This window comes from Paraburkholderia sp. 22098 (assembly GCF_052045935.1).
GTDB lineage: Bacteria > Pseudomonadota > Gammaproteobacteria > Burkholderiales > Burkholderiaceae > Paraburkholderia > Paraburkholderia caledonica.
Map to the genome: position 1 here is coordinate 1 of NZ_JBQEPV010000024.1, position 57,671 is coordinate 57,671.

Genomic DNA, 57,671 nt, shown 5'->3' on the forward strand with positions numbered 1-57,671 from the left:
TACAACGAATCGCATCCGCACAGCGCCCTGAAATACTGCTCACCACGCGAGTTTCGCCAGCGAGCAAATTCATCAACTTAAGCGTGACCGCATGTCCGGTCATGCAGGGGCAAGTCCACCCAAGCAGGTTGTCTCACAAAGCGACAATGCGGCCGACCCAGTTCAGGTCTGGCAAAGCGGAAATGATCTCTACAGTGTGCGTGGAACCACTCTGAAGCAGGACACGGGTTTCCTTTTCAGTATCGAGGTAACAAACGATTCTGTTCAAGGCGCGAAAGTGGCTATCTCACAGCTCATCCAGCAGGTCCGGCTTCGCGATCCATTTGCTGTCCCAGCTGAGCAGGGGTTTTGCATCGAGCGAGGTTTTATTCCGGGTGGTTACGCGGGCGGCGAGACGGCATTGATTTCGGTCGATTTATCGGGTCCCGATGCGTCGCTTATGATGAGCACCAATACTGAGGCCAAGAATACTGGCGGCAATCTTCTTGCCCGTATGAGCAACCTGCCAGTGCCCCTTGCTAACCTGGTGTCCAATGACACAGAAATCTTGCGACGTGGCGGGAAGGTCGTTGCAGGACGGGAAGGCGATGAATATGGCTACGCGGTCAAGCAGTCAAAAGACGTTTCGCTGGAATGGAGCGTGATTACTGGCAACGATCACGCGACCGAGCCGACCATAAAGATTTCCATGGATACGCACTCTGCAGTGCCTGAAAGCGCACGGCCGATGTTGATTGCGGTCTGGGATGATGTACTGAAATCTGTGAAGCGTCGGTAAGCGAACAAATATCATGGAACGACATCTCATCTTGAACGGGGACACGACGACAGCTAACGGCACCGTCCACGCTACGCCGGTCGCGATTTAACTGAACGGGCAGGATGTTGCACACGAAGATGACAGTGTGACGTGCCCGGCCTGCAACACGACAGGCAAAATTGAATGCGACGGCCCTCGCCAGATGATGACTGCACCTGATGGACGTCATGCCGCGCTCAGTGATAATCTGGGTGTACGCTTTTGCACACCCAGCCCTCGCCTTGCCGTCGCAAGATACGTCCTACGTCAACGCGTAACGTCGTAAGGCAAGCAATAATAATGTGGGGCGAGTGCCGTGCCCTCCGGCTTGGAGATACGTATGCAGTCGCTCCGCACTCGCAATTTCCTGTTCGTTGCGGCGTTTACAAAGCTTACGTTCAATGGAACCCATTCCCATGGCTATTTCACGCCGCGGTCATGGTCTGAGTTCGATGCGAATTGCACCTCTGGGAGAGGATTTGCTACTGACGCAGCAAGGAGGTCCGCAGTTCGTGATTATCCGGAAACCGTTGCGAGGATGTCCGAAAGCTTCTGGGACGTCGGATGACCATTTGGCTGCAGTTCAGTCCGCAGTAGCGAAGGTGCAATAGCCCAAGGGCAATTATCTGGATGAGAACCGCACCAAACCGACGGGTTCAGGGTTGCGGTGTAGCTTTTATGCTGGCCACCGCGTGGCTGAGTCGCCACGCGGTCGCATACAGTCTGGACGATGCACCGCAGCGGCGTGCAGGGTGGACGCCGTGCGCGCTCTACATTTGAAGTTCCCGTGGGAACGTCAAATTGCGTACTCATCTGAGCGCAATGATATCGCTATTTCCTAAACCATCTCGACGCCATACCTTTGCTCTCCTGCATAGCCTCTTTATCTTGCAGGTAACATCGCGAACGCAAGCCGGCACGCGATTCGGCAAACTCGGTCCGACGCCGATGCTTCCCAAAAGTCATTTTGCTTGCGTTGGTATGCCTTCGGGTACGCTACAAATCGCGGCGTGTCATCGCGAAAATTCACACTCACCGGCGCGAGGCTGAACATAGCGGGCCGGCGTGCCCGCCAAGCGAAGTCGCCGGGCTCGATGTGACGGTCGGGTCAGCGAGTCTCTTAAGACTTGAGCCGAACGCACTGTTGCAGGATGGCTCACGACCCAAGCGCGGCACAGCGATAGGGTTGCGCTCGATGTGATAACCCAATCGCGGTCCGAAGCGTTGGCATGCTGAAGTCGTCGCAGCATTCTCGAAATTTTGCTACAGCTCCATCACCAGCTTCGGTAGCCACGATGGAAACACCATCCCCTTGCGCCAATCCCTCGCCAAATCTCTGGGGATGATCGACATGAAGCAGCTCGGAAAACGGCAGGCGATCCGAGCTGCTTGCATCCGCATTGTCCGCTGGAGCTGTCCTCAATCATGCAATCTTCACGTTCCGGTTGCGAACGTAAGGCAGCAAGACGTTCCGCAGCACTCAATTTCCCACATAGCCGCCAAGATCATGACAGACTCCATAATCGTCAGCTGGCATAGTGCCTTTCACTCTCCGCTGTGAATTTCCAATTGAGACGCCTTTTCCGCAGCGCTGGGTTCAGCAGTCGAAATTGTCGACGCCTCACTGCTCGTGCTTCCTAGAGGTGGCTTGATTACTTCCCTTTCCTCACCACCATCCACCGCGGCGACTTGAACCGGACAATGCTCACGTAGAGCCACACGTAGGTCGCCGCGAACACCACCACGAAGCAGAACAGATGCAGCGTATGCCGCCAGAACAACGTGGCCGGCACCACCGCGATCAGACATAGCAGCCACAAATAAGGCGACGTCAGCGAATTGCGCCGCGTCAGTTCGCGTGCGGTACGCGCGCCGACCGCCCAACGCATCAGCCGCTTATACACCAGCATGTGCAGATGCACGCCATCCGGAATGCCGGGCGACATGCCACGAATAAACTTCTTTCGATAAATCGAGAAACACGTCTCGAAGATCGGGTACATGAAAAGCAGTACCGGATACCACGCGGACACGTCGCGGTTACGCATGACCAGCATGATCGACAGTTCGGCAAGCATGAAGCCGATGAAGTACGCGCCGCCGTCGCCGAGAAAAATCAGCCCCGCGGGGAAGTTCCAGATGAAGAAGCCGAGCACCGCGCCCATCATCATGAACGACGCCGACAGCACGATCGGATCGTGCACCTGGAAAGCGACATAAGCGAGCGACGCAAACATCATGAACGCCACCATCGACGCAAGGCCGTTGAAGCCGTCGATGATATTGATCGCGTTCGCAAGCGCCGCCACCGCGAGCACCGTGACCGCGCACGAGATCACAGTATATGAGAGCAGGAAGTCGAGCGGCGGCACGCTGATGCGCGTGACTGCGACGTCCAGCAGAAAATACGCAAGCGCCGCTGCCGCCATCGTGCAGACGAGGCGCGCGAGCGGCGACACACGCTTGGTCAGGTCCTCGACGAGACCCGAGCCGAAGGCCGGCATGCCGCACGCAATGAGCCCGAGGATGCCGCCCGATACTGCCGGATAGGCATAGCGCAGTTGCACGGCCGAAACGATCAGCCCGACGAGAATGCCCGTTCCGCCGATGCGCGGCACCGGGCGCACATGAAACTTCTGTACGCCGGCCAGATCGGTGTCGGTCGAAAATTTTTCATGCAGATGCGCATAGCGCACGATCAACAGCGTGATCAGCAGTGAAACGATAAAGCCGAGCGCAAAACTAAGCATGAAAGTGGGCCTGAGCGAAGACGCCGAATTATACAAACGAAACGCGAGACGCCCGGAAAAGCGCCGGGCTCCCGAGAGCCGCAACGAATCCCAGATAGTGAGGCACAAATCGCGCGCAAACCAGCGCCAGTCATGGATTTCACCTATGTAGCGAGGGTCGCGCCGCGTCGTTAACCTGGATGCGGCGACGTGTGCGCTATGCGGGCGGATAGAACACTCGCCGCGGATCGACAAGACGGTTCCGGAGACCCAATGCTAAATAACATCACAATTCGTGGCGGCCTGACGCTGGTGATCAGCGTATTCGTTGTCTTCCTGCTGACCGTAATCGGCGTTGGATATGGCGCACTGAAGCTTGCCAACAGTAGCCTCGACGACACGCAGCGCAGCGCAGCGGCGCTCTCGCATCTGAAGGCAAGCTCCGAAAAGCTGCTGCAGGTGCAACTCGCGCTGGGCTCTTATCAAACGCTCTTCAGCGTCGGCAAGCAAACCGACGACCTGCTGCCCGCCGCGCACAAGGTGCTGGTCGAATCGAACAAGGACTTTCGCAATTACATGGCGGGGCCGTTCTCGAGCGACGCGGAGCAGAAGCTCGCGCAGAACGTCGAGCAGGCCCGTAACGCGCTGGTCGATAAGGCAATCGAACCGGAGTTCAAAGCGCTCACCGACTTCGACTTCAATACGTTCCGCAATATTCAGGGCGAGACGGCGAACGGGTTTTACTCCACGTATTCGAAGGCGATCGACGCGCTCGAACATGCGCAGACCGAGAACCAGCACCGCCAGGCCGGGACCGCCGCGCAACGCTTCCAGATTGCGACGCTTCTCTTTGCAGCAATCGGCGCACTCGCCATCGTGATCGGCGTGGCGGCGCGCGTTGCGTTGTCGGCGGCGCTCATCAAGCCGGTCAATGCCACCGTCAAGCACTTTGAGCGGATGGCCGCAGGCGATCTGACCGTGGCGATCAAGAGCCAGTCGCGCAATGAAATGGGCCAGTTGCTGAGCGCGCTAACGAAGATGCGCGACGGTCTTGTCGACACGGTGTCGCAAGTGCGCGGCAGCACAACGGCCATTACGCAGGGCGCGAACGAAATTGCCTCGGGCAACGCAGACCTGTCCGCACGCACGGAGCAGCAAGCCGCGGCGCTTCAGCAGACGGCCGCGAGCATGGAGCAGCTCTCGGCGACCGTGAAGCAGAACGCGGACAACGCGAAGCAGGCCAACCGGCTCGCGCACGGCGCGCTCGACACGGTTACGCGCGGCGGCAAGGTGGTGTCGCGTGTCACGGAAACGATGGACGGCATCAGCGAGTCGTCGCGCAAAGTGACAGAGATTATCGGCATGATCGAGGGCATTGCGTTTCAGACCAACATTCTCGCGTTGAACGCGGCCGTGGAAGCGGCGCGTGCTGGCGAGCAGGGGCGCGGCTTTGCAGTCGTGGCGTCGGAAGTGCGCAGCCTCGCGCAGCGCTCGGGCGCGGCGGCGAAGGAGATCAAGGAACTGATCGGCGATTCGGCGGCTCAGGTCGAGCAGGGCGCGTCACTCGTGGCCGAGGCGAGCCGCACGATGAACGAGGCGATGCAGTCGGTCGAGCGCGTGACCGGCATCATGGGAGAAATCGAGGCCGCCGCGCTGGAGCAGAGCGACGGCATCGAGCAGGTCAACAAGGCCGTCTCGCAGATCGACGAAGTCACGCAGCACAATGCCGCACTCGTAGAGGAAGCGGCTGCGGCGGCGAAATCGCTGGAAGAACAGGCCGCTGTTTTGCGGGAGGCGGTTGCGGTGTTTCGGGTGGGAGAAAGTCCGTCGGGAGCGGGTACTGGTGTCCGGGCGAACGTGGATTTCAGCATCACCAGCCGTGCGCTGCTACTGGAGACTGTTTGAGTTTCGATAGCGCAGGCCGACTGTAACAAACGGACAAAGTTACAGGGATCGGGGACTTCGCGCGGCAACGCCGCACTTGTCGAATATAAGAGGCCCGCGGAATATTCGCCCGAGTCGGTACGCGACACTTCGCGGTGCAGCAGATTGCTCATCTCCAACATGCGTCCGCCCGCAAGCGCCCAGATGCCGCGAATTGTTGTTGCGTCTCGCCAACTGCTCTCAATAGTGAGGCGCCGAAGCCGTCCATAAATCGAAAACGCGGTACCGCTCGTGCGTTAGCGCGACCGGTTGCAAGGCCGCCCCACTTTCCCGATGGTTTCGCCAACATCGCAAAAGTCATTCCGCTTTTATGCCGGTATGTCGTCATAACTGCGAGTTTGACGCTTCGATCAAGCGCGAACAGCATCCACCCGTCGCCGCGATGCTGCAACGTCTGGACAGCAACAATCCCGCAGTCGACACCGTGCATACTTACGGCGTACTTGCTACCAACCACGTGCAGCTTGGGCTTCGATGCCTTCCGATCTATCGCTTCGATGCCTATCACCACCCGGGGCGTGGCTGTCAGTCCGCTTCTTTTACCAAATTACATGGCACGCCATCCTGCCGAGTTGCGAACGATTCTGCGGCGGGGAGCGGCACCGTGGCTCCATTCGCCACGGTGCAAGTTCGTTGCGCTCAACGAAACTCTATTAAAATAGACCACTTACTTGGCGAGTTATCCGCTCAATCCGTGGCTGCCTGTGCCGCTGCGGAACGCGTGGTCCCGTGCCGTAACCCGAGCATTTCTCTATCACAGAATGTCCGCACAAACTGCACATCGCATTGCCATTCTCATCCCTTGCCTTAACGAAGCCGCAACGATCGCTGCCGTAGTGCGGGATTTCAAAGCTGTCGTGTCCGGATGTGAAGTGCACGTGTTCGACAACAACTCGACCGACGCAACGGTTGAAGTGGCGAAGAATGCTGGCGCTCATGTCCGGACGGTGGCGCTGCGCGGCAAAGGAAACGTCATCCGGCGAATGTTCGCCGACGTCGAGGCAGACATCTACGTGCTCGTCGACGGCGATGACACCTATGATGCGAGTGCAACGCCGGCAATGATCGACGCCCTTCTTGCGGAAGGGCTCGATATGGTCGTTGGCACTCGGGTTTCCGAAGAGCACGCTGCCTATCGATTCGGGCATCGTTTCGGGAACGTCCTCCTGACACGCTGTGTATCGTCCATCTTTGGCCGGACTTTCACAGACATGCTCTCGGGGTTCCGGGTCTTCTCGCGTCGATATGTGAAGTCGTTTCCTGCTCACGCATCGGGCTTCGAGACAGAAACGGAACTGACGGTCCATGCGCTCGAGCTGCGCATGCCCGTAGCGGAGACGGGTACGATATACAAATCTCGTCCCGAAGGGTCAGCCAGCAAGCTCAACACCTACCGCGACGGCTTCCGAATCCTCATGACGATCGCCAGGCTCTTCAAGACAGAGAAGCCATTGGCGTTTTTCTCGCTCGGATCCGGATTGTGCGCCCTCATTTCCATCCTGCTCGCCATACCGTTGTTCGACACGTTCATCCGCACAGGTCTCGTACCGCGCTTGCCGACAGCACTGATGTGCGTCGCCCTGATGCTGTTCGGCGCAATCCTGCTGGTATGCGGTATCGTCCTTGATACCGTCACGCACGGACGAGCGGAATCGAAGCGCCTCGCCTACCTGGCGATCCCTGGTCCCCGTCGGGCATGATGAAGTCGCAGGTCATCCGATTCGCCATTGCAGGCGCCATCGGATTCGCGGCGGACGCTGGTGTCCTGTACTTCGCGCTTGCGTGCCGATCCGGTCCATTCTTCGGCCGGGTCGTGTCGTTTCTAGCCGCCGTGTGGGTGACCTGGCGGATCAATCGTCAATACACCTTCCGTGACCGGGGGCAGCGTTCCGCGTGGGCGGAATGGTGGCGCTACCTGCTGTCCATGTTGAGCGGCGCAAGCATCAATTACGCGGTGTATTCGCTCATCATCATCAGCGGGCCTCGTAGTTCATGGCTGCCGCTGATCGGGGTCGCCTGCGGATCGCTCGCAGGGATGTTCGTCAATTTCTTCGCAGCCAAATTTTGGGCCTTCCGAAATTAGGCCGTACCTTACGCACCCAAATGAATACCACGACCGTGCAGAACCGAACGCATTGGCTTCGAGGCCTCAGCATCAACAGCCCTCGCGCCGTAAAGCATGCGTGTTGGATCGTTCCGATCATCTTTGGACTGTACTCACTGAGTAAGGGCGCTGATTCAAACTGGGACCTGCGCAACTATCACCTATACAACGCCTTTGCATTCGTTCACGGGAAGTTATCGATCGATCTTGCTCCCGCCGGGATGCAAAGCTATTTCAATCCGCTGTTGGATATTCCGTTTTACTTCATGGCGATGCATCTGCCCGCGATGGTTGTCGGGTTCGTGATGGGCGTCGTTCACGGGCTGAATTTCCCCCTGCTGCTCGGTATCTGCCTTATGACGCTAAGTCATGTTCCCGAGGCAACCCGTTATCGAACGGCATTCTGGCTTGCACTCGCGGGCTGCGTCACCGCCAACTTTCTATCAGCGATCGGTAACACGATGGGCGATAACACGACATCGCTCGCAAGTCTCGGTGCTTTGCTCATCGTGCTGCACGTCTGGCCGCGACTGGCGCAGTTCCGCATACCCGTGATCGCGACACTGCTTCTCGCCGGTTTCGTGTCCGGGGCGGGTGCCGGACTCAAACTGACGACAGCTGTCTTTTCTGTTGCGCTATGCGGCGGCCTCCTGTTCGCGCCAGTGTCGATACCTTCGCGCCTGCGCGCGGCATTCGTATTTGGCGTTGGCGTGCTAGCTGGCCTTGCAACGACCGGCGGTTTCTGGTTCGCCGAACTTTGGCACCGGTACGGCAACCCGTTGTATCCGCAATTCAGTTCCGTTTTCCCTAGTGCGCTGACCTCGCCGGTGTCAGTTGTTGACACTGTCTGGCTTCCGAAGAGTTTCCTCGAAGCGATCGTCTTTCCTTTCATTTTCTCGCTCAATCCTTACCGTGTCGGACAGGCGCGCCTGCATCAGGCGATATGGGCCGTAGCATACGCGTGTTTCTGGTGCTGGGCCCTGACCGTGGCGGTTCGAAAAGCGAAGGGAGTCGCAGCGCCTCAATTGCCAGGCCGGGGTCGGTACGTGGTCGCGTACGTCGCGATCGGGTATCTGGTATGGATGAAACTGTTTAGCATTCAACGGTATCTCGTTGGAATCGAACTGTGCTTACCGCTCGTCGTCTATATGTTAGTCGGCCAGATGCTTACGTACCGGAGAGCGATTGGCGTCTCGAGAACGATGCTCGTCATATGTTCGCTCATCGTGTTGATTGGCGGTGCGCGTTCGTGGGGCCACGAGGCATGGAGCAAGAAGACATTTTCGATTGACCTGCCGCCGCTTCCAACGCCGGAGAACACGACGGTGCTGTTGACCTCGGGCGACCCGCCACTCGGTTGGATGGTCGCGCTCTTCCCTGAGAACGTTGCGTTCGCCGCTGTCGTGTCAGCATTTCCACAGGCAAGGCCAGCGTACGACAATAAGGTCCACGCCATGGCTCGCACAAGGGGAGGACCGCTGTACGCCCTGATTCCCGGCTACTGGACACATGGAGAGTACGACCAGGCCAAGAACTTGACTGAGATCGTTAATTCTAAAGCTGTCCTTGCGAACTATGGATTTGTGCTCGACGCCAGCTCCTGCAAGCTTTATAAAGCCCACATCGGCGCGGGCACTTCTCCCTATCAGTGGTGCCGCGTCACCAGCATAAGATAATCAACGAGGTGAAAGCTGACCGACGCATCGGGCAAGCAAGGCGACGGAGTACGACCGATGTCTTTAGCGCTAGGCCTCAGAGCCCTTCCCATGTTGTCTCCGACATCGCACCGCGGTATGCGGTTGTTAAGGGTCCGACTGCTGCCTTATAAGACAGCATCGACGGCGAAGCGCCTAGTCGGCTCGTCTTTGGAGCGAGTTCGGCTTCGAACGGTCCGCTTCCGTCTGTTTGGCTAACTGATAGTCTGCTGTCTGATCTGCCTCAACTTTGCTCCAGGTGCGCAGTTTGGCAAGGAGGCATCCAGCATGAGCTCAGTTGACCGACAGTCGCTTCCTACGCGAGACAACTGTATCACTGGCCTAACGTTGACGCGTTCGTGTCAACGCCAACGGTGACGATGTGAACTCGAATCAAAGTTCGGCTTAGGGGGTTCATCCAAATGGTCTTATTCTGGCTGTTAGCTCGAACCGATAGGCTCCAGCGATAGTTGCATCGTTTCGCATTAGTAACTGCCTCGCGCGGTGCAGGATTCGAAAGTTGGTTGCTCGCATTAGACCATACGGCGTTCCAAAAATGACTGGGCGGTCGGCTTGGGCTGACTCTGTTCTACGGTCCATCGGATAGCGGCTTAACCAGAGTGCGGCGGCGCATTTGAAGGAGTAGGGAAAAAGGTAGCGCTGGAGTTGAACTGGGGCGAGGAAGAATCCAGTAGGCAAAGCGGGACGTGAAGCGGAAAGAGGCGGACATGCCGTCTTTCACCGCATGCCCGCAACCTTCTTGCGACCGAATCAGTTAAAGCCGTCCGGATTCGCCGACTGCCACCGCCAGTGATCCGCACACATTCTTTCGATGCCGAACTCCGCGCGCCAGCCGAGCAGTTCCAATGCGGCGCGCGGATCGGCAAAGCATGACGCCACATCGCCCGGACGGCGCGCCACGATCTCATACGGCACCGGCCGCCCCGACGCCTTCTCGAACGCCTTCACGACGTCGATCACGCTGTAACCCTGGCCCGTCCCCAGATTCACGACGAAGCTCGCGTCGCGTTTGACGAGCGCATCGAGCGCGGCCAGATGCCCGCGCGCGAGATCCACCACGTGAATATAGTCACGCACGCCGGTGCCGTCGGGCGTTTCATAGTCGCCGCCGAACACGCGCAGCTTGTCTAGCTTGCCGACCGCGACCTGCGCGACATACGGCATCAGGTTGTTAGGAACGCCCGCCGGATCTTCGCCGATCAGCCCGCTTTCATGCGCGCCGACCGGATTGAAATAGCGCAGCGTGGCAATGCGCCACGAGGGATCGGCCACTTCGAGATCGCGCAACACCTGTTCGGCAATCAGCTTCGACTGACCATACGGATTCGTGGCCGACAGCGGAAACGATTCGTCGATAGGCGAGCTTTTCGGCACGCCGTACACCGTCGCCGACGAACTGAACACGAACTGCTTCACGTTGCGATCGCGCATCACGCCGAGCAGCGCGAGCAGGCTGCCCACGTTGTTGCTGTAGTACTCGATCGGCTTCGCAACCGACTCGCCCACCGCTTTCAGCGCGGCAAAGTGGATGGCGCCGGTAATCGGGTGCGCGTCGAAAACACGGTTGAGCGCCGCCTCGTCGCGCGCGTCCGCTTCGTAAAACGCAACGGCGCGGCCTGCGATTCGCTCCACGCGTTGCAGCGACTCGCGGTTGCTATTCACGAGATTGTCGATTACCACGACGTCGTAGCCACCGTTCAGCAGTTCAACGCAGGTGTGCGAACCGATGAAGCCCGCGCCGCCCGTTACCAGAATCGTGCCCTTCGTGGTCATGCTGTTGCTCCGTTAAAGTAAAACGCCTGTCATTTTTTGCACCAGGTCCTTATACGTTTCGACGACGACGCGTTCGTCGAACTCCTGCGCGACTTTCTGCCGGCCGCGTTCTGCCATGGCGCGGCGCTCGGCGACGCTCATATCGAGCATTCCGGCGAACGCCGCGGCGAGGCTTTCTGCGCTGCGCGCTTCGCAAAGCAGTCCATTGACCCCGTGTGCTACCACCTCGCGGCAGCCCGGCACGTCGGTCGTGACAATCGGCCGGCCCATCGCCGATGCTTCCATCAGCGTGCGCGGCACGCCTTCGCGATACGACGGCAAGACGACGCAATCCGCATCGGCGATAAAAGGCCGTACGTCATGCGCCTCGCCGAGATAGTCGATGATGCCTTCCCGTTCCCAGGCCGCCACTTCGTCGCGTGTGATCGCGCTCGGGTTGTCGACGCCGACCGGACCGAGCAACTGAAAACGCGCTTGCGGATAACGTTGGCGAAGCTGCCGTGCAGCCTCCACGTATTCGCCGACGCCTTTGTCCCACAGCAAACGGCCAATCAGAACGAACTTGAATTCCGCGCGCTCGGGCAGAGGTGTAAAGCCGAACTGTTCGAGATCGACGCCTTCACCGTGCAACAGCCGGGCGCGTTCAGGATGCACTAACAAATTCTGTTCGACAAACGCTGTCTGATCGTCGCGATTCAAAAACCAGATTTCGCGCGGAAAACGGAACGCGAAACGATACAGCTTTTTGGCCACCAGCGCGGCGCGGCTTCGCTGGATGAACACATACCCGAGCCCCGTCGTCACCGCAACCGACTGCACGCCCGCCAGTTTGGCGGCTATCGAGCCATAGATATTCGGCTTGATCGTGTAATGAAATACCACGTGCGGGCGGATCGCGCGGTAGCGCCGGTACAGCGTGTACAACGTGCGCAGGTCGTCACGCGGATTGGTGCCTTTGGAGGCGACCGGCAATTCGATGCAGCGGCAGCCCATGGCCGTGAGCAACTCGAACGTGCGGTCGCGCGGCGCGAGCACCGTCACGTCGACGCCGCGTCGCACCAGCATGCGAATCAGCCCTTGCCGGTACGTGTAGATTGCCCAGGCGGTGTTACACACGAGTGTAATGCGCAACGCGGGCGTCGACTTCAAGGCTGGCTTCATGCGGGAACGTGCTCGGCGGTGAATGAAAGGACGAACGGACGTGACAATGCGGATCAATGACTCGCGCGCGGCGCGAGAAGGCCGCGTTTGACCCGCTGCAACGCGCGGTACGGTGTCACGAGATGCAGCAGATTTTTGGCGAGGCCGAACCAGTCGTAGGGATTCGCGACGTTGAAGTAGCGCAGTTGCAGCCGCAGTGTCGAGAGCACCTGGCGGCGGCGCCTCGTCGCGCTGATGCCGCCTTCGTTCAGTTCGTAGTAAAGACCCAGTTCCGGCAGGTTCGCGCAGTCGTAACGTTCCATCAGACGCACGAACAGATCGAGGTCTTCCGCCGACGGATAGGCCGCGCGGTAATTGCCGACGGCGCGCACGGCGTCGATACGCAGCATCATGGAAGGATGCGCGAGGCATGAGCGGAAGAACCGCAGTCGGCGAATCGCCGCGGGCTCGGCGGGCGGCGTCAGCATGAAAAGCGGTGCGCCCGCACGCGTGACCACCTGCGTCCACATGCCGAGCCCGGCCACTTGCGGATGCGCTTCCATGTATGCGCGCTGCTTCGCAAGCCGTTGCGGCACGCTGCGGTCGCCCGCGTCTATACGAGCGGCATAGCGAAAGCCGCGCTGCGCGAGCGCGTCGATACCGGTTTGCAACGCACGCTCGATGCCGCCGTTCTGCGGCATGCGCAACACTTCGATCTGCAGGTTCGCAAGCGTTGGCGCGACGATGGGCGGCGTGCTGCCGTCATCGACGATCAGAACGTGCACCAGCGCACTTTCATTGAACGACGCGAGCGTAAGATCGACGTCGGCCTGGCCGTTGTAGGCGGGCATCAGCACCGCGACGTCATCGAGGCAGTGCGGCGGCGTGTCGACGGCGGTAAGCGTCATGGGTGCAATTTGAAACGGATGTAATAAAGATTAACCGACGCCGCCGCGAGATAACCGCATGCAAGGCCCACGAGCGCGCCATAAGCGCCTAGCCGCGGAATAGCCAGCAGATTGACGACGAACGCAACGGCTAGCGCGAGCAGCCATTTGAACAGCAACACGAACTTCGCCTGATACTTGAGAACGACCAGATTGCCGATTGCCTCGATGCCGGCGGGCACGGAGAGCCAAACCGCCCAGCGGAAAATTTCGATCGCGCCTTCGAAGCCCGGCCCGAACACGCGGCGAATGATAAAGCCGGCGAGCAGATCGAGCACCGCGGCGCCCGCGACCATCAACGCGGCGGTCATTGCGGTAAGGCGCCAGACGTTGCGGCGCAACTGTGCGGCCTGCTGCACACGGTAGACGAACGCCGGCGCGATGGTCTGCGCGAGCATCAGCGCGAGCGTGATCCAGTTTTCGTTCAACTGCTGCGCGGCGGAATAGCGGCCAAGATCGGCAAACGAAATGGCCCGCTCCAACATGAGCCGATCCAGTTTCAGGAACAGATACATACAGATCAGGCCGAGCCAGAACACCGTGCCCGCGCTCGCGAAGTGCTTGAAGAGAGAGCGGTCAAAATGTAACCGCAGCTTGCCGCCATGACGACGAATGTAATAGACCACCAGTACACTGCCGATGGCCGCAGACTCGAGCGCCCACAGCCAGCCGAAGCGCGCGGGTTGCGCAGCGGCGCGCACGAGCAGATAGACGAAGCCAGCCTTGATAACCGCCGTACTCATGCTGGTGAGCAATTGCGGCTTGCTGTACGTCATGCTCTGCAGCCACGCATTGATCACGCCGACGAACGGTTCGCGAAACAGCATCGTGACGGCGAGTCCCGCGAGCATCGCGCCGACGAGCGGATCGAACAGATTGAGCGCAATGCCGAGCCACGTCAGCAGCAATGCTACAACCGACACCGAAAAGCGCAGTGCGAACGCACTGCCGAGCACGGTGCCGAGCTGCGCGGGCGGTCGCTCGACAATGGTGGGCACGAGAATCTCTGCGCCGCATACCCAGGTGACAGGCGAGAGCACCAGCAGCAGCGTATTGGCGTATTGCCATTTGCCGAACGTGTCCGGCCCGAAGTAACGCGCGAGCATGCCGCTGATTGCAATGGCCACGCCGATTTGCGTGAGCCGTTCGAGGCCAAGCCAGACAATGTTCGTGAAGGCGCGCGTGACGTCGGGATTGGCAAAGCGCTTGAGCGTCAGCATCCGGTAAGTGCCCGCCAATGCGTTCGGCGCGAGTCTGCCCACCTGGCTGGCCGTCGAGGCACGGGCGGCCTTGGCAACTTTACAAATGGAGGGCGTCTAAGCATTAGAATGGTGTTACCAGGCTGGTCCTAAAAGCGCAATTATAAGTTGGAACCGGATTGCTTCCGGCAAGGGCGCAGCATCATGTCCGATCGCTATGATTTACCGATTCAGCATGACTGCGCCGGTCAAAATTTTCCATTGCACGCAAGTGAGCCAACATGATCTCCAAATCTATTTTCAAGGCATATGACATTCGCGGCGTAATCGGCAAGACGCTCGATGCCGATGCAGCGCGTTCGATCGGCCGTGCGTTCGGCAGCGAAGTGCGTGCACAAGGCGGCGACGCCGTGGTGGTCGCGCGTGACGGTCGCCTGTCGGGCCCGGAATTGATCCAGGCATTGTCGGACGGGCTGCGTGCGGCCGGCGTCGACGTGGTCAATGTCGGCATGGTGCCAACCCCGGTCGGCTACTTTGCGGCGAGCGTGCCGTTGCAACTCGAAGGCGGCGAACGGCGTATCGATTCGTGCATCGTCGTGACCGGTAGTCATAATCCGCCGGACTACAACGGCTTCAAGATGGTGCTGCGCGGCTCCGCGATTTACGGCGACCAGATTCTCGCGCTGCATCAGCGCATCGTCGACGAAAACTTCTCCGAAGGCAGCGGCACCTACGCCGAGTACGACATTGCCGATGCGTATCTCGAGCGCATTGCGAGCGACGTCAAGCTCACGCGCCCGATCAAGATCGTCGTGGACACCGGCAACGGCGTCGCCGGCGGCCTCGCGCCGAAGCTCTTCAAGAAGCTCGGTTGCGAACTCGTCGAACTCTTCACGGAAATCGACGGCAACTTCCCGAACCATCACCCGGATCCGGCGCATCCGGAAAACCTTCAGGACGTGATTCGCGCACTGAAGGAAACGGACGCGGAAATCGGCTTTGCGTTCGACGGCGACGGCGACCGCCTCGGCGTCGTCACCAAAGACGGTCAGATCATTTATCCGGACCGCCAACTGATGCTGTTCGCCGAAGAAGTGCTGTCGCGCAACAAGGGCGCGCAGATCATTTACGACGTGAAGTGCACCCGCAATCTCGCGAAGTGGGTGAAGGACAAGGGCGGCGAGCCGCTCATGTGGAAGACCGGCCACTCGCTCGTAAAGGCGAAGCTGCGCGAAACCGGCGCGCCGCTCGCGGGTGAAATGAGCGGCCACGTGTTCTTCAAGGACCGCTGGTACGGTTTCGACGACGGCCTGTACACGGGCGCTCGTCTGCTGGAAATCCTCACGCGTGTGGAAGACCCGAGCAAGCTGCTCAACTCGCTGCCCAACTCGAACTCCACGCCCGAACTGCAACTGAAACTCGAGGAAGGCGAGAATTTCGAACTTATCGCACGCTTGCAGCAGAACGCGAAATTCACCGGCGCCGACGACGTCGTGAAGATCGACGGCCTGCGCGTCGAGTACCCCGACGGCTTCGGCCTCGCGCGTTCGTCGAACACCACGCCGGTCGTGGTCATGCGTTTTGAAGCCGATAACGACGCGGCACTCAAGCGCATTCAGGAAGACTTCCGCCGCGTGATTCTCGCGGAGAAGGCTGACGCAAAGCTGCCGTTCTAAACGTTCGAACGGCGGGGCTTGCGCTGGCATTGCTGGCGTTGCTGGCGAGCCGTGGCCATCGGCCAGAACGCGGCGCGGGTTTCACTTACCGCGCCGCGTTTTTTCATGCCAGTCTGCCGGGTCGCGCTAGAATTGCCGTCCTGGTGACATAACGTCTACGTTCTGTCGTCTCTCGCTGGAAGTCTCACGCGAAGCGTTAGGTTTCGTTGGACTTCTTTCAATGCATCTTCGGGCCGGATAACCGGTTTTCCCACTCTTGAGCGTGCAAAAGATATTGATCGTGAGGGTGTCGTCGTTGGGCGACGTCGTTCACAACATGCCGGTGATCGCCGACATCCGGCGCCGTCATCCCGAGGCGCAGATCGACTGGCTCGTCGAGGAAAGCTTCGTGGGGCTCGTCGAACTCGTGACCGGCGTGCGGCGCGCGATTCCCGTGTCGCTGCGCCGTTGGCGCAAGCGCATCTTGTCGATCGGCAACTGGCGCGAGATAAGTGCATTCCGACGTGCGCTCGCCGCCGAGAACTACGATCTGGTGATCGACTGCCAGGGGCTCATCAAGACCGCGTGGGTCGCGAAGATGGCGCGCGGACCGCTCGTCGGCCTTGCAAATCGCACTGACGGCGCGGGCTTCGAATGGCCGGTGCGCTTCTTTTACGACAAGCGCGTGCCGATCGAGCCGCGCACGCATGTGGTCGAGCGCACGCGGCAACTGGTGGCGGCGGCGCTGAACGACCCGAAGCCGCAACCTACCGACGAAATCGATTTTGGCATCGACACGCGGCGCGCCGCGTTGGCGTTGTCGGCGGCGAATCTCAATCTTCCGGTGCCTTACGTGGTGTTCGTGCATGCAACCTCGCGTGCCGACAAGCAATGGCCCGATACCGCGTGGATCGAGTTGGGGCAGTCGCTCGTGCGGCGCGGCGCGTCGATCGTCTTGCCCTGGGGCAGCGAGGCCGAGCGCGAGACGAGCGAGCGTCTCGCCAAAGAGTTCGGGGCGGCAGCCATCGTGCCGCCCAGGCTGTCGTTGCCTGCGGTGGTCGGTCTGATTGAAGGCGCGGCTGCAACGGTCGGTGTTGACACAGGTCTGGTTCACATCGCGGCGGCGCTTAAGCGGCCCACGGTCGAGTTGTACAATTTCGCGACCGCGTGGCGCACCGGCGGCTACTGGTCGCCGAACGTCGTCAATCTCGGCACGGCAGGGCAACCGCCCACGCTGCAACAGGTGAAGTCCGCGCTTGCCGGCTTCGGACTGTTGTGATTCGTCCGGTGCGCTTCGCCTCACGCGTCATCCGTTTCCAAGGGCGATCATGAACGAAACCCAGATCATCGAAGTAGCGAATGCCGACTGGCACGCGCGCAACCTGTCCGTGCCGCGTGAGACGCTGCTCGCCGGAGTCGAACGCGGCAAGGTGCTGTATTTCCCGAACCTGCGTTTCGCGATTGAAGGCGGCGAGCAGGCGCTGCTCGACCCCGCGCTGGCCGATCCGAACCGCAAGAACATCAGCCTCGAACCGAATGGCGGCGCATTGCATGGCGTGGCCGGCAACGCGGTCACGCAGTCTGCGGTGCGCGCATTGATCGCGCGTTATCAAACGAATGCGCGCACGCTCGTCGACGGGCTCTTTCCCGAATACAACGGCAAGCTGCGCGTCGCGCCCACGAGTTTGCGGCTGCATCAGGTAGAAACACGGCAAACGTCATGGCGCAAGGACGATAGCCGCTTGCATGTGGACGCCTTTCCGTCGCGGCCCAATTACGGCGAACGCATTCTGCGCGTGTTCGCCAACGTCAATCCGAATGGCGTGCCGCGCGTATGGCGAGTCGGCGAACCGTTCGAGGACATGGCCAAACGCTTTCTGCCGCGCATCAAGCCGCAAATGCCGGGCGCGGCGTGGCTGCTGAATCTGTTGCACGTAACGAAATCGCCGCGCAGCGAGTACGACCATCTGATGCTCCATCTGCACGACGGCATGAAGGCCGACATGCAATATCAGAAGACAAGTCCGCAGGAGACCATGCCGTTTCCGCCGGGCAGCGTGTGGGTGTGCTTCTCAGATCAGACTTCGCACGCGGTGATGTCCGGTCAGTTCATGCTCGAGCAGACGTTCTTCCTGCCGGTCAAGGCAATGGTGCAACCCGAATGTGCGCCGCTCGGCATACTTGAACGCCTGAAGGGCAGGGCGCTGGTTTGAGCGCCGCGGTTCGTTCGGGCTCGCCAGACTTTGTGCACCGTCGCGCGCCGATGGCTGACCATGCGGCTGCGCCAGGGCCATCGCATCCGCACGGTATTTGCGAGCTGCACGCTGCGCGCTTGCATCATGCGGAGCGCCGATGCTAAGGGCAATCTATAACGCGCTCTGGTGGATCATCGCGCCGGTTGCGGTGCTGCGTCTGCTGATCCGTTCGCGCAAGGAGCGTGGCTATCGGCAACATATCGCAGAGCGTTTCGGCTATGTTCGCGGACGTTTGCCCGAAGACGACGCGCCGTTGATCTGGGTGCACGCGGTGTCGGTCGGTGAGACGCGTGCCGCGCAACCGCTGATCGACGCGCTCATCAAAGCCCGCCCGGACGCACGCATTCTGTTGACTCATATGACGCCGAGCGGCCGCGCGACCGGCGAGCAGATCTTCGGCGACCGCGTGATGCGCAGCTATCTGCCGTACGACATGCCGCACGCGGTGCGGCGCTTTCTGCGTGCGTGGCGGCCGTCGCTCGGTCTGGTAATGGAAACCGAAGTGTGGCCCACGTTGATCGACGAATGCCGGCGCGCCGACGTCCCACTGGTGTTGACCAACGCGCGGATGTCGGCGCGCTCATATAAGCGGGCCGCCAGATTCGGCGGCGCGACGAAAGACGTGTTCGGCGGCTTTGCGCGTGTGCTGGCGCAGAGCCCATCGGACGCGGAACGGTTGACGGCGCTCGGCGCGCGCAACGTCGCGGTACTCGGCAATCTTAAATTCGACATGAGCACGCCGCCGGAACTGGCGGCGCGCGGTCATGCGTGGCGCGCGGCAATCGGCGCGCGACCCGTGTGGGTGGCGGCAAGTACACGCGAAGGCGAAGAGGAACTCGTGTTGCAGGCGTTCGCGGCCCTCGACGTTGAGAATGCGCTGTTGATTCTCGTGCCGCGCCATCCACAGCGTTTTAATGAGGTTGCAGCGCTCGTCGAGAAAGCCGGGCGGCGACTCGCGCGACGTTCGACGTGGGCGCCGGATGCGAAGGTTGCGTTAGCGGCTGCAAGCGGAGGCGTGCCCGCTTTGCCGGCGGACGTGAATGTGCTGCTCGGCGACTCGATGGGTGAACTGGGCGCTTATTACGCGGCCTCGGACCTCGCGTTTATCGGCGGCAGTCTGTTGCCGCTCGGCGGACAGAATCTGATTGAAGCCTGCGCGGTGGGCGTGCCCGTGCTGATCGGGCCGCACGTGTTCAACTTCACGCAGGCCACGGCCGATGCAGTCGCCGCAGGCGCGGCGGTGCAGGTGCAGGATCCGGCCGATCTGGCGCGAGCACTGCGCGAACTCTTCAACGACAAGGCGCGACGGCTCATGATGGGCGGCGCGGCCTCGGCGTTTGCCGCGCGTCATCGCGGGGCAACCGCGCGCACCGTGGATGTGTTGATGGCGTTGTTGCCGGAGTGAGGACAAGCAAGCGCTGAGGAGACTCAGCGCTTGCCTTCAAACTTTCAACAGCCCCTTTCGCTCGATAAACCGCACCACGTCGTCCAAGCCGTCGAGCGCCTTCAGATTACTCATCACGAAAGGCCGCTCGCCGCGCATTTTCTTCGCGTCGGACGCCATGACGTCGAGGTTCGCACCGACCATCGGCGCGAGGTCCGTCTTGTTGATCACGAGCAGATCCGACTTCGTAATGCCTGGGCCGCCCTTGCGCGGAATCTTCTCGCCGCCTGCCACGTCGATTACGTAAATCGTCAGGTCCGACAGTTCCGGGCTGAAGGTCGCCGCGAGGTTATCGCCGCCTGATTCGATAAAGACGATGTCCGCATCCGGAAAACGCGTGAGCATGCGATCGACAGCTTCCAGGTTGATCGACGCGTCCTCGCGAATCGCGGTATGCGGACAGCCGCCCGTCTCCACACCCATGATCCGCTCGGCCGGCAACGCGCCCGCCACGGTCAACAGGCGCTGATCTTCTTTCGTATAGATGTCGTTGGTGATCGCGACGAGGTCGTACTGTTCGCGCATCGCCTTGCAGAGCATTTCGAGCAACGTGGTCTTGCCCGAGCCGACCGGGCCGCCGACGCCCACGCGCAGCGGCGGCAGCTTCTTCGTGCGGACGGACGAGTGAGCGGGATGATGAGGTGCGTTCATGATGGATCGTTTTATGAGCGAAAAAGCCGCGAATACTGCGACTCGTGACGCGCCGACAGAATGCCGAGCTGCGGCGCGAAAGTATTGATGTTTTCCGGCGACGTGGCTAAAGCGCGCTCGACCGCCGCATTGATCGGCTCGCGCAACGCGACGATGATGCGTTGCCCCGCCAGTTGTCCCAGCGGCACGGCTTTCAATGCTGCGGCGGCCTGGTTCTCGACCCAGCTGAACGCGTACGCGGCAAGCGCGGCGTCGACGGCGGCATCGTGTGCATAGGCTGCAAAAGCGAACGCCGTGGGTTGCGCGAGCGGCGTCATCGAGGCGAGCGTCGCACGGCGCGCCGCATCGCCCCATTCGAGCGACGTGCACAATTGCCGCAGCGACCAGCCCATCTGTTCGGTTTCACGCCGCAATTCGGCCGACTCGCGGCTCGCGAGGAACTCGCCATTCGCCTGCGCGAGGCCGGCCGCGTCGTGTGTGCGCCAGCGCTCCATCTGGTGCGCGAGAAACGGCAGTTCGCCATGCGCGAGCACATCGGTGAGGCCGCTCGCGATCCAGGCGCGTGCCGAATCGGCATCGGTGATCAGTTGCGCTTCGATCGCCGCTTCCAGACCCTGTGAGTAGCTGAAGGCGCCGATAGGCAGCGCCGGCGACGCGAGGTGCAGTAGCGCCGTGAGCTCAGCGATGCGCATGGTGATGGTGATGCGCGTGGCCGCAAGATTCGTCGTGGACGTGGCCTTCGTGCCCGTGATCGTGCCCGTGATCGTGCGCGTGGCCATGCCCGTGCTCGTGATCATGAGAATGCTCATGCCCATGATGCTCGCCGAACACCTGCTGCGCCAATGCATAGTCTTCAGCGAACGTCTCGTCGTGGCCGTGCTTATGGCCGCCGCCGTACGCGCCAGACTCTGGCTGGAACGGCATCGAAACCTGATCGACCGTTGCGCCGATACGCTTCAGCATATCGGCCAGCACCGGATCGTATTCGAGCTTCAGATAATCCGCGCCGACTTCCACAGGCGTATGACGATTGCCCAGGTGATACGCCGCACGCGTGAGCGTCAACGCGTCTTTCGCACGGACCACCAGCACGGCTTCCGGCGCGGCGACTATTCGCACGAGACCGCCATCGTCCGCAATTAGCACATCGCCGTCGCGCAGCACGGTGCCGCGCGGCAGCAGTACCGCCACTTCTTCGCCGGTGTCGAGCGTGGCCGCAAGGCGGCTCTTGCGGCGCTCGTCGAAAGCAAGCGTTAGCGTCGGCGCGCGCTTCACCAGCACCGGCGCGAGTTTGAGATGCGGTGCAACCAGTTTGTCGAGTGTGCGCATGGTCAGAACAGAAAATAGCGTTGCGCCATCGGCAGGACAGTCGCCGGTTCGCAGGTCAGCAGTTGACCATCGGCGATCACCTGATAGGTTTCCGGATCGACGCTGATCGACGGGCGCCACGCGTTGTGAATCATGTCTGCCTTCGTGATGTTTCGGCAGTTCTTCACAGCCACGATACGCTTGTTCAGGCCATAGCGCTCCGCGACGCCTGCATCGGCGGCGAGTTGCGAAACGAAAGTCAGCGACGTGCGCCCGAGTGCACCGCCGCGCGTAGCGAACATCTCGCGATAATGCACCGGCTGCGGCGTAGGAATCGACGCGTTCGGATCGCCCATCTGTGCCATTGCGATCATGCCGCCTTTGAGGATCAACGACGGTTTGATGCCGAAAAAGGCGGGCTCCCAAAACACGAGATCGGCCCACTTGCCGGGCTCGATAGAACCGACTTCATGCGCAATGCCGTGCGTGATTGCCGGGTTGATCGTGTACTTGGCGACATAGCGCTTCGCGCGGAAATTGTCGTGCCGTGCGGTGTCCTCGGGCAGCGCGCCGCGTTGCACTTTCATCTTGTGCGCGGTCTGCCACGTGCGGATGATGACTTCGCCTACGCGGCCCATCGCCTGCGAATCCGACGACAGCATGGAAAGCGCGCCGAGATCGTGCAGAATGTCTTCCGCGGCGATGGTCTCGCGGCGAATGCGCGATTCGGCGAACGCAATATCTTCCGCAATCGACGGGTCCAGGTGGTGGCAAACCATCAGCATGTCGAGATGTTCTTCGAGCGTGTTGACGGTGTAGGGCCGCGTCGGATTGGTCGACGAAGGCAGCACGTTCGCTTCGCCGCATACCTTGATGATGTCGGGCGCGTGGCCGCCGCCTGCGCCTTCCGTGTGATACGTATGAATCGTGCGGCCTTTGAACGCCGCCACGGTCGCTTCGACGAAACCCGCTTCGTTCAGCGTGTCCGTGTGAATGGCGACCTGCGTGTCGGTGTCGTCGGCGACGGACAGGCAGTTGTCGATTGCGGCCGGCGTCGTGCCCCAGTCTTCGTGCAGCTTCAGGCCGATCGCGCCCGCCGCGATCTGTTCGAGCGCGGGCTCCGGCTGGCTCACGTTGCCTTTGCCGAGGAAGCCGAGGTTCATCGGATAGCCGTCCGCTGCCTGCAGCATGCGTTCGAGATGCCACGGGCCCGGCGTGCAGGTGGTCGCATTGGTGCCCGTTGCCGGACCCGTGCCGCCGCCGAGCATCGTCGTCACGCCGCTGGCGAGCGCTTCTTCGATCTGCTGCGGACTGATGAAGTGAATATGCGTGTCGATGCCGCCCGCCGTCACGATCAGCCCTTCACCGGCGATCACCTCCGTGGATGCGCCGATCGCGATCGTCACGTTCGGCTGAATGTCGGGATTGCCCGCCTTGCCGATAGCCGCGATGCGGCCGTTCTTGATGCCGATGTCGGCCTTCACAATGCCCCAATGGTCGAGAATCACCGCGTTGGTCACAACGGTATCGACGACGTCGGCATGCACGCGCTGCGACTGGCCCATGCCGTCGCGAATCACCTTGCCGCCGCCGAACTTCACTTCTTCGCCGTACGTGGTGAAGTCGCGCTCCACTTCGATCAGCAACTCGGTGTCGGCGAGACGCACGCGGTCGCCGGTGGTGGGGCCGAACATTTCCGCGTATGCGCGGCGGCCAATGCGTAAGGTCATGATGTCAGTCCGGAATTGAGCAGGGCGGTGCAAGCGGATGAGCGCGCGCGGCGCGTCACAGCTTGCCCATCACCTTGCCGTTGAAGCCATAGACGATGCGCTCACCCGCCAGTTCGACGAGTTCGACGGTGCGCTCCTGGCCGGGCTCGAAACGCACGGCGGTGCCCGCGGCGATGTTCAGCCGGAAGCCGCGTGCGGCTTCGCGGTCGAAAGCGAGTGCGTCGTTCACTTCATAGAAGTGGTAATGCGAGCCGATCTGCACCGGCCGGTCGCCGGTATTCGACACGAGCACCGTGACGGTGGCGCGGCCCGCGTTGAGTTCGTGTTCGCCGTCGTCGGTGATGAGTTCGCCGGGAATCATGGGCGTGCCTTAATAGGTTTAGCGGGATTCAGCGGATCAGGGAATCGGATGATGAACCGTGACGAGCTTCGTGCCGTCGGGAAACGTGGCTTCGACCTGGATGTCGGGGATCATCTCTGGCACGCCTTCCATGACGTCGTCGCGAGTGAGCAGCGTCGTGCCGTAGTGCATGACCTCGGCGACGGTCTTGCCGTCGCGCGCCGCTTCCATCAGCGCGGCGGTGATGAACGCGACCGCTTCCGGATAATTCAGTTTGAGGCCGCGTGCGCGGCGCCGTTCGGCAAGCAGCGCGGCGGTGAAGATCAGCAGCTTGTCCTTCTCGCGAGGTGTCAGCTTCATCGAATGAGTGCGGTGGGTTGCGCCCGATCCGAAGGAATCGGGCTGCGACAATGATATGCGTTGCGGGTCGCCGATGCGACCCATGCAATGCCGGACAAAAAAGTGACGCTATCAAGCCCGGCTAACGACGCGCTTACAGATCCGCGGGCAGCGCTGCGCCGAACCACTTCTTCGACATCGTATTGAGCGTGCCGTCCTGCTTGGCTTGCGCGATGGCGGCGTTCACCTTCTGCTGCAGGCGCGGTTCGTTCCTGTTCATGCCGACAAAACACGGCGAGTTCTTGATGACGAACTTAGGCTCAGGACGGCGCGGCGGATTCTTAGCCAGAATCGCGGCGGCGACGATGTTGCCCGCAGCGATCAACTGAACCTGGCCCGACAGGAATGCGGCGATGGTCGCGTTGTTGTCCTCGAAGCGTTTGATCGTGGCGTTCGGTGCCATTTGCGTGAGACCGAGTTCTTCGAGTGCGCCGCGCGTCGCGCCGACCGTCTTGCCGGTCAGATCGGCGGGGCCGCTGACCTTGATGTCGGCGGGGCCGAACACGCCCTGATAGTACGGCGCGTACGCGTTTGAGAAGTCGATCACTTTCTCGCGGTCGGGCGTCTTGCCGAGCGACGAGATCACCAGATCGACCTTGTTCGTTTGCAGATAGGGAATGCGGTTCGCGCTGTTCACGGGCACCAGTTCGAGCTTCACGTTCATCGACTTCGCGAGCAGCGCGGCGGTGTCGATGTCATAGCCTTGCGGCTTCATGTCGGGGCCGACCGAGCCGAACGGCGGATAGTCTTCCGGCACGGCGACCTTGAGCACGCCTGCCTTGGCGATGTTGTCGAGCGTATCGGCGTGCGCCGCAGGGGCTGTGATTGCGAGGACAGGCGAAACGAGCAGGGCGGCGAGGAGCGTGCGGCGGGCGGAACGAAGCGTTGGTCGGTTCATTTGTAGTAGCTGTGGTGGTGGCGGGCAGGCGGCTGGCGGCGAGGAAGCGGCAGCGTCGGCCGCTAGCAACGCAAGGTGTGTGCCATCGTGGTGCGGCGGGGCTGCTGAGGAGGTTTGCCGGACGATGCACCAGATAGGGGCTCGTGATTGCTTAGAATTGGTGCGGACCTGTCTTACGCGGTGAAAGCGGGTGTGATTGCGGGTGTGGTTGGTTAAGAAGCTGCGGCGCTGCCGCGTGCGACTAAGGCGTGGTGGTTTTGCGCAGGTCGCCTACGTCGTCCAGATTCTCAAAGGCACCGCCTCGACGCCATGCACGACGGGCCGCAACTGCAACCAGCATTGCGTCAACGCGCGCTGCAACGTCTCCATTGATCGCGACACGGCGCGCACGAGCAATACGCCACTGGTCACGCAGGAAGCCGCTGCGCGCACGGAGTCGTCGAAGGGAAGCTGCGCGGTCAGCGCTTCAGCGAGCGCGTCGTCGCAAGCCGCGCCAACGGCCCACAGCGTGCCATACGCAGGAAAGCCTCCAAGCCCCTGAGCCGCGTCGCGCAACGGGTCACCGGCAACGAGGCTCGCCCGCTCCAGCCACAACAGCTCGCCGTGAGCCCGCGCGATACGCGACACCGCCCGCAGGCTTCCATCGGACCACCGCTCGCCGGCCGCTTGCCGCCCGAGCTGCGTCGCATCCCAGCCGATCGCCGTTGCGCCTTCGTCGAGTGTCAGCGAGAAGTCGAGGTCTGCCTTTGCGTGATCGAAAACGATATTGTTCTGCGGCAGCCAGTCGAGCTTCGCACCTTCGCCGACGCGGACAGCGATATGCTGCCGCGCGGAGCGTCCGTTGGATTTGTACCACTTGGTCGCGCCGGGCGTAGTGATGACAGCATGCGCGTGAGCACCCACATTGACTTCTATATCGAGTTGATCGCCGCCCGCGATCCCGCCCGGCGGATGCACGATCACTGCGTGACAAACAGCCTGACCTTCCGGATACAACGGCCGTTGGACACGCAGCGGACCATCGTGCAGCCGATGCTGCAGGACGCTGCGCTCGCCATGCCTGACGAACCCAAGTTCGAGCCGCGCGCGCCAATGCGCATGCGTCTCGGCTTTCGCTTCGGGTTGCACAGTAGCGAGCGTGGCGTGATTTTCGTGAAGCGACATGCGAATGAACGTGCGATCGACGTATTGGGTACAAGAAGGTACAGGAAGAGAAGCCGCAAGGCCAAGGGCATGCGGACCCGGCCCGAGACGCGCCGAGCATAGCACGCTCACCCACGCGAGAGCGTCACACCGCGATCAGCGCACGCACGCCATCCGCATCCATGTTCGCGCCTTCGCCGCCCGCGACGATCTCGCCGCGGCTCATCACCCAATAGCGGTCGGCAATGTCCTTCGCGAAGTCGTAATACTGCTCGACGAGCAGCACGGTCATGCCCATCTCTTCGACCAGTTGACGCAGCGTGCGCCCAATGTCCTGAATGATCGACGGCTGGATGCCTTCCGTGGGTTCGTCGAGGATCAGCAGTTGCGGGTCGCTCATTAGCGCGCGGCCGATCGCGAGCTGCTGTTGCTGACCGCCCGACAGATCGCCGCCGCGACGGCTGCGCATATCCTTGAGCACGGGAAACAACTCATAGATGCGATCGGGAATCTTCTTCGGTGCCTTCTTGCTGGCGGCGCCCACCAGCAGATTTTCTTCGACGGTGAGCCGCGGAAAAATATCGCGTCCTTGCGGCACGTAGGCAAGCCCTTTCTCGACGCGAGAATAGGTGGGCAGCTTCGTGATCGGCGCGCCGCGCCAGGCGATCGAGCCGCTCTTCGTCTGCACGACGCCCATCAGGCAGCGCAGCAACGTCGTCTTGCCCACGCCATTGCGGCCGAGCAGCACGGTGAGTTTGCCATCGGGCACGGTGAGCTTCACATCGCGAAGAATGTGGCTGCCGCCGTAGTACTGGTTCAGGTTTTCTACTTCTAGCATGTCCGTTCGACCCTTTGACTGGCCTGTCCGCTCAGCGGCCAAGATACGACTCGATCACCGTCTCGTCGCGTTTCACTTCGTCAAGCGTGCCGTGCGCGAGCACGCGCCCTTCGGCCATCACCGTGACCTTGCCGGTATCGCCCGATAGAGCTTTCACGAACTCCATGTCGTGTTCGACGACCATCATCGAGCACGTGCCTCGCAGATGGTTGAGCAGGTCTGCCAGCTGCATCGTCTCGTCATCGGTCATGCCCGCGGCAGGTTCGTCGAGTAGCAGCAGCGCCGGTTGCTGCATCAGCAACATGCCGATTTCGAGCCGCTGCTTCTGTCCGTGCGACAGTTCGCCGGCAAGACGCCGCGCCTCGGATTCCAGACCGATCAGCACGAGCGTTTCTTCGATGCGTGCTTGCGCTTCGCGATCGAGCCGCGCGCGCAGCGACGCAAGCCATCCCTTGTCGGTCTTCATTGCGAGTTCGAGGTTTTCCCACACGGGATGCTGCTCGAAAACCGTCGGCTTCTGGAACTTGCGTCCAATGCCGGCACGTGCAATGGACGGCTCGTTCATCCGCGTGAGGTCGATAGACTGGCCGAGAAACACCTTGCCCGAATCGGGCGAGGTCTTGCCGGTGATCACGTCCATCATCGTCGTCTTGCCCGCGCCGTTCGGTCCGATGATGCAGCGCAATTCGCCGGCGTCGATAGAAAGCGTCAGCGCATTCAACGCACGAAAGCCGTCGAAGCTCACGGTCACGTCTTCGAGATACAGGATCGTGCCGTGGGAAACGTCGATCTCGCCGGGAACGACAACGTGCCCCATGCTCGCGACGCCGCTCAACGCGTGTTCAGAAGGATGCTCGGGCAAAGCCAGATCGGGAACCATCGGGTTTTCGTTCATGAGCGGTTCCTCTTGCGCGTCACGAGCTCGACCAGTCCCATGATGCCGTTCGGCAGAAACAGCGGGACCAGCACGAAAATCAGACCGAGGAAGAACAGCCAGTATTCAGGAAAGTTTGCCGTGAAGAAGCTCTTCGCGCCGTTCACTGCGAACGCGCCGACAATCGGCCCAATCAACGTGCCGCGTCCACCGACGGCCACCCAGATGGCCATTTCGATCGAATTGCCAGGCGACATCTCACCCGGATTGATGATGCCGACCTGTGGCACGTACAACGCGCCGGCAATGCCGCACAACACGGCGGACACGGTCCATACGAAGAGTTTGTACGCGAGCGGGCTGTAGCCGAGGAACATCAGGCGCGTTTCGCCGTCGCGCACGGCGGTCACGACGCGGCCCAGCTTCGAGGTGACGATGGCCCGCGCGCCGAGGAACGCGACGATCAGCACCGCAAACGTGATCAGCAGCAGGGCGGTGCGCGTACCGGCATGCGTGATTGGAAAGCCGCCGATGCGCTTGAAATCGGTGAAGCCGTTATTGCCGCCAAAGCCCGTCTCATTGCGATAGAAGAGCAGCATGGCAGCGAACGTCATCGCCTGCGTGATGATCGACAGATAGACGCCCTTCACTCGCGAGCGGAACGTGAAGAAGCCGAACACCCATGCCACCACGGCCGGCACCAGCACCACGAGCAGCAGCGCATAGCCGAGATGCTGCGTGCCTTGCCAATACCACGGCAGTTGATGCCAGTCGAGGAACACCATGAAGTCGGGCAGATCGCTGCCGTACTTGCCGTCGTGGCCGATTGCGCGCATCAGGTACATGCCGATCGCGTAGCCGCCCAGTGCGAAGAAGAGCGCGTGTCCGAGACTCAGAATGCCGCAGTAACCCCACACCAGATCGAGTGCGAGCGCCGCGATCGCGTAGCACATGAACTTGCCGGTGATGGTCGTCGCGTAAGCGGACAGATGCAGCGGACTCGCTTCCGGCACCACCAGCGTAGCGAACGGCACGCCGAGGCCGAACACGACGATCAGCGCGATCAGCGCAAGCCATGCACGGCGCGACAGCAGCGCGGGACGCGGCGGCAAGCCGAGGGCAAAGCCCGACTGCGCGACGCGGCCGGCTAAGTTGCCGCCCGGGTTGCCATCCGCTGTACCGACATGACCGGACGCGGCCGAAGAAGAAGTTGCAGATGTCATCTCATGCCTCCGCGCTACGGCCCTTGAGGGCGAACATGCCCTGCGGACGCTTCTGGATGAACAGCACGATCAGCACGAGCACCGCGATCTTCGCGAGCACGGCGCCCCAGAACGGCTCGATCGCCTTGCTCACGAGTCCGAGCCCGAAGCCGCCGATCACCGTGCCCGCCAGTTGACCCACGCCACCGAGCACGACCGCCATGAACGAATCGATGATGTAGCTTTGCCCGAGGTCGGGCCCGACATTGCCGATCTGCGATAACGCGCAGCCGCCGAGTCCCGCAATGCCCGCGCCGAACGCGAACGCATACGAGTCGACCCGTGCGGTCTTCACGCCGACGCATGCAGCCATGCGGCGGTTCTGCGTGACGGCGCGCACGAAGAGTCCGAGGCGGGTCTTCGTCAACACGGCCCATGCAATGCCGACGACGATCAGCGAAAACGCGAGAATCGCGAGCCGGTTGTACGGCAGGATCAGGTTCGCCATGACGGTCACGCCGCCGCTCATCCACGAAGGATTGACGACCTGCACGTTCTGCGCGCCGAACAGCATCCGCGTCGCCTGAATCAGGATCAGGCTGATGCCGAAGGTGGTCAGCAGCGTTTCGAGCGGACGGCCATACAGATGCTTGAGCACGAGCCGCTCGATCACGATGCCGACGAGTGCCGCCGCAACGAACGACGCGGGCACCGCGACGAGCGGATACCAGTCGAAGCCGCCCGGTGCGAAGCGCTGAAAGAGGTTCTGCACGACATACGTGGCGTAGGCGCCGATCATGAGGAATTCGCCGTGCGCCATGTTGATGACGCCGATCAGGCCATACGTGATGGCGAGTCCGAGTGCAGCGAGCAGCAGCACGCTGCCGAGCGACAGACCCGCGAACAGCGTGCCGGCGATTTCGCCGCGGCGCTGGATTGCGTCGAGTTCGTCGATACCGCTTTGCGCCGCGGCCCGCACGCGAGCGTCGGCTTCCGCGAATGTGCCGTCGGGCTTTTTCGCGACGAGCGGTCGCAGCAGTTCGTTCATGTCGAGGTCGTGCCGCGCGGCGACGAGCTTCACCGCTTCGAGACGTTTAGCCGCGTCGGCGTCATGCAGCGCGGTCATTGCCCACAGCGTGTCGAGGCGCTTCTTCAGTGCCGGGTCGGTTTCTTTTGCGCGGGCCGTGTCGACGAGCGGCTTGATCGACGAGTCAGGGTTTTTCAGCAGCGCGTTGATGGCTTGCTCGCGCGTCGCTTTATCGGGCGAGTCGAGCTGTAAGCCCGAGAGCGCGCCCGCCACTTTCGAGCGCAGCAGATTATTCAACGTGACGGGTTGTGCGTCGCTTGCGGCGACGGTCTTGCCGGTGACGGCATCGCGCGTCGCGTCGCCGTCCTGCAGCAGCACGGCGCCTGAGTCGGTGGCGAGCACGCCGTCTTCGGACAACGCCTTCAGCACCGCGACCGACTCCTTGTCGTGATTGGCGATGAGTTTGTCGATGGCTGCGGACTTCGCGTCGAAGTCGTCGGCGGCGAGCGGCGCGACATCGGCCGCGGTCAACGCAAACGCGGCATGCGGCGTCAGCGAGCCCAACGCAACCAACGTGAGCAACGCAAGAGCGGTGCTGTTGACGCTGCGTCGCGCGAACCGCTGTGCAAAAGTGAGGAATGAAAACGCCATGATGGCCTTTGAAGAATGACCGGCGACGCGCTTTGCAAAGCTCGCATCGCGCCGGTTGAATGCGGGCCGGTGTTGTGCCGCACGCTGCACGGCTACGTTCAGCCGCCGAATCGCATGGGGCAGTGTCGAGCGGAACGGGTCGCAAGCATGACGGCCGTGATCGCTCGCCAGGCGCGCGTGAGTTTCGATTGCGATTGCTGCGCATGCCGGATTCGCGGCGAACTCGTTGCGCGTGCCGGAACACGGTAACGGTCGCCGGGAGTTCACCTGGAATTCGCCCGAGTTCGCCCGAGTTCGCCTCGACACATGACGGCGGCCACTCGAGCCGCCGTCATACGCGATGCCGTTAAGCGACCCGCGAGCGCTTCAGAAACGCCGGGATCGAGCTGACCACATCCGGCTTGCCTGCATTGCCTGCGATGAACGGGCTCCACGGCTGCGCGCGAACCGCGGTCTTGGTGCGCCACACCACGTTGAACTGACCGTCTGCGCGCACTTCGCCGATCATCACCGGCTTGTGCAGATGGTGGTTGCCGTCCATTTCGAGCGTGAAGCCCGACGGCGCTGCGAACTGCTGGCCGATCATCGCCACGCGCACCTTGTCGACTTCGGTGCTCTTCGCCTTCTCGACAGCCTGCTTCCACATGTGGATGCCGACGAAAGTCGCTTCCATCGGGTCGTTCGTCACGCGCTTGGTGCCGCCAGGCAGATTGTTCTCCTTGACCCACGCGGCCCATTGTTTCTTGAATTTCTCGTTGGCCGGGTTGCGCACGGACATGAAGTAGTTCCATGCCGCGAGGTTGCCCACCAGCGGCTTCGTGTCGATGCCGCGCAGTTCTTCCTCGCCGACCGAGAACGCTACGACCGGCACATCGGAAGCCTTCAGCCCCTGGTTGCCGAGTTCCTTATAGAACGGCACGTTGGAGTCGCCGTTCACCGTCGAGATCACGGCCGTCTTGCCGCCTTGCGAGAAGGTCTTGATGTTCGCGACGATGGTCTGGTAGTCGCTGTGGCCGAACGGCGTATAGACCTCCTGGATGTCGGCCTCCTGCACGCCCTTCGACTTCAGGAACGCGCGCAGGATCTTGTTGGTCGTGCGCGGATACACGTAGTCGGTGCCGAGCAGGAAGAAGCGCTTTGCGCCGCCGCCTTCCGCGCTCATCAGATATTCGGTTGCAGGGATCGCCTGCTGGTTCGGCGCGGCGCCCGTGTAAAACACGTTGCGCGACATCTCTTCGCCTTCGTACTGGACCGGGTAGAAGAGCAGCCCGTTGAGTTCCTCGAACACCGGCAGCACCGACTTGCGCGACACCGACGTCCAGCAGCCGAACACCACCGCGCACTTTTCCTGCGTGATCAATTGACGCGCTTTTTCGGCGAAGAGCGGCCAGTTGGAAGCGGGGTCGACCACCACCGGCTGAAGCTGACGGCCCATCACGCCGCCGTTCTTGTTGATGTCAGCGATCGTCATCAGCGCGGTGTCTTTCAGCGATGTCTCGGAGATCGCCATCGTGCCGGACAGGGAATGCAGGATGCCCACCTTGATCGGGCCGCTCGCGGACTGTGCGTGCGCGAACGGCGCGCGACCTGCAAGCGCGAGCGCGCCGGACATGGAGCCGAACTTCAACAGACTGCGACGTTTCATGTGTATCCCCTTGCCATTGATGATGAATGTTTATGGGCGTCGATTTCAGCCACGGGGCTTGCCCCGCATGACTTGCCGCTCGTGTACTGCAAGGCACATGCCATGTGAGGAATGCGGGGCGCTCTGCGGCTTCGCGCGCTGCGGCGCGCCTCCACGCGAGCGGGCTTATGCTGCTTGGCGTACGAATCTGGTGCACATGGCTTCGACGCGCCTCGTTCAGGTGCGCGCCGCGCCGCGACGAAGCGTGACGATCGGCCAGCGGGCTTTGGCGGTGCACATGCGCCGCTGCTTTGTGCATGCGCTGTGTTGTGCCTACACTGAAAGACCGCTTACTGGCCTTTGCATGGGACGGGACTAAGCGCTGAAGCGCTAATTCCCGTCGACAGTTCTGCATGGAGATATGAGATGACTGAATCCGCCGGCGCCAATCAACCCGATATGTCCGCGTTCTGGATGCCCTTCACCGCCAATCGCCAGTTCAAGAGCGCGCCGCGTCTGCTCGCGAGCGCGAAGGGCATGTACTACACCTCGCATGATGGGCGGCGCATTCTCGACGGCACCGCGGGCCTGTGGTGCGTGAACGCAGGGCACTGCCGCGATGAAATCGTGGCCGCCGTGCAGGCTCAGGCTGCTGAGATGGATTTCGCGCCCACGTTCCAGATGGGCCACCCGAAAGCATTCGAGGCCGCGACGAAAATCGCGCGACACACGCCGGGCGATCTGAAGCACATCTTCTTCGTGAACTCAGGCTCGGAAGCAGTCGACACCGCGCTGAAGATCGCGCTTGCCTATTACCGCTCGCGTGGCGAGGGACAACGCACCCGCTTCATCGGACGCGAGCGCGGCTATCACGGCGTCGGCTTCGGCGGTATTTCCGTGGGCGGGATTGCGCCCAATCGCAAGGCGTTTTCAGGCGCGCTGCTGCCGTCGATCGATCATTTGCCGCATACGCTGAACATCAAAGAGGCCGCTTATTCGAAGGGCCAACCGGCGTGGGGCGCGCATCTCGCCGACGAACTCGAGCGGATCGTCGCGCTGCACGATGCGTCGACGGTTGCGGCGGTGATCGTCGAGCCGGTGGCCGGATCGACAGGCGTGCTGATTCCGCCGCAAGGTTATCTTCAACGGTTGCGCGAGATCTGCGACAAGCACGGCATTCTGCTGATCTTCGACGAAGTCATCACCGGTTGGGGCCGCCTCGGCGCGCCGTTCGCCGCGCAGTACTTCGGCGTCACGCCCGACCTGCTGACGATGGCGAAGGGCACCAACAACGCGGCCGCTCCGATGGGCGCGGTGGCCGCAAGCGGCCAGATTCACGACTCGATCGTGAACGGCGCGCCAGGCGGCATCGAGCTCTTTCATGGCTATACGTACTCGGGACATCCGATTGCGGCTGCGGCGGCATGCGCGACGATCGATCTCTACGAGCGCGAGCAGTTGTTCGATCGGGCCGCGCGTATGGCCCCGCTTTTCGAACGCGCGATTCATAAGCTGCGTGGTGAACGGCATGTTATCGACGTTCGCAATCTCGGGCTGGTGGGCGGCGTCGAGCTTGCGTCGCGCGACGGCGCGCCTGGCACACGCGCTTACGACGTGTTCGTGCGATGTTTCCAGAAGGGCGTATTGACACGCTATACCGGCGACATTCTCGCGTTCTCGCCGCCGCTCATTATCGAAGAGGCTCAGATCGACGAGATCTTTACGACGGTGGCCGAGGTGTTGAGGGAGACGGATTGAAGCTTCGGGCGATGGCTTTATGCGCTGACTTTAGGAGTTTGCCGTAGGGGTTGCATCAGGTCTTTGCATCAGGCGTTTGAATGAGGCCAGCGCGTGCCGCGCCGGCCTCATTCATTGCGCGTGTTTTGCACCAGTACGCTAGAACGCGACGAACGGTCCGCTCTGGTTACCCACCTTCGCGTTCCCCATTACTGTGTAGACGTCCCGGCCATAGAAAAACGGCAGCCCCCACAGGAACATGCTGTTTTTCCCGCTGTACGCGAAGTTCACGCCGACGTTGCTGAGAGCGTAGTAGCCGGACAACCGCAGGTTGCTCGTATCGGCAATGGAGAACGGCATACGAGCGGCTTGCCTGTGCCGTTGGTGGCCTCCATTGTTGCGCTCATATTCAGCGGTGAGGCAGGCGTGTACCAGCCGTCCACGCTCGTCGCGATGGTGTCGTCGGGGAAGGCATACGCATTAGTGCCGCTGTCGATCACGCTGCGGGTAAAGACTTTGCCGCGATACTGCGTCGTGAAAGCGCCGTATTTGTCGATGGCGAGCACGGTCGCGCTCGGCGGCAAGGCGTTGTTCTGCTGCGTACCGATGCCGAATACCAGTTGCCCCGTGACGCTCGTCTGGCCGCCGGCCGGCACAGCGGGCAGGCGGATGATCGTGCCGTTGTTGTCCGTGGCGAATGCGGCCACGGGGTTCTTCACTTCCTTGCCGGCTAGCATGCGTGTGCTAACGCACGAGTTCTGCGACGGGCAGTAGTAGTAATTGCCAGGAATCGCGGTAGTGACCGCGTCGGCCGAGTCTGTAGCGAAACTGTCGACGCCGAGAATACCGTTAATGCCGGCGAAGGCGCCGCTGCCCAGGTCAGTACCGTAGTTCGTGCAGTCGTCGGGGGCGGCGAATGCGTTGTCCGCGTACACCTGGATTGGAAGGTTGCTCGCTGTCTTGCTGCCGATCGTAATGTCGGCGCGTTTGACCGAGCCCCACGTATAGCCGGAGGCGAACGGCATGCATTCGACGATGGGGGCGGAGCCGCTTATGTCGTCGACTGCGCCGACTTGCGTGAGCAGCAGCGGGGCCAGTGTGGGAATGGCGCGCGCCGCAATCCGCACGCCGGTAGAGCCGGTGTCGACCAGCATGTTGTCGACGGTCACGCATTGCGGCGCGTTCTGGGTGCCCGGCACGCATAGCCTGATCGAGGCCTTGAGCAGGTTGACGCCGCCCATCGTATTGTCGACGCGGATCGTGACCGTGCTGTCGCCTGTAGCGGGCGGCGACGAGTTCCCCCGAACCGCCGGAGGCGCCGGACCCGTGCGGTGTCCATTGCGGTGTGGCGTTCCAGCTGGCCGAATTGTCGCCCTGAGTCGCCGAGCCGCCGCCCCCGCCGCCGCAAGCGGCAAGCGCCAGAACGCCGATGACCGCCGCGAGCGACAGCGCCTTTTTCAATGTATTCATGTGTTTTCCCGGGAAGCGCATGGCTGTTATTCGAGATCGCCCGGACGCACGCCCGCGGGCATCAGACGCGGCACCCAGGCCATGCCGAAGAAGCGCCCGAGGCGGCCTGCGGATTCGATGCGGAAGTCGTCGTTGCCTTCGATCAGAGGACCGGAGCCGCGCACGCCGCTTTGTCCGGATGCAACGTAGTTCGCGAAGTAGCTGCCGAGCAGCGCGCGCATGTTCGGGCGCACCGGGCCGTCCCAGGTCACGGCGAACACGACGTTGGCGCTCAACACGTATTCGCGGATCGTGACGCCGTTCGCGTCGATCGACTGACGCACCGAGTAGGGCGCCGCGCTAACGAGCCCGCCGGCCGGCTGGCTGCTTGCGGACGGCGGAGCGGACGCCGGAGCGGACTGCGGCGTGGCGGCGCGCAGCATGAGCGGCATGGACGCTCCCGTGACCGGCGGGCCGCCCAGCGCGGCGTACGACGACAACGGCAACACGGTTGCGGCCAGCATCGCTATCTTCATGAGTCTCATCACACGGCTCCCGAAATGGACCGAGCATGGTGCCTGTCTGGTATTCGGGAAACCCTGCGAAATTTCTCAATCGGGTGGACGAAGCGGCGCAATTAATTGCGATGAGAGTAAGCGTGCCAAGAGGCGATTGATGGCAGCGGCGCAACGATCAGTTCTTTTCATCGCGCTTCCATAACGCGGCGCGTGTCAGTATTCTCCTTTCAGCGCGTTGTCAGATTCGCTCTGCAGTTTGTTGCCACCATGGTGGCTTTCGTAACACTCGCGCCGGATCATCCAGTCGGCTATTGCTCAAAACGTGAAACAGGAGAAACGACCATGCCGTACGTGACAACGAAAGACAATGTCGAAATTTTCTACAAAGACTGGGGTCCGAAGGACGCGCAGCCGATCGTGTTCCATCACGGCTGGCCGTTGTCTTCCGACGACTGGGATACGCAGATGCTGTTCTTCGTTCAGAAGGGCTTCCGCGTGATCGCTCACGACCGGCGCGGCCACGGCCGCTCGTCGCAAGTCTCCGACGGACACGACATGGACCACTACGCCGCCGACGCGTTCGCGGTGGTCGAAGCGCTCGATCTGCGCAACGCCGTGCATATCGGCCATTCGACTGGCGGCGGCGAGGTGGCTCGTTATGTGGCGAAGCACGGCGAACCGGCTGGCCGCGTCGCGAAGGCGGTGCTGGTGAGCGCCGTGCCGCCGCTGATGCTCAAGACCGAAGCAAACCCGGAAGGTCTGCCGCTTGAAGTCTTCGACGGCTTTCGCAAGGCGCTTGCCGACAACCGCGCGCAGTTCTTCGTCGACGTTCCGGCGGGACCGTTCTACGGCTTCAATCGTCCGGGCGCGACGGTCCATCAAGGCGTGATCCAGAACTGGTGGCGTCAGGGCATGATGGGCAGCGCCAAGGCGCACTACGAAGGCATCAAGGCCTTCTCGGAAACGGACCAGACCGAAGACCTTCGCTCGATCAGCGTGCCGACTCTCGTGCTGCACGGCGAAGACGACCAGATCGTGCCGTTTGCCGATGCGGCGCTGAAGTCGATCAAGCTGTTGAAGAACGGAACATTGAAGACGTATCCGGGCTTCCCACACGGCATGTTGACGTTGAACGCAGATGTGCTCAACGCTGATCTGCTGGCGTTCATTCAGGGGTAAATGCAAGGCAGCGAGTCCGCGTAGAGCGGACTCGCTGCCGATGTAGCGAAGGCGGGGAGCCTTGCCGCCTTGGTTACGAATCGAGATGAACCTGAACGCCGGTTGATGAGTAGACCGGCGTGGCTTTGAAGCCGTCAACGGAAACAGCGGAGAACTTCACGTTCGAACCATTGCCGCTGATCACAGTGATCGTATCGCCCGCCTTGGGTTTGAAGCCATCGACGAACTTCACATGCAGCGTTCCGCCGAGAACCGTGGTCTGAGCGCCGACCTTCATCGAGCCTTGTCCGTTGGCGCCGAGATTGAGCTCCAGCGTCGTATTCGCAAGCTGCGTGAATTTGCCGACGACCGAAACCACACCGGGCGCATTGACGACCAGCGAGCCCGCACCTAGATACACGTCACCTGTTCCAAGCGCGGACGCAGAGTCGGCTTCGAGCGTGCCGCCTGCAATCTGCGAGCCACCCGAGTACGTGTTGGCCCCGGCTAGCCTCAGCGTGCCGGTTCCCTGCAAGGTAAGCTTGCCCGCGCCCGAGATCGGGTTGCGCCAGGTGTCGAGCGCGTTGAAGCCGCCTTGTGTCGCGTCCATCGAGACGATCACATTGCCGTTGAACGCGCCGTAGCCGTCCGCGGCTGCGAACATGTTCAGGCGGCCCCATCCCTCGGCATCGTCCATGACGGGATACCCCGACGGAAGTTCTGTCGTCTTCAGCACGACCCGGCGTTGATCCGCGCTGAGGTACGGAAAGCGGGTTTCCAGCAGCAGTTCCGCACCCTTCGGAACCACCGGCGCTGCGTCGGTCGCTTCGATTTGCGCGAAGCCGAATGTCATCCGGCGCAAGTAGTCCGACCGGTTGGCCGTGTAGTCGGCGAAACGGTCCGTCGCGGTCGTGCCCGAATGCGCGAACGCGTTGAACGTGTTGTTCGTCGTGCTGGTTTGCGTCATCAAAGCGCTTTGGGCCTGCGCGTAGGCGGCGGCCTTCAAAGACGCGTTGGCCGGGTTATACAGATTGGCAGCCACAACCGCCAGGCCCTGCATACGTCCACCTGTCACGTCGAGCGGCGAATGCATGCCTGCGACGATACGGTTTTCGCCGAGTTCCATCGCACGACTCATCATTTCCTGGAAGCGCTGCGGGACCACGTAAGCCATGGCCATCGAGTCGCGCATTGCCTCCGCCGTATGGCCGCTGATGAAGCCGCCATCGGTGGCGGGCGTCGTGCTTTCGGCCGGCACGAGTGTCGGCACGACCACCACCGAACTGCTCCAGCGGTACGGCCTCGCGTATTTGTAGAAGCGCTTCGCCGGTTCCGTCGAACCGTTCGTGCTCATTGCGTTGACAAAGTCCACTACGGTGCCGAACGCGGCATTGGCCGGACGGCCAACGCCCGTGTTGTTGCCTGCGTCGTTGTACAGCGTGGTGGTCGCATTCGCGGGAATCGAGGTGATAGTGGTGGTCTGCTGCGTGAGGCCGAGCCATGCGCCGGTCAACGGTCCCATACCGTCTGTCACGCTGTATCCCTTGTTGCGGCGGTCGTCGAAATACGCTGCGTCCGCTTGCGCCTGGGTGCGCGAGACCGTCTCGTTGACGACGAACTGCGTGTTCTGATTCAACACGGCCGCATTGAGGACCGTGCCGCACGCTGTGCCTGAGTTGATGAGACCCGAGCATGTGGAGGCAACCACGGCGGGGAAACCGTCGACTGCAGGCGCGGACGCTCCGGCGTCGACAATCATCGTCGACGGCTGCCACAGGTCGAGGAAGCGCGCGACCACACGTACGCCGGCATTCGTATCGAGGGTCGCGAAGTGCGCGTCGTTTCTTTGATTGGATGCGGCATTGTCGACGAATGCCGGCACGGGAGGAATGGAGGCACTGTCCACAAATCCAGGATCCGCCGGCGGGGCGGGCGCGACGGCCGCACTGCTCTGGAGGTCGTCACTGCTGCCGCACGCGCCCAGCGCGAGCAGGGTGCATAAAGCAACGAAAGCCGATAACGGGCGGCGTGCGGGTGGTTGGAACAACATAGGCTTCCTGATGTCGGTTGTGAGAGATCGAATGGGAACGGATCTTGAGTAACTCAAGTTAAGCCCCGATGACATTCAGAAAGATGGGAGAGGGTTCAAAGCGGCCGCACGCGACGACAAGTGCGAGAGTGAGGCCGCCCAGTTGGGTCCCGTTCTGCAGGAAGATGCGTGGATAGTCGTCGCGAAAGCGCGAGCGATTTATATGCTGGGTGAACGGTACAGTCCGGGAATCAGTCCGCGGATCAGCCCGGCTTTGAACTGCAGCAGCGGCTACTGCGTTGTGGCCGTACCGGGCAAACCCCGCCGCCCGAGCTTGCCCGCCGCGCCCTTCGCCGCGGCGCCCGGATGCGGCACTGTGGGCGCTTGTGGCAGCGCGGTCAATGCGCCATCGTCGACGGGAGATAGCAGCGAGCTCAGCTGCAAGACGTCCTGATCGGTGAGGTTCGCAGTGGCGGCCTTCAGCTTGAGACTATTGATCAGCGTGTCGTAACGCGCCTTTGCCAGGTCGCGCCGCGCGGAGAAGAGTTGGTCTTGCGCGTTCAGCACGTCGATGTTGATACGCACGCCGACCTGATAGCCAAGCAGATTCGATTCGAGCGACGTGCGCGCGGAGCGCTCGGCAGTCTGCAGCGCACGCACTTGCGCGAGCCCGCTGACCACGCCGAGAAACGCCTGGCGCGCGGAGAGCGCCGCGTTGCGCCGGGCAGTGTCGAGATCGGCGGCAGCCTGGTCTTCGAGTGCGAGCGTCTGGCGAACGCGGCTTTGCGTGGCGCCGCCTGCGAAAAGCGGAATCGTGACCTGCACGCCGATCGTGCTGTTCGTGTACGAGGAGCCCAGGTTGCCGAGTTCAGCTGCCAGCGCAGGCGTGCCGGGCGAAGGCGTATTCGCGCCGCTGCCGAAGCCGCCGCCGAAATTCCCGCCGAAGTTGCCGGCTCCCGCCGCGCCCAGGCTGCTATGCGAGCGGCTCGCAACCAGATCGACAGTCGGCAGATGGCCGGCTTTCGCCTTCGACGTTTCACGCTGCGCGTTATCGAGCGCGATCTGTCTGAGTACGACCTGATAGTTCGCGTCGCTCGCCGCATCGACCCATTGGTTGATGTCCGCGGGCACGGGCGGCGGCAGCGGAGCCCCGGCCGCGAGACCGTCGATATGCTCGACCGGATGCCCGACGATCTGCTGCAACGCCGCCAGCTTGACGGCGAGATCGTTCTGCGCGGCGATTTCCTGCGAGACTGCCTGATCGTATTTGGCCTGCGCTTCGTTCGTGTCGGTGATCGTCGTGTTGCCCACTTCGAATGAACGCTTTGCCGATTCGAGTTGTTGCGCGATCGACGCCTTCTGCGACCGCGCGATGGCAACGCTGTCTTGCGCGGCGAGCGCGTCGAAGTACGCCTCGCCAAGGCGCACGATCAGATCCTGGCGCGCCTGCGCGAACGAGGCCTGCGCGGACGCGACCGCGAGTTTGCCTTGCGCATAGCCGTACCAGCTGTCCACATGAATGAGTGGCTGCGTAAGCGAGACCACATAGCCGTAGGTGTTGCCATACGACGCCGGAAAGCCGCCGCCGAAGTCGGTGCTCTGACGGCTGCCATTGAGCGACGCCGAGACTTGCGGCAGCAGCTTCGCGCGTGCGAGCGGCAGTTCCTCGCTATTGGCGGCGAGCGCGGCGCGCGCGCTTTGCAGAGGCGCGTCGTTGGAGAGCGCTTCGTCGTAGAGTTGGGAGAGATCGACTGCTTGCGCGAGCGGCGCGTGCAACACGCAGGCAAGCGCGCAAGCAAGCGCCAGAGCAGACGCCAGGAGCGGCGCGTGCTGACGCTTCATTGCCCGTGGGCTCAGTAAGTGGGAACTGACGGGTCGACCTGGCGCGACCATGCGTCGATCCCGCCTTGCAAATTGAAGACGTTCGCGTGGCCGCGCGATTCGAGGAACATCGCGACCTGCGCGCTGCGTGCGCCGTGGTGGCAGATGCAGACGATCTGCGCGTCGTCGTCGAGTTCTTCGCTGCGCGCGGGAATTTCACGCATGGGAATCGACACGATGCCGGCCATCGCCGCCGTCTGGATTTCCCACGGCTCGCGCACGTCGAGCAGCACGGGTGCGGGGCGCGATGTGTCGGCGAGCCATTCGGCAAGTGCGGGAGCGGTCAGGTTTTGCATCAGCGAGACTTCCGTTCAGAGGACGGCGGCGCGCCGGCCGTCCGTGAAAAACACGCGAATCAGAACTTGAAGCGCGGCGGCTGCACGGCGTTGACGAGCGGTTCGACGTAGGTTTCGAACACGTCGGCAACGCGGTACTGCTTTTCGTCGATACGCGTGATGATCTGCGCCTTCATGACCGGCGCGGTGCCGACAAACGCTGCCAGACGGCCGCCGATCTTCAGGTGTTCGAGAATTTCCTGCGGCAGCACGGGCAGTCCGCCCGACACGCAGATCACGTCGTACGGAGCAGCGGCGGCCCAGCCGCGCGCGGCGTCGCCGGTCGCGACCTCGGCATTCAGCACGCCATTCGCGATCAGGTTGTTCTTTGCAAGTTCCGCGAGTTCCGGTTCGATATCGACTGTCAGCACGTGTTGCGCGCGGTGCGCGAGCAGCGCCGCCATGTAACCGGAACCGGCGCCGATTTCGAGCACGCTCTCATGTTTCTTCACCGCCAGTTCCTGCAGCGTGCGCGCTTCGACGCGCGGCGCCAGCATATGCTGACCGGCCGGCAGGGGCACTTCGAAGTCGGCGAAAGCCAGATCGCGGTATGCGGCGGGGACGAAGTTTTCACGCTTGACGATCGACAGCAGATTCAGCACGTCCTGGTCGAGCACTTCCCAGGGGCGGATCTGCTGTTCGATCATGTTGAAACGCGCTTGCTCGATGTTCATGGTGGGTTTGGCGGTTCTGGTTTGGCGAGTTTTGCGATTTTCCCACTGCGCGGCGGCTTCGGCGGAGAGCCCGCTGATGTCAGCACTAACACTCGATGCGCAAGCCGCGGCAGGGTAACTGCGGGATTGTACCAAATGGTGCCGGCAGTCCGGGCCGAGGCGGGCATCGCGCCGAGCGGGCTTTCGCAGGCGCCGCTCCGGTTCGCGCATTCGTCACGGGGTCCGTGTGTTCGTCGCCGCGCGCTTTTCGCCGATGCCCCCGTGTAAATCCCTAGCAATCCGGCCTTGCACTTCCACACTCGTTCGCTAAAAAATGTAATCGATTACATTTTCGGAAACCGCTGCCTTGTCCAGATCGACATCAAAAGCGAAGCCCGCAGCGGTGTCCGCGACCGGCAACGAGTCGCGGCCGCAACCGCTTTCGCGGGCGTCGCGTTCGGCGGAAGGGCTCTCTATCGCGGGCGTGGCGAGGCAGGCGGGCGTGTCGGTGGCGACTGTGTCACGAGTGCTGAATGCCCACGAGAACGTGCGCCCCGCGACTCGCGACAAGGTGCTCGCCGCCGTCGACGCGAGCGGCTACCGCGTCAACGAACTCGCGCGCAATCTGCGCACCGCCGAAAGCCGCCTGTTGCTCACCATGGTCCCCGACTTCGGCAATCCGTTCTACGCCGAGATCGTCCGCGGCATCGACAGCGTTGCGCGCCAGCACGGTTACTTCATGCTGCTCTGCGACACGGGCGCGGACGCCGGCCGCGAGCGCGGCTACTTCGACCTGCTGCGCCGCCGCCGCGCCGACGGCGCGATCTGTCTCGACCCGGCGACGATCCAGCAGGCACAAAGCGATGCATCCGGCGCGCTGCCGTGGGTCGCCTGCTGCGAGTTCGATCCGGCGGTGGGCGTGCCGTATGTGGGCATCGACAACTACCGGGCCGCAGGCGACGCCGTGCGGCACCTTCTGTCTCGCGGGCATCGGCGCATCGGCCTCATCAATTCCGACATCGACTATCTGTACGCGCGGCAGCGTCAGCAAGGCTATCTGGATGCGCTGACCGACGCCGGCATCACGCCGCTCGATGGCTGGCGCATGAACCTGAACAGCCTCGACTACGAGGCGGGCGCGTCGGCGGCGGCAACGCTGATGCTGCCGCCCGACGCACCTACTGCGATCTTCGCCGTGTCCGACACGCTCGCGACGGGCGTGCTTCACGGCTTGCGAAGCGTCGGCAAGCGCGTACCCGACGATGTCGCCGTGGTCGGATTCGACGACATCTCTATCGCGGCGCAAATCGATCCGCCGCTCACCACGATCGCGCAGCCCATGCGCGAACTGGGCGAAACCGCCGCGCGCCTTCTGCTGCAGCGGCTCGCCAATCCGCTCGCCAACGTGCCGGGCGTGCTGCTGCCGCACCGGCTCGTGATTCGCGGGAGCACGTGACTCATGAGCCTCGCTATCCGCTTCGACGACATCCGCAAAGACTTCGGCCCGGTTCGCGTGCTGCATGGCGTGAGCTTCGATCTCGCGCCGGGGCGCATCTACGGTTTGCTCGGGGAGAACGGCGCCGGCAAGTCCACGCTGATGAAAATCCTCGCCGGCTATGAAACCGCGACCTCGGGCACATTGCTGGTGGACGGTCATGCGCAACACTTTGCCGGTTCGCGCGACGCCGAAGCGCAAGGCATCGTGCTGATTCATCAGGAATTCAATCTGGCCGAGCATCTGACGATCGCGCAAAACATGTATCTCGGCCACGAGAAGCGGCGCGGCTGGTTCGTCGACGATGCAGCGATGCGCGCCGACGCCGCGCGTTACCTCGCACAGGTCGGACTGGACAAGGTGCCGGACACGAAGGTGCGCGAACTGATCGTCGCGGAAAAGCAGATGGTGGAAATCGCCAAAGCGCTGTCGCGCCGCGCCCGCCTGCTCATCATGGACGAGCCGACGGCAACGCTCACGCCGTCCGAAACCGAGCGTCTCTTCACGCTGATGGCAAAGTTGAAGGCCGATGGCGTGACCATCGTCTACATCTCGCACAAGCTCGATGAAGTCGAGCGCATTACCGACGAAGTCATCGTGATGCGCGACGGCCGCTTCGTCGCGCGCAATGAAACCGCGGCGCTCGCGCGGCAGCAGATGGCCAACCTGATGGTCGGCCGCGACGTGTCCGACATGTTCCCCGAGAAGATCACGGTATCCGCCGCCGCGCCGGTCGCGCTGAAAGTGCAAGGGCTCGCCGTGCCGGAATGGGTCGACGATCTGAGCTTCGACGTGCGAGCCGGTGAAGTGCTGGGCTTCGCGGGGCTCGTCGGCGCGGGGCGCACGGAAGCATTCGAAGCGATCATCGGTTTGCGCAAGCGCACGGCTGGACGCATCGAAATCGCGGGGCGTCCCGTCGATCTGAAAAGTCCACGCGAAGCAATGCGCCACGGCCTCACGTATCTCAGCGAAGACCGCAAAGGCAAGGGCCTGCACGTGAACCTGAGCCTGCAGGACAACGTGACGCTCATGACGCTCGAACGTTACGCGCATCCGCTGCTCGACATGAAAGCGGGCCGCGACGCATTGAAAAGCGCGGTGAGCGAATTCGGCATCCGCACGGGCGACCTGTCGAGCCGCGCGCGCATGCTCTCCGGCGGCAACCAGCAGAAGCTCGCGCTCGCGAAGTTTCTACAGCCGGAGCCGGACGTCATCGTGCTCGACGAGCCGACACGCGGCGTCGACGTCGGTGCGAAACGCGACATTTATTTCCTGATTCATCGTCTCGCCGCGCAGGGCCGCGCGGTGATCGTCATTTCATCCGAACTGATCGAGCTGATCGGCTTGTGCCATCGCGTCGCCGTCATGCGCGCGGGACGCCTGCAAGCCACGCTGACGCTCGACCATCTGACCGAAGAGGAGTTGATCGCCCATGCGACCGGCACCCACTGAAGCCGTGCAATCCGGCCGCGCGTTGCGCTTCGCGCATCGACTGTATGCGCTTGGACCGCTCGTCGGTCTGGTCGCGCTGTGTATCGTCGGCACGGCGTTGAATCGCGATTTCGCGACGCTCGACAACATGATGAACGTGCTGACGCGCACGTCGTTCATCGGCATCATCGCGGTGGGCATGACGTTCGTGATCATCTCGGGCGGCATCGATCTGTCGGTCGGCTCGATGGCGGCGCTGATCGCGGGCAGCATGATCTGGCTGATGAACGGGCTTGCGGCGGGCGTCGGCGGCCACACTTTTGCGCCGCTCGTCATCGTGACGCTTGGCATCGCATTCGCGTTCGTGCTGGGCGGACTGTTCGGCTGCGCGCACGGGCTGCTGATCACCAAGGGGCGCATCGAGCCGTTCATCGTCACGCTCGGCACGCTGGGCATTTTTCGCGCGGTGCTGACATGGCTCGCCGATGGCGGCGCGCTGACGCTGGATAATTCGTTATCCGATCTTTATGGTCCCGTTTATTACGCAAGTCTGTTCGGTGTGCCCGTGCCGATCTGGGTATTTCTCGTGACGGCGGCGGGCGGCGCGCTGATTCTGAATCGCACCGCGTTCGGACGTCATGTGCAGGCGATCGGATCGAATGAACAGGTTGCGCGTTATGCGGCCATACGTGTCGATACCGTGAAGATCGTCACGTATGTGCTGCTCGGCATCTGCGTTGGCGTGGCCACCGTGCTGTATGTGCCGCGTCTCGGCTCGGCGACGCCGACCACCGGTTTGCTATGGGAACTCGAAGCGATTGCTTCGGTGGTGGTGGGCGGCACCGCGCTCAAGGGCGGAGAGGGACGCGTGATCGGCACGGTCATCGGCGCAATTCTGCTGTCGGTCATTGCCAATATTCTGAATTTGACCAGCATCATCAGCGTGTATCTGAACGCGGCGGTGCAGGGCGTGGTGATTATCTTCGTCGCGTTCGTTCAACGTGGACGGCGGTAGGTGTAGCGCTGCAAAGCGACACAATGGCAGGGGCGCACGAACGCCTCACAACAGCACAAATTGGAGACACAACCATGAAGCAGGTCATTCGAGCGATCGGCGCCGGCATGCTGGCGTTGGGGATACTGGGCACGGCAGGCGCTGCACGAGCCGATGACAAGGTCACGCTGGGCGTCGCGATTCCGACAGCCGACCACGGCTTCACGGGCGGCATCGTCTGGTGGGCGAACAAGGCGAAGGCCGATCTCGAGAAAGAACATCCGAATCTGAAAGTCATCGTGAAGACAGCGGCCGGAGCGCCAGAACAGGCAAACCAGTTGCAGGATCTGGTTACGGTGAACAAGATCAATGCGCTTGTGATTTTCCCGTTCGAATCGGCTTCGCTCACGCAGCCGGTCGCGCAGGTAAAAAAGAAGGGCGTGTATGTGACGGTGGTGGATCGCGGCTTGACGGACACCAGCGCGCAGGACGCCTACGTGGCCGGCGACAACACCGCGTTCGGCAGAATTCCCGCCGAATATCTGGCGAAAGCGCTCGACGGCAAAGGCGACATCGTCGCGCTGCGCGGCATTCCGACGACGCTCGACAACGAACGCTGGACCGCGTTCACCGGCGTGCTGAAAGGCTACCCGAACATCAAGATTCTCGACGCGAAATACGCGAACTGGAATCGCGACGACGCGTTCAAGGTCATGCAGGACTATCTGACGCGCTTCAAGCACATCGACGCCGTCTGGGCCGCCGACGACGACATGGCGGTCGGCGTGCTCAAGGCGATCGACCAGGCGAAGCGCAGCGACGTCAAGATCGTTTTCGGCGGCGCGGGTTCGAAAGGCATGGTGAAGAATGTGATGGACGGCGCACCGCGCATCCAGGCGGACGTGTCGTACTCGCCGAAATTCATCTACGACGCAATCAAGCTCACCGCTGAAGCCCGCCTGAAGGGCGAGAAGCTGCCGGCCACCACGATCATTCCGTCGGTGCTGATCACGAAGGAGAACGCGCAGCAGTTCTATTTCCCGGACTCGCCGTTCTGAGCCTTTGCACCGTCTATTGGCAGCGGGGCGCGTAGTGAGACAGCGCACCCCGCTAAAGGAACCATACGATGAGAACCATCAAAGGTCCGGCGATTTTTCTCGCTCAGTTCATGGGCGACGAAGTGCCGTTCGACAACCTCGCGCATCTGGCTAGCTGGGCTGCGGGGCTCGGCTTCAAGGGCATTCAGGTGCCGTGCGATGCGCGCCTGATCGATCTCGAACAGGCAGCGTCGAGTCAGGCGTACTGCGACGAACTGCGCGAGACGGTCGATAACGCTGGCGTCACGATTACCGAGTTGTCGACGCATCTGCAAGGGCAGCTCGTGGCCGTGCACCCCGCTTACGATGCATTGTTCGACGGTTTCGCCGCGCCGCATGTGCGTGGCGACCCGGCAGCGCGAACGCAGTGGGCCATCGAGCAATTGAAGCTGGCGGCGAAGGCGTCGCAGCGCCTGGGGCTGACCACGCACGTGTCGTTCTCCGGCGCGCTTGCGTGGCCGTATGTGTACCCGTGGCCGCAGCGTCCAACCGGTTTGATCGAGGCCGCGTTCGACGAACTCGCGCGCCGCTGGACGCCGATTCTGGATGCCTTCGAAGCAGCGGGTGTAGACGTGTGCTACGAACTTCATCCCGGCGAGGATCTGCACGACGGCGTGACCTTCGAGCGCTTCCTGAATGGAGTAAAACAGCATCCGCGCGCGAATATCCTCTACGACCCGAGCCATTTCGTTCTGCAGCAACTCGACTACCTCGCGTTCATCGACATCTATCACGAGCGCATCAAGGCGTTTCATGTGAAGGACGCGGAGTTCCGGCCGAACGGCAGGCAAGGCGTGTACGGCGGTTATAGCGGCTGGGTGGATCGCGCGGGGCGCTTCCGCTCGCTCGGCGACGGCCAGATCGATTTTCGCGCGATCTTTTCGAAAATGGCGCAATACGACTTCCCGGGCTGGGCGGTGCTCGAATGGGAATGCGCGCTCAAGCATCCACATGACGGCGCGCGCGAAGGCGCGGAGTTCATCCGCGAGCACATCATTCGCGTGGCCGAGCATGCATTCGACGATTTCGCGGGCAGCGGCGTCGATGCAGCGCAGTTGAAGCGCGTGCTCGGCATTTAAGGGCGCTGATCGCAACGGTGAGCCAGCGGTAAGCAAAAGGAGCGGACAAGATGCCATCCAGAAGACTCAGATTGGGCATGGTCGGCGGTGGACAGGGCGCGTTCATCGGCGCGGTGCATCGGATTGCGGCGCGCCTCGACGATCGCTTCGAACTCGTCGCCGGCGCGTTGTCGTCCGATCCCGAACGCGCGCGAGCGAGCGCCGCTGAGGCGGGCATTGCGCGAAGCTACGCTGACTGGCAGGAGATGGCGCGAGCGGAAGCAGCGCTCGACGACGGTATCGACGCCGTCGCGATAGTGACGCCGAACCATCTTCATGCGCCGGTTGCCACCGCGTTTCTCGAAGCCGGCATTCATGTGGTGTGCGATAAGCCGCTTGCAATTTCGCTTGCCGAAGGCGAAGCGCTCGCCAAACTCGCGCATCAGAAGAACAAGCTTTTCGCGCTGACGCATACGTACTCCGGCTATCCGCTGGTGCGTCATGCACGCGAGTTGGTCGAAGCGGGCGAGCTTGGGCAGATACGCGTCGTACAGGTCGAATACGCGCAAGACTGGCTGGCCGAGCCGATCGAAACGGGCGGCTTGAACAAGCAGGCCGGCTGGCGCACGGACCCGGCTTTAGCGGGCCCGGCGGGCTGTCTCGGCGATATCGGCACGCATGCGTATCACCTTGCCGCTTTCGTCACGGGTATGACGCCTGCCGCGCTTTCCGCCGAGTTGCACACGTTCGTGCCGGGGCGCCGCATCGACGATCATGTGCAGGCGATGCTGCGTTATGAGAACGGCGCGCGCGGCATGCTATGGGCGAGCCAGGTCGCGAGCGGCGCGGAGAACGCTTTACGTCTGCGCGTCTATGGGACCAAAGCGGGCATATCGTTCGACCAGGAGCAGCCCAACGAACTGTGGTTCACACCGCTCGGCGGGGCAGCCGAACGCCTGACGCGTGGACGCGTAAGCGGCGCGAGCGCGATTCATGCGACGCGTGTGCCGCCAGGTCATCCTGAAGGTTATCTCGAAGCATTCGCGCAGTTGTATAAGGACGCCGCGTTGCAGATCGAAGCGTTGGACGAGGGCCGCGCGTTGCCGGCGGAAAGCCTGCTGCTCACGACGGTGGAGGACGGCGTGGCCGGTCTGCGCTTTATCGATGCGGTGCTCGCGAGCAGTGCTGCAGACGGGCAATGGCGCGAGATCGAGAAGTCGTAGAGCCATGCGGTCGCTGCGCGGCTTTACGCTTCATCCGCCTTTGCTCTTCTTGATCTGGGCTTCGAACGCAATGTCGAGCTTGCTCGCCTTGCGCGGTTTTTGCGGACCGTATGCATCGACAAACTTGACGAAGTCGTCAAGCCCGAGCGGATCGGAGACTTTCTTGTCGGTGCCGCCCGATTTGTCGACGAGATAGAAGAGGCCGCCGGAAAGGCTGATCGCGGCGAACTGCGGATTGCCGCTGCGCGTTTTCAAGCGCTCGACAGCGTGGATGGCTCGCGTAGTGCGCATGGTGTGGGACCGCTGATCAGGGAAAGACTGTTACTTTAACAATTTCGCCGACGCCCTGCGGCTCAGCCCGCGCGGCGCCGCAACTTCCGTCGCAACCAGTCGGCCCAATCTTCCAGCACGGTGTACACGACAGGCACGACGACGAGCGTCAATATCGACGACGTAATCACCCCGCCAATCACTGTCTGCCCGAGCGGCCCGCGTTGCTCGCCGCCTTCGCCGAGCGCAGCGGCGAGGGGCAGCATGCCGAAGATCATCGCGAGCGTGGTCATCAGAATAGGTCGCAAGCGCACGCGTGCCGCTTCGAGCAACGCCTCGCGCCGCTCCATCACGCGGCCTTTGCCCGAGGCGTCGAGCAGCGTGCCGCGCCGCGCCTGGTTTGCGAAGTCGACGAGCAGGATCGCGTTCTTGGTGACGAGCCCCATCAGCATCACGAAGCCGATGATCGAAAACATGTTGAGCGTGCTGCCGAACAGCAGCAGTGCGACCAGCACGCCGATCAGCGTAAGCGGTAGCGACGCCATGATCGCGAGTGGCTGTGCGAAGCTCGCGAACTGCGAGGCGAGAATCATGTAGATAAAAATAACCGCGAGTGCGAGCGCCTCGACTGCAAACACCAGCGACTCGTTCATGTTCTTGGTCGAACCCTCGAAGCGGTAGCGGTAACCGGCGGGCAGATGCATCGCGTCGAGCGTCTTCGCAATGTCCGACGCGACTTCGCCGGATGAGCGGCCGTTCACGTTCGTGGTCAGCATGACCTCGCGCTGCAGGTCGCGGCGATTCAGCACGTCGGGGCCGGTCGTCTTGACGATGTCCGCGATCTGCCGCAGCGGCACGAGCACCGGTGCACCGTTCGAGTCGGTGCGGTTAGTGGCGATCATCAACCGCGAGAGATCGTCGATGCTTTCGCGTTGCTCTCGCGGCAAGCGCACGCTGACGTCGTAGTCCTGGTCGTCGGGCGCCCGCCATGTGCTGATCGCGTCGCCCGAAAGCAGTGGCCGCAATGCAGTGCCGATATCCGCCACACCCACACCCAGGTCGGATGCGAGTTCGCGCTTCACATTGATCGCGACGATCGGCTTGTCGGCCTTCAGGCTCGAATCGAGATCCACGAGGCCGTGGATCTTGCGCATGCGAGCCTGCGCCGCTTCGGAGAGCCGCCGCAGTTCGTCCATGTTGTCGCCCTGCAAGCTGAGCTGGATCGCCTTGGTACTTCCCGCGCCGTCCGGCATGCCGATTTCGGTCACGGTCACACCCGCCACCGATGCGAGACGCGCGCGGAACATCTGATTCAGTTCGGCCACGCCGCGTGTGCGGTCGCGCCGGTCTTTCAGCCGCACCGTAATGAGCGCGTTGTTCTTGCCTTGTGTGTTGCCCGAGTTGACCGTTGCATAGGTGTAGCGGACTTCAGGGTAAGTCGCGAGAATCGCCTCGACCTGCTGGACCTTCTTCGACGTGGCTTCGAGCGACGTGCCCACCGGCGTGTTCAAGCCGATCTTCGTGATCGAGAAATCCGCGTTCGGCACGAACTCGGTGCCGACAAAAGGCACGAGAAACAGGCTGCCGAAAAAAGTCGCCGCGGCCACTACGAGCGTGATCGCCCGATGTTCGAGCGACCAGCCGAGCAGGCGTTGATAGAGCGCGCTCAGCTGCGCAATCTGCTTGTCGAACAGATGTAGCGAGCGTTCGACGAAACGGCCGTAACGATAGCCTTTGCGGCCTGTATCCGCGTCGTGGAGATCGGGGTCCGGCCAGATCGACGAGAGCATCGGATCGAGCGTGAACGAGACGAACATCGAAATCAGCACGGCGGCGGCAACCGTAATGCCGAACTGGTGGAAGAAGCGGCCGATGATGCCGCCCATGAAGCCGACCGGCAAAAACACCGCGACAATCGAGAAGGTCGTGGCGAGCACCGCCAGTGCGATTTCTTTTGTGCCGTCGAGCGCCGCCGTGCGATGGTCGGCGCCGAGTTGTACGTGCCGCACGATGTTTTCGCGCACCACGATGGCGTCGTCGATCAGAAGGCCCACGCATAGCGACAGCGCCATCAGCGTAATGACATTGATCGTGAAGCCGCACGCGTACATCACTGCAAACGTGCCGATGAGCGCGATCGGCAGCGTAAGGCCTGTGATGACCGTGCTGCGCCACGAGCCCAGAAACAGGAACACGATGAACACCGTCAGCAAAGCGCCTTCGAACAACGTGCGCTTCACTTCATTGACGCTCTCTTCGATGTTGATCGACGAGTCGTCGGTGATGTCGAGCTTTACGCCCGGCGGCAACTGCGGCTGCAAGCGCGCGACTTCCGCGCGCACGCCATGTGCGACGTCGACCGTGTTCTCGCCTTGCGCCTTGATGATCGACAGAAACAACGCGCGCCGGCCGTTGAGCAGCGCCATGCTGTCCGCTTCCTGCTGACCGTCGATCACATCGGCGACCTGATCTAGCGTCACCGGCTGCGAGGTGGACGAAGCCGTCGGGATCGCCGACTGCGCGCCGCGCCGGGCGACGATGATCCGCTTGAAGTCAGCCGGCGTTTCGAAGCGGCCCTTTACCTGCACCGTCTGCTCGACGCTGTTCGACGTGAGCGGCCCGGCTGGAATCTCCTGGTTCTCGTTTTGCACCGCACGGATCACCTGATCCACGCCGACCGAAAGCGCCTGCAGTTTCTGCGGGTCCACGTCGATTTGCACTTGCCGCTTCACGCCGCCGACAAGCGACACCGAGCCGACACCGCGCACGGTCTCCAGCCGCTTGCGCACGATCTGATCGGCGACGGTGGTGAGATCGCGCGTGGACAGCGACGCGCCCGGCGCATTCGAGACCGCAACCGTCACGATCGGCATATCAGCCGGGTCGTAGCGCAATACGCGCGGCTCCTTGACGCCGTCGCGCAGGTCGGGGCGGATCAGCGCGATCTTGTCGCGCACGTCCTGCGCGGCCTGCACCGCATCCACCGCGAGATCGAACTGCACGATCACGACCGATTGCGCGTCGTACGAACGCGACGTGATCTGATCGATGCCGCTGATCGTGTTGACGGCTTCTTCGATCTTGCGCGTGACGTCCGACTCGACCGATTCGGGCGATGCGCCCGGATACGCCGTCTGCACGACGACGATCGGGAACGTGATGTCGGGGAACTGATCGACCTTGAGCCGCTGATACGAGAAGAGGCCTATCACGAGGAAGGCCATCATCATCATCGTGGCGAGCACCGGGTTGCCGATGCTGATGCGGGTGAACCACATGGGCGAGGGCTCCGCTCAGCGCTGGCCGGAGCCGGGCGCGCCGGTCGCCGGCGCTGGGGCTGGGCTCGGAACTGGAATTGGAACCGGCCTGGATGCAGGCGCCGTGGCTCCCGCCGCGGGCACCATATGCACGGTGCTGCCGATGCGCAACGAGCCGAGATTGTTCTTCACGATCTGCTGGCCCGAGGCCAGCGGGCCGCCGACGATCTCGGTCCACGTGCCGCCGTCGGCGTCGCCGGTGATTCCGGTCTGCACCTGCTGTTCCACGAGCTTGCCGCCGACGAGCGCATAGACGCTATGGCGCGCGGCGTCGGTACGCACGGCGGTGGCGGGCACCGCCAGCACGTTTTCCCTGCTGCCGACCGAGATAGTGCCGGTGCCGAACATGCCCACGCGCAACGTGCCTGAAGGATTCGCCACCCGGACATACACCATGATCGAGCGCGAACCGGGCTGCGCGGCGGGATTGATGCGAGTGATTGCGCCTTGTACCGGCCCGTCGATGCCGTCGAACATGATCTGCACCGGCTGGCCGATCCGTACGCGGCCGATCTCGCCGACCGGCACCGGCGCTTCGAGTTCGAGAGTGCGCAGATCGACCACGTCGAAGAGCTTCGTATCCACGGCGACCTTTTCGCCTGGCTCGACCGAACGCGACGCAATCTGCCCATTGAGCGGCGAGCGCACCACGGTGTCGGCGAGCGACAGATTCGACGACGCGAGCGCCGCGCGCGCCGCATCGAGATTCGCACGCGCTATCTCGTACTGGCTTTGCGCAGTGTCGAACGCGTTCTTCGAAATGAAGCCTTTCTCCACCAGCACGCGATTGTTTTCGAGCGTTTGCCTTGCGATGTCCAGTTGCCCCACCATCGCGGCCATCTGACCGCGGCTTTGCTCGGCGCGCGCCACGTAGTCGCGCGCATCGATCTTCGCGAGAATCTGGCCGCTCTGCACGGCGTCGCCTTCGCGCACGGCGACTTCGAGTACCGAACCGGCTACTTTCGATTTGACGGCGGCTTGCGTGACGGCGCGCAGGGAGCCGGTAAGAGGCAGCGTCTGGACGAGCGAGCGGCGGCTGACCGTGGTGAGATCGTCGGCAGAGAATTCGATCACGGAAGGTGCCGTGTCCGCCGTGGTGGCGGGCGTCTCGCGCTTTCTGATCGCCTGGGCTATCGCGATGGCGAGAATCACGACGGCAACCACGGCGGCGATGATGATGCGTTTTCTGGTCTTTAGCATGCGCGATCTGACGGACTTCACGGATTGGCGATACACGCGGATTCGGCGGTGGCCCGAGAGCCGGTGGCCTGAGGCACAGGCGCGCCGCGCGCTCGTCGCGCAATTGGCAAGTTAGCCTGAGCCCGCGCTCACCGCAAGCTGGCCGTCAGCATGGTACACGGAGGTTGCGGCGCGCGAGACTGCACCCGCGGCGCCGCTCGAGCGTGCACGCGCAGAACAAGGCTTACTGACTCAGATAAACGAACTTGCCGTTCCTGATGATGCCCATCACGCTCGCGCGCTGATCCAGCCCTACGTGGTCCTTCGCGCTCGTATTGACGACGCCGTTCGGCACCACCAGTTCATGCGCGTGTTCCAGTTCGTTGCGCAACGCCACGCGGAAAGCCTCCGTGCCCGGTTGCGCGGTCTTGAGCGCGCGCGTCACCGCGTCCTGCAAACGCGGATAGACGCCCGCTGCATCGCCCGCGAATTGCGTGACGCTGCCCGGCCCGTACTTCGCCTCGTACTCGTTCGCGAACGCGAGCGCCGCCTTTTTCGCCGGATGATCGGCCGGCAACGTGCGCGCGACGACGACCGGCTGCGTCGGGAACAGCGTGCCTTCCACGTCCTTGCCGCCGAGCTTGATGAATTCCGGCGTTGCGATGCCATGCGTCTGGTAGATCGGCCCCTTGAAACCGCGCTCGATCAGCGTGCGCTGCGGCAACACGGTCGGCGTGCCGGCGCCTGCGATCAGGATCGCGTCGGGCTTCGCGGCCATCAGCTTGAGAACCTGGCCGGTCACGCTCGCGTCGGTGCGGTTATAGCGCTCCGTCGCGACCAGTTGAATGTGGCGCAGCGTCGCGAATTTGCTGAACTCGTTGAGCCAGCTCTCGCCGTAGCCGTCCGCGAAACCAATGAAACCAACTGTCTTGACGTTGTGGTTCGACATGTAGCGCGTCATCACGTCGGCCATCGCGCTGTCGGTCTGCGCCATCTTGTACGCCCACACCTTCTTGCCTTCCTGCGGCTCCACGACGCTCGCCGAGCCGATCAGCGTGATCATCGGCGTCTGGCTTTCGGCGACCGGATCGAGCGCGGCCATCGCCGCGGGCGTGATGTTCGGGCCGACGATCACGTCGACGTGATCTTCGTTGATCAGCTTACGGATGTTGCGCACGGCGGCGCCGGGGTCGGAGGCGTCGTCGAGAAAAATGTAGTCGGCTTTCTGGCCGGCGATGGTGGCCGGCCACATCAGCATGGCGTTCTTGCTCGTAATGCCGATCACCGCGGCGGGGCCGGTGCTCGACAGATCGATGCCGACCTTGATGTCGGCGTGCGCGGCGGTGGCGAACAAAAGAGCGCCGAGAGCGGCGAGGCCGCGAAGTTTGTTGTTATGCGACGTCATCGATGGGTCTCCGTAGCGGGATAGCAGGAAGCGGTGGTGAGTTCAAAGTTCGTAGGTTTCGTGTTCGCCCTTGAGCGCCTGTTCGATCAGCTTGCGGTTCATGCTCGGCGACAGCAGTTCGACGAGCGTGTACACATAGCTGCGCAGATACGCGCCCTGTTTGAGCGCGACTCGCGTCACATTGCTGCCGAACAGGTGGCCGACCGGCATTGCCCGCAAATGGCGGTCGCGCTCGGCGTTGAATGCGATGTCCGCCATGATGCCGACGCCGAGGCCCAGTTCCACGTACGTTTTGATCACGTCGGCGTCGATGGCCTCCAGCACGATGTCCGGATGCAGCCCGCGCAGCCGGAACGCCTCGTTGATCTTGGTGCGGCCGGCGAACGCGTTGTCGTAAGTAATCAGCGGATATTGGGTCAGATCGTCCAGCGACAGAAGTTTGCGGTCGAGCAGAGGATGGTCCGGTTGCATTACCGCCACGTGGTGCCACTGGAAACACGGCAGCGAGACCAGTTCCTTATAGTTAGCGATCGCTTCCGTCGCAATGGCGAGGTCCGCCTGGTCGTGCAGCACCATTTCAGCGACCTGCGTCGGGCTTCCTTGCAGTATCGAAAGGTGGACCTTGGGAAAGCGTTTCTTGAATTCGGCGATGGCGGCCGGCAGCGAGTAGCGCGCCTGGGTATGCGTGGCGGCGATCACGAGGTTGCCCTGGTCCTGCGCCGCGTAGTCTTTGCCGACGCGCTTCAGGCTTTCGACTTCCTGCAAGATCCGCTCAACCGACTGAAGAATGATCCGGCCCGGCTCGGTGAGCGAGCGAACGCGCTTGCCGTGGCGCGTGAAGATTTCGACGCCCAGTTCGTCCTCGAGCTCGATGATCGCCTTCGAAACGCCTGGCTGGCTTGTATACAGCGCCTTGGCTGCTTCGGTCAGGTTGAAGTTCTGCCGCACAGCCTCGCGGACGAAGCGGAACTGATGCAGGTTCATATATAACCTCTCCGCATATCAAAAGAATTTTTTAGTCGTTTGAAATATAAGGCGAGTTTATTACGATCTGTCCATCTTTTTCAATATGGATATCTGTATTTGTTATAAGCAAATGAGAGATAGGTCTAAACCCTGACTCGATCCAGCTGACAAACACAGATGTTCAGAGCGCGGCGAAACCGGATCGCCTCGTGTCACGCGGTAACGCAAAAAAATTGGGGTCCCCGAATGTACCAATACGATCAGTACGACCAGACCATCGTCGATGAACGGGTCGCGCAGTACGCCGATCAGGTTCGCCGCCGTCTGTCGGGCGAATTGAGCGAAGAGGAGTTCCGTCCGCTGCGCCTGCAGAATGGCCTGTACTACCAGCGCCACGCGTACATGCACCGCATCGCGATTCCGTACGGCAATCTGCGCAGCGACCAGCTTCGCATGCTCGCGCAGATCGCGCGCGAGCACGACCGGGGCTACGGCCACTTCTCCACGCGTTCGAACATCCAGTACAACTGGATCAAGCTCGAGGAAACGCCGGAGATTCTGCGCAAGCTCGCGTCGGTGCAGATGCACGGCATTCAGACCTCGGGCAATTGCATCCGCAACATCACCGCCGATCAGTTCGCGGGCGTGGCGCCGGACGAATTCGTCGATCCGCGTCCGTGGGCGGAAATTCTGCGTCAATGGTCGACGTTCCACCCCGAATTCGCGTGGCTGCCGCGCAAGTTCAAGATCGCCGTGTCCGGTTCGCACGAAGACCGTGCCGCCGTGCAGATTCATGACATGGGCGTGTATGTGAAGCGCAATGCTCAGGGCGAACTCGTGGTCGACATTCTGGCGGGCGGCGGTCTGGGCCGCACGCCGATCGTCGGCGCGGTGATCCGCAAAGACCTGCCATGGCAACACCTGCTGACGTACAGCGAAGCCGTGCTGCGTGTGTACAACCGCTACGGCCGCCGCGACAACATGTACAAGGCGCGCATCAAGATTCTCGTGAAGGCGCTCTCCCCGGAGAAGTTCGCCGCGCAGGTCGAGGAAGAATGGCAGCACCTGAAGGACGGCCCTTCGACGC

48 protein-coding genes (1 of these 48 running past the window's edge) are annotated in these 57,671 nt (G+C 62.3%); 18 read left to right on the top strand and 30 right to left on the bottom strand.

All coding sequences use genetic code 11. The features are described 5' to 3' along the window. Positions 1 to 91 precede the first annotated feature (91 nt). The gene (locus ACTJLB_RS31200) at positions 92 to 778 is read left to right on the top strand and encodes a T6SS immunity protein Tli4 family protein (RefSeq protein ID WP_440785564.1); all 687 of its coding nucleotides are present in this window, start codon (positions 92 to 94) and stop codon (positions 776 to 778) included. A 1,673-nt stretch (positions 779 to 2,451) separates the two neighbouring features. On the opposite strand, the gene ACTJLB_RS31205 is transcribed toward ACTJLB_RS31200, so the two are convergent. Beyond that, the gene (locus ACTJLB_RS31205; RefSeq protein ID WP_310354380.1) at positions 2,452 to 3,549 is read right to left on the bottom strand and encodes an MraY family glycosyltransferase; all 1,098 of its coding nucleotides are present in this window, start codon (positions 3,547 to 3,549) and stop codon (positions 2,452 to 2,454) included. Positions 3,550 to 3,801: 252 nt separating this feature from the next. Here ACTJLB_RS31205 and ACTJLB_RS31210 point away from each other — a divergent pair, with 252 nt between their 5' ends. From ACTJLB_RS31210 to ACTJLB_RS31225, 4 genes are all read left to right on the top strand, one after another. Continuing rightward, on the top strand, positions 3,802 to 5,433 hold the full coding sequence (locus ACTJLB_RS31210; protein WP_310354382.1) for a methyl-accepting chemotaxis protein: 1,632 nt from the start codon (positions 3,802 to 3,804) through the stop codon (positions 5,431 to 5,433). Between the two features lie 800 nt (positions 5,434 to 6,233). After that, the gene (locus tag ACTJLB_RS31215; protein WP_310354384.1) at positions 6,234 to 7,172 is read left to right on the top strand and encodes a glycosyltransferase family 2 protein; all 939 of its coding nucleotides are present in this window, start codon (positions 6,234 to 6,236) and stop codon (positions 7,170 to 7,172) included. Then, the gene (locus tag ACTJLB_RS31220) at positions 7,169 to 7,555 is read left to right on the top strand and encodes a GtrA family protein (protein ID WP_310354385.1); all 387 of its coding nucleotides are present in this window, start codon (positions 7,169 to 7,171) and stop codon (positions 7,553 to 7,555) included. The genes ACTJLB_RS31215 and ACTJLB_RS31220 overlap by 4 nt, the downstream gene beginning before the upstream one ends. A 20-nt stretch (positions 7,556 to 7,575) precedes the next feature. Then, a complete protein-coding gene (locus ACTJLB_RS31225) occupies positions 7,576 to 9,252 on the top strand; it encodes a hypothetical protein (RefSeq protein ID WP_310354387.1) in 1,677 nt (558 codons plus the stop codon). A gap of 789 nt (positions 9,253 to 10,041) precedes the next feature. Here the strand turns inward: ACTJLB_RS31225 and galE are convergent. The 4 genes from galE to ACTJLB_RS31245 are packed head-to-tail and all read right to left on the bottom strand — an operon-like array spanning position 10,042 to position 14,371. Beyond that, positions 10,042 to 11,064 (bottom strand): UDP-glucose 4-epimerase GalE, encoded by a 1,023-nt coding sequence (gene galE, locus ACTJLB_RS31230; RefSeq protein WP_440785565.1) that lies wholly within the window; start codon positions 11,062 to 11,064, stop codon positions 10,042 to 10,044. Between the two features lie 12 nt (positions 11,065 to 11,076). Continuing rightward, positions 11,077 to 12,225, bottom strand: a complete 1,149-nt coding sequence (locus ACTJLB_RS31235; protein ID WP_440785566.1) for a glycosyltransferase family 4 protein — start codon at positions 12,223 to 12,225, stop codon at positions 11,077 to 11,079. Between the two features lie 53 nt (positions 12,226 to 12,278). Next, positions 12,279 to 13,112, bottom strand: a complete 834-nt coding sequence (locus ACTJLB_RS31240) for a glycosyltransferase (protein WP_440785567.1) — start codon at positions 13,110 to 13,112, stop codon at positions 12,279 to 12,281. Beyond that, positions 13,109 to 14,371 (bottom strand): oligosaccharide flippase family protein, encoded by a 1,263-nt coding sequence (locus ACTJLB_RS31245; RefSeq protein WP_440785581.1) that lies wholly within the window; start codon positions 14,369 to 14,371, stop codon positions 13,109 to 13,111. Before ACTJLB_RS31245 ends, ACTJLB_RS31240 begins: the two co-directional genes overlap by 4 nt. 260 nt (positions 14,372 to 14,631) lie before the next feature. On the opposite strand from ACTJLB_RS31245, the gene ACTJLB_RS31250 reads away from it, so the two are divergent. The 4 genes from ACTJLB_RS31250 to waaA all read left to right on the top strand — a co-directional run bounded on the left by ACTJLB_RS31250 (position 14,632) and on the right by waaA (position 19,665). Continuing rightward, positions 14,632 to 16,026 (top strand): phosphomannomutase/phosphoglucomutase, encoded by a 1,395-nt coding sequence (locus tag ACTJLB_RS31250; protein ID WP_020065107.1) that lies wholly within the window; start codon positions 14,632 to 14,634, stop codon positions 16,024 to 16,026. Positions 16,027 to 16,282: 256 nt separating this feature from the next. Continuing rightward, entirely contained in the window at positions 16,283 to 17,284 is a 1,002-nt protein-coding gene (waaC, locus tag ACTJLB_RS31255) for a lipopolysaccharide heptosyltransferase I (protein ID WP_020065108.1), read from the top strand. A 49-nt stretch (positions 17,285 to 17,333) separates the two neighbouring features. After that, on the top strand, positions 17,334 to 18,218 hold the full coding sequence (locus tag ACTJLB_RS31260) for a Kdo hydroxylase family protein (RefSeq protein WP_440785568.1): 885 nt from the start codon (positions 17,334 to 17,336) through the stop codon (positions 18,216 to 18,218). A gap of 139 nt (positions 18,219 to 18,357) precedes the next feature. Beyond that, positions 18,358 to 19,665: a lipid IV(A) 3-deoxy-D-manno-octulosonic acid transferase gene (gene waaA / locus ACTJLB_RS31265; protein ID WP_310065673.1), complete on the top strand. Its 1,308-nt coding sequence runs from the start codon at positions 18,358 to 18,360 to the stop codon at positions 19,663 to 19,665. Positions 19,666 to 19,701: 36 nt separating this feature from the next. Here the strand turns inward: waaA and ureG are convergent, their stop codons facing one another. From ureG to urtA, 13 genes are all read right to left on the bottom strand, one after another. Then, the gene (ureG, locus tag ACTJLB_RS31270; protein WP_020065111.1) at positions 19,702 to 20,355 is read right to left on the bottom strand and encodes an urease accessory protein UreG; all 654 of its coding nucleotides are present in this window, start codon (positions 20,353 to 20,355) and stop codon (positions 19,702 to 19,704) included. An 11-nt stretch (positions 20,356 to 20,366) separates the two neighbouring features. After that, positions 20,367 to 21,047 carry an urease accessory protein UreF gene (locus ACTJLB_RS31275; RefSeq protein ID WP_392392908.1) on the bottom strand — a complete coding sequence of 227 codons (681 nt, stop codon included), beginning with the start codon at positions 21,045 to 21,047 and terminating at the stop codon, positions 20,367 to 20,369. Then, positions 21,034 to 21,684, bottom strand: coding sequence for an urease accessory protein UreE (gene ureE, locus ACTJLB_RS31280; RefSeq protein WP_204520363.1), 651 nt, complete (start codon positions 21,682 to 21,684; stop codon positions 21,034 to 21,036). The genes ACTJLB_RS31275 and ureE overlap by 14 nt, the downstream gene beginning before the upstream one ends. Before the next feature lie 2 nt (positions 21,685 to 21,686). Then, a complete protein-coding gene (gene ureC / locus ACTJLB_RS31285) occupies positions 21,687 to 23,393 on the bottom strand; it encodes an urease subunit alpha (RefSeq protein WP_020065114.1) in 1,707 nt (568 codons plus the stop codon). 55 nt (positions 23,394 to 23,448) lie between these two features. Then, complete coding sequence (locus ACTJLB_RS31290; protein ID WP_020065115.1) at positions 23,449 to 23,754, bottom strand: urease subunit beta; 306 nt, start codon at positions 23,752 to 23,754, stop codon at positions 23,449 to 23,451. Positions 23,755 to 23,790: 36 nt separating this feature from the next. Continuing rightward, the gene (gene ureA / locus ACTJLB_RS31295; RefSeq protein WP_006048588.1) at positions 23,791 to 24,093 is read right to left on the bottom strand and encodes an urease subunit gamma; all 303 of its coding nucleotides are present in this window, start codon (positions 24,091 to 24,093) and stop codon (positions 23,791 to 23,793) included. A 133-nt stretch (positions 24,094 to 24,226) separates the two neighbouring features. Further along, on the bottom strand, positions 24,227 to 25,030 hold the full coding sequence (locus ACTJLB_RS31300) for a transporter substrate-binding domain-containing protein (protein WP_020065117.1): 804 nt from the start codon (positions 25,028 to 25,030) through the stop codon (positions 24,227 to 24,229). 270 nt (positions 25,031 to 25,300) lie between these two features. Continuing rightward, a complete protein-coding gene (locus ACTJLB_RS31305; protein ID WP_408170104.1) occupies positions 25,301 to 26,194 on the bottom strand; it encodes an urease accessory protein UreD in 894 nt (297 codons plus the stop codon). Positions 26,195 to 26,318: 124 nt separating this feature from the next. Further along, positions 26,319 to 27,011 carry an urea ABC transporter ATP-binding subunit UrtE gene (gene urtE / locus ACTJLB_RS31310; protein WP_020065119.1) on the bottom strand — a complete coding sequence of 231 codons (693 nt, stop codon included), beginning with the start codon at positions 27,009 to 27,011 and terminating at the stop codon, positions 26,319 to 26,321. A 31-nt stretch (positions 27,012 to 27,042) separates the two neighbouring features. Then, the gene (gene urtD, locus ACTJLB_RS31315) at positions 27,043 to 27,906 is read right to left on the bottom strand and encodes an urea ABC transporter ATP-binding protein UrtD (RefSeq protein WP_087751393.1); all 864 of its coding nucleotides are present in this window, start codon (positions 27,904 to 27,906) and stop codon (positions 27,043 to 27,045) included. Beyond that, entirely contained in the window at positions 27,903 to 29,108 is a 1,206-nt protein-coding gene (urtC, locus tag ACTJLB_RS31320) for an urea ABC transporter permease subunit UrtC (RefSeq protein ID WP_408188892.1), read from the bottom strand. Before urtC ends, urtD begins: the two co-directional genes overlap by 4 nt. 1 nt (position 29,109) lies before the next feature. Continuing rightward, positions 29,110 to 30,765 (bottom strand): urea ABC transporter permease subunit UrtB, encoded by a 1,656-nt coding sequence (gene urtB, locus ACTJLB_RS31325; protein WP_440785569.1) that lies wholly within the window; start codon positions 30,763 to 30,765, stop codon positions 29,110 to 29,112. 346 nt (positions 30,766 to 31,111) lie between these two features. After that, the gene (gene urtA, locus ACTJLB_RS31330) at positions 31,112 to 32,410 is read right to left on the bottom strand and encodes an urea ABC transporter substrate-binding protein (RefSeq protein ID WP_020065123.1); all 1,299 of its coding nucleotides are present in this window, start codon (positions 32,408 to 32,410) and stop codon (positions 31,112 to 31,114) included. 405 nt (positions 32,411 to 32,815) lie between these two features. Here urtA and ACTJLB_RS31335 point away from each other — a divergent pair, with 405 nt between their 5' ends. Next, positions 32,816 to 34,147: an aspartate aminotransferase family protein gene (locus ACTJLB_RS31335; RefSeq protein WP_288823742.1), complete on the top strand. Its 1,332-nt coding sequence runs from the start codon at positions 32,816 to 32,818 to the stop codon at positions 34,145 to 34,147. 138 nt (positions 34,148 to 34,285) lie between these two features. Here ACTJLB_RS31335 and ACTJLB_RS31340 read toward each other — a convergent pair whose 3' ends face one another. The 3 genes from ACTJLB_RS31340 to ACTJLB_RS31350 all read right to left on the bottom strand — a co-directional run bounded on the left by ACTJLB_RS31340 (position 34,286) and on the right by ACTJLB_RS31350 (position 36,120). Continuing rightward, positions 34,286 to 34,486: a DUF3443 family protein gene (locus ACTJLB_RS31340; RefSeq protein WP_440785570.1), complete on the bottom strand. Its 201-nt coding sequence runs from the start codon at positions 34,484 to 34,486 to the stop codon at positions 34,286 to 34,288. Next, entirely contained in the window at positions 34,414 to 35,367 is a 954-nt protein-coding gene (locus ACTJLB_RS31345) for a DUF3443 family protein (protein WP_440785571.1), read from the bottom strand. Before ACTJLB_RS31345 ends, ACTJLB_RS31340 begins: the two co-directional genes overlap by 73 nt. A gap of 255 nt (positions 35,368 to 35,622) precedes the next feature. Continuing rightward, a complete protein-coding gene (locus ACTJLB_RS31350; RefSeq protein ID WP_440785572.1) occupies positions 35,623 to 36,120 on the bottom strand; it encodes a DUF2844 domain-containing protein in 498 nt (165 codons plus the stop codon). Positions 36,121 to 36,435: 315 nt separating this feature from the next. Between ACTJLB_RS31350 and ACTJLB_RS31355 the strand changes: the two genes are divergently transcribed. Continuing rightward, complete coding sequence (locus ACTJLB_RS31355; RefSeq protein WP_204520370.1) at positions 36,436 to 37,272, top strand: alpha/beta fold hydrolase; 837 nt, start codon at positions 36,436 to 36,438, stop codon at positions 37,270 to 37,272. A 73-nt stretch (positions 37,273 to 37,345) separates the two neighbouring features. On the opposite strand, the gene ACTJLB_RS31360 is transcribed toward ACTJLB_RS31355, so the two are convergent. From ACTJLB_RS31360 to ACTJLB_RS31375, 4 genes are all read right to left on the bottom strand, one after another. Then, entirely contained in the window at positions 37,346 to 39,301 is a 1,956-nt protein-coding gene (locus tag ACTJLB_RS31360) for a phosphatase PAP2 family protein (RefSeq protein ID WP_440785573.1), read from the bottom strand. Between the two features lie 270 nt (positions 39,302 to 39,571). Then, the gene (locus ACTJLB_RS31365; RefSeq protein ID WP_408423633.1) at positions 39,572 to 41,122 is read right to left on the bottom strand and encodes a TolC family outer membrane protein; all 1,551 of its coding nucleotides are present in this window, start codon (positions 41,120 to 41,122) and stop codon (positions 39,572 to 39,574) included. Between the two features lie 11 nt (positions 41,123 to 41,133). Beyond that, the gene (locus ACTJLB_RS31370; protein ID WP_088172974.1) at positions 41,134 to 41,457 is read right to left on the bottom strand and encodes a rhodanese-like domain-containing protein; all 324 of its coding nucleotides are present in this window, start codon (positions 41,455 to 41,457) and stop codon (positions 41,134 to 41,136) included. 59 nt (positions 41,458 to 41,516) lie between these two features. Further along, a complete protein-coding gene (locus tag ACTJLB_RS31375; RefSeq protein ID WP_020065132.1) occupies positions 41,517 to 42,170 on the bottom strand; it encodes a protein-L-isoaspartate O-methyltransferase family protein in 654 nt (217 codons plus the stop codon). Positions 42,171 to 42,516: 346 nt separating this feature from the next. Between ACTJLB_RS31375 and ACTJLB_RS31380 the strand changes: the two genes are divergently transcribed. The 6 genes from ACTJLB_RS31380 (at position 42,517) to ACTJLB_RS31405 (ending at position 49,447) form a co-directional block, all read left to right on the top strand. Next, positions 42,517 to 43,605 carry a LacI family DNA-binding transcriptional regulator gene (locus ACTJLB_RS31380; protein WP_440785574.1) on the top strand — a complete coding sequence of 363 codons (1,089 nt, stop codon included), beginning with the start codon at positions 42,517 to 42,519 and terminating at the stop codon, positions 43,603 to 43,605. A gap of 3 nt (positions 43,606 to 43,608) precedes the next feature. Continuing rightward, entirely contained in the window at positions 43,609 to 45,096 is a 1,488-nt protein-coding gene (locus ACTJLB_RS31385; protein WP_131318411.1) for a sugar ABC transporter ATP-binding protein, read from the top strand. Next, on the top strand, positions 45,077 to 46,090 hold the full coding sequence (locus tag ACTJLB_RS31390; RefSeq protein WP_020065136.1) for an ABC transporter permease: 1,014 nt from the start codon (positions 45,077 to 45,079) through the stop codon (positions 46,088 to 46,090). The genes ACTJLB_RS31385 and ACTJLB_RS31390 overlap by 20 nt, the downstream gene beginning before the upstream one ends. Before the next feature lie 74 nt (positions 46,091 to 46,164). Further along, the gene (locus ACTJLB_RS31395) at positions 46,165 to 47,127 is read left to right on the top strand and encodes a substrate-binding domain-containing protein (RefSeq protein WP_020065137.1); all 963 of its coding nucleotides are present in this window, start codon (positions 46,165 to 46,167) and stop codon (positions 47,125 to 47,127) included. 68 nt (positions 47,128 to 47,195) lie between these two features. After that, positions 47,196 to 48,245: a sugar phosphate isomerase/epimerase family protein gene (locus ACTJLB_RS31400; RefSeq protein ID WP_410802079.1), complete on the top strand. Its 1,050-nt coding sequence runs from the start codon at positions 47,196 to 47,198 to the stop codon at positions 48,243 to 48,245. Positions 48,246 to 48,295: 50 nt separating this feature from the next. After that, positions 48,296 to 49,447, top strand: coding sequence for a Gfo/Idh/MocA family protein (locus ACTJLB_RS31405; RefSeq protein WP_408170084.1), 1,152 nt, complete (start codon positions 48,296 to 48,298; stop codon positions 49,445 to 49,447). Between the two features lie 30 nt (positions 49,448 to 49,477). Here the strand turns inward: ACTJLB_RS31405 and ACTJLB_RS31410 are convergent, their stop codons facing one another. The 5 genes from ACTJLB_RS31410 to ACTJLB_RS31430 form a co-directional block, all read right to left on the bottom strand. Beyond that, on the bottom strand, positions 49,478 to 49,738 hold the full coding sequence (locus ACTJLB_RS31410) for a hypothetical protein (RefSeq protein ID WP_020065140.1): 261 nt from the start codon (positions 49,736 to 49,738) through the stop codon (positions 49,478 to 49,480). Between the two features lie 62 nt (positions 49,739 to 49,800). After that, a complete protein-coding gene (locus ACTJLB_RS31415) occupies positions 49,801 to 52,995 on the bottom strand; it encodes an efflux RND transporter permease subunit (RefSeq protein WP_440785575.1) in 3,195 nt (1,064 codons plus the stop codon). Between the two features lie 15 nt (positions 52,996 to 53,010). Next, positions 53,011 to 54,234, bottom strand: a complete 1,224-nt coding sequence (locus ACTJLB_RS31420) for an efflux RND transporter periplasmic adaptor subunit (protein WP_392392503.1) — start codon at positions 54,232 to 54,234, stop codon at positions 53,011 to 53,013. A gap of 223 nt (positions 54,235 to 54,457) precedes the next feature. Next, complete coding sequence (locus tag ACTJLB_RS31425; RefSeq protein ID WP_440785576.1) at positions 54,458 to 55,618, bottom strand: ABC transporter substrate-binding protein; 1,161 nt, start codon at positions 55,616 to 55,618, stop codon at positions 54,458 to 54,460. A 42-nt stretch (positions 55,619 to 55,660) separates the two neighbouring features. After that, on the bottom strand, positions 55,661 to 56,602 hold the full coding sequence (locus ACTJLB_RS31430; RefSeq protein ID WP_020065144.1) for a CysB family HTH-type transcriptional regulator: 942 nt from the start codon (positions 56,600 to 56,602) through the stop codon (positions 55,661 to 55,663). Positions 56,603 to 56,830: 228 nt separating this feature from the next. Here ACTJLB_RS31430 and ACTJLB_RS31435 point away from each other — a divergent pair, with 228 nt between their 5' ends. Beyond that, positions 56,831 to 57,671, top strand: the 5' portion of a protein-coding gene (locus tag ACTJLB_RS31435; RefSeq protein WP_020065145.1) for a nitrite/sulfite reductase. The gene runs 839 nt beyond the window's last position; only the first 841 of its 1,680 coding nucleotides appear in the window; its start codon is at positions 56,831 to 56,833; its stop codon lies beyond the right edge, outside the window.

Bases quoted from the DNA above. Each gene is read 5' to 3' on its own strand.
- ACTJLB_RS31250 (WP_020065107.1), top strand. From the start codon at position 14,632: ATGATCTCCAAATCTATTTTCAAGGCATATGACATTCGCGGCGTAATC.
- ACTJLB_RS31430 (WP_020065144.1), bottom strand. From the start codon at position 56,602: ATGAACCTGCATCAGTTCCGCTTCGTCCGCGAGGCTGTGCGGCAGAAC.
- ACTJLB_RS31360 (WP_440785573.1), bottom strand. From the start codon at position 39,301: ATGTTGTTCCAACCACCCGCACGCCGCCCGTTATCGGCTTTCGTTGCT.
- ACTJLB_RS31225 (WP_310354387.1), top strand. From the start codon at position 7,576: ATGAATACCACGACCGTGCAGAACCGAACGCATTGGCTTCGAGGCCTC.
- waaA (WP_310065673.1), top strand. From the start codon at position 18,358: ATGCTAAGGGCAATCTATAACGCGCTCTGGTGGATCATCGCGCCGGTT.
- ACTJLB_RS31375 (WP_020065132.1), bottom strand. From the start codon at position 42,170: ATGAACATCGAGCAAGCGCGTTTCAACATGATCGAACAGCAGATCCGC.
- ACTJLB_RS31340 (WP_440785570.1), bottom strand. From the start codon at position 34,486: ATGCCGTTCTCCATTGCCGATACGAGCAACCTGCGGTTGTCCGGCTAC.
- ACTJLB_RS31390 (WP_020065136.1), top strand. From the start codon at position 45,077: ATGCGACCGGCACCCACTGAAGCCGTGCAATCCGGCCGCGCGTTGCGC.
- urtA (WP_020065123.1), bottom strand. From the start codon at position 32,410: ATGAAACGTCGCAGTCTGTTGAAGTTCGGCTCCATGTCCGGCGCGCTC.
- ACTJLB_RS31290 (WP_020065115.1), bottom strand. From the start codon at position 23,754: ATGATTCCCGGCGAACTCATCACCGACGACGGCGAACACGAACTCAAC.
- urtB (WP_440785569.1), bottom strand. From the start codon at position 30,765: ATGGCGTTTTCATTCCTCACTTTTGCACAGCGGTTCGCGCGACGCAGC.
- ACTJLB_RS31240 (WP_440785567.1), bottom strand. From the start codon at position 13,112: ATGACGCTTACCGCCGTCGACACGCCGCCGCACTGCCTCGATGACGTC.
- ACTJLB_RS31370 (WP_088172974.1), bottom strand. From the start codon at position 41,457: ATGCAAAACCTGACCGCTCCCGCACTTGCCGAATGGCTCGCCGACACA.
- ACTJLB_RS31410 (WP_020065140.1), bottom strand. From the start codon at position 49,738: ATGCGCACTACGCGAGCCATCCACGCTGTCGAGCGCTTGAAAACGCGC.
- ACTJLB_RS31400 (WP_410802079.1), top strand. From the start codon at position 47,196: ATGAGAACCATCAAAGGTCCGGCGATTTTTCTCGCTCAGTTCATGGGC.
- urtE (WP_020065119.1), bottom strand. From the start codon at position 27,011: ATGCTAGAAGTAGAAAACCTGAACCAGTACTACGGCGGCAGCCACATT.
- ACTJLB_RS31235 (WP_440785566.1), bottom strand. From the start codon at position 12,225: ATGAAGCCAGCCTTGAAGTCGACGCCCGCGTTGCGCATTACACTCGTG.
- galE (WP_440785565.1), bottom strand. From the start codon at position 11,064: ATGACCACGAAGGGCACGATTCTGGTAACGGGCGGCGCGGGCTTCATC.
- ACTJLB_RS31205 (WP_310354380.1), bottom strand. From the start codon at position 3,549: ATGCTTAGTTTTGCGCTCGGCTTTATCGTTTCACTGCTGATCACGCTG.
- ACTJLB_RS31385 (WP_131318411.1), top strand. From the start codon at position 43,609: ATGAGCCTCGCTATCCGCTTCGACGACATCCGCAAAGACTTCGGCCCG.
- ACTJLB_RS31420 (WP_392392503.1), bottom strand. From the start codon at position 54,234: ATGCTAAAGACCAGAAAACGCATCATCATCGCCGCCGTGGTTGCCGTC.
- ACTJLB_RS31200 (WP_440785564.1), top strand. From the start codon at position 92: ATGTCCGGTCATGCAGGGGCAAGTCCACCCAAGCAGGTTGTCTCACAA.
- ureC (WP_020065114.1), bottom strand. From the start codon at position 23,393: ATGACCTTACGCATTGGCCGCCGCGCATACGCGGAAATGTTCGGCCCC.
- ureG (WP_020065111.1), bottom strand. From the start codon at position 20,355: ATGAACGCACCTCATCATCCCGCTCACTCGTCCGTCCGCACGAAGAAG.
- ACTJLB_RS31350 (WP_440785572.1), bottom strand. From the start codon at position 36,120: ATGAGACTCATGAAGATAGCGATGCTGGCCGCAACCGTGTTGCCGTTG.
- ACTJLB_RS31395 (WP_020065137.1), top strand. From the start codon at position 46,165: ATGAAGCAGGTCATTCGAGCGATCGGCGCCGGCATGCTGGCGTTGGGG.
- ACTJLB_RS31260 (WP_440785568.1), top strand. From the start codon at position 17,334: ATGAACGAAACCCAGATCATCGAAGTAGCGAATGCCGACTGGCACGCG.
- ACTJLB_RS31335 (WP_288823742.1), top strand. From the start codon at position 32,816: ATGACTGAATCCGCCGGCGCCAATCAACCCGATATGTCCGCGTTCTGG.
- ACTJLB_RS31355 (WP_204520370.1), top strand. From the start codon at position 36,436: ATGCCGTACGTGACAACGAAAGACAATGTCGAAATTTTCTACAAAGAC.
- ACTJLB_RS31210 (WP_310354382.1), top strand. From the start codon at position 3,802: ATGCTAAATAACATCACAATTCGTGGCGGCCTGACGCTGGTGATCAGC.
- ACTJLB_RS31425 (WP_440785576.1), bottom strand. From the start codon at position 55,618: ATGACGTCGCATAACAACAAACTTCGCGGCCTCGCCGCTCTCGGCGCT.
- urtC (WP_408188892.1), bottom strand. From the start codon at position 29,108: ATGACATCTGCAACTTCTTCTTCGGCCGCGTCCGGTCATGTCGGTACA.
- ureA (WP_006048588.1), bottom strand. From the start codon at position 24,093: ATGAAGCTGACACCTCGCGAGAAGGACAAGCTGCTGATCTTCACCGCC.
- ACTJLB_RS31305 (WP_408170104.1), bottom strand. From the start codon at position 26,194: ATGTCGCTTCACGAAAATCACGCCACGCTCGCTACTGTGCAACCCGAA.
- ACTJLB_RS31405 (WP_408170084.1), top strand. From the start codon at position 48,296: ATGCCATCCAGAAGACTCAGATTGGGCATGGTCGGCGGTGGACAGGGC.
- ACTJLB_RS31345 (WP_440785571.1), bottom strand. From the start codon at position 35,367: ATGGGCGGCGTCAACCTGCTCAAGGCCTCGATCAGGCTATGCGTGCCG.
- ACTJLB_RS31365 (WP_408423633.1), bottom strand. From the start codon at position 41,122: ATGAAGCGTCAGCACGCGCCGCTCCTGGCGTCTGCTCTGGCGCTTGCT.
- ACTJLB_RS31245 (WP_440785581.1), bottom strand. From the start codon at position 14,371: ATGCTGACGCTCAAGCGCTTTGCCAATCCCGACGTCACGCGCGCCTTC.
- ACTJLB_RS31220 (WP_310354385.1), top strand. From the start codon at position 7,169: ATGATGAAGTCGCAGGTCATCCGATTCGCCATTGCAGGCGCCATCGGA.
- ACTJLB_RS31415 (WP_440785575.1), bottom strand. From the start codon at position 52,995: ATGTGGTTCACCCGCATCAGCATCGGCAACCCGGTGCTCGCCACGATG.
- ureE (WP_204520363.1), bottom strand. From the start codon at position 21,684: ATGCGCACACTCGACAAACTGGTTGCACCGCATCTCAAACTCGCGCCG.
- ACTJLB_RS31275 (WP_392392908.1), bottom strand. From the start codon at position 21,047: ATGCGCATCGCTGAGCTCACGGCGCTACTGCACCTCGCGTCGCCGGCG.
- ACTJLB_RS31215 (WP_310354384.1), top strand. From the start codon at position 6,234: ATGTCCGCACAAACTGCACATCGCATTGCCATTCTCATCCCTTGCCTT.
- ACTJLB_RS31300 (WP_020065117.1), bottom strand. From the start codon at position 25,030: ATGAACCGACCAACGCTTCGTTCCGCCCGCCGCACGCTCCTCGCCGCC.
- urtD (WP_087751393.1), bottom strand. From the start codon at position 27,906: ATGAACGAAAACCCGATGGTTCCCGATCTGGCTTTGCCCGAGCATCCT.